The 57,671-nt window shown below is 74.5% G+C and carries 43 protein-coding genes (1 of these 43 only partly in view); 12 read left to right on the top strand and 31 right to left on the bottom strand.

Going from position 1 to position 57,671, the window contains the following annotated elements; all coding sequences use genetic code 11:
* The 3 genes in view from ACZ6TV_RS26325 to ACZ6TV_RS26315 are tightly spaced (at most 60 nt apart) and all read right to left on the bottom strand, a layout consistent with a single transcriptional unit that may run on beyond the window.
* Positions 1-161, bottom strand: partial view of a hypothetical protein gene (locus ACZ6TV_RS26325; protein WP_465299927.1) — the beginning only. 949 nt of this gene lie to the left of the window's left edge; only the first 161 of its 1,110 coding nucleotides appear in the window; it begins with the start codon at positions 159-161; its stop codon lies beyond the left edge, outside the window.
* A 60-nt stretch (positions 162-221) separates the two neighbouring features.
* Complete coding sequence (locus ACZ6TV_RS26320) at positions 222-1,841, bottom strand: diguanylate cyclase (RefSeq protein WP_465299926.1); 1,620 nt, start codon at positions 1,839-1,841, stop codon at positions 222-224.
* 37 nt (positions 1,842-1,878) lie between these two features.
* Positions 1,879-2,280 (bottom strand): winged helix-turn-helix transcriptional regulator, encoded by a 402-nt coding sequence (locus ACZ6TV_RS26315; RefSeq protein WP_465299925.1) that lies wholly within the window; start codon positions 2,278-2,280, stop codon positions 1,879-1,881.
* A 109-nt stretch (positions 2,281-2,389) separates the two neighbouring features.
* Between ACZ6TV_RS26315 and ACZ6TV_RS26310 the strand changes: the two genes are divergently transcribed.
* A complete protein-coding gene (locus ACZ6TV_RS26310; RefSeq protein WP_465299924.1) occupies positions 2,390-3,262 on the top strand; it encodes an NADP-dependent oxidoreductase in 873 nt (290 codons plus the stop codon).
* Here ACZ6TV_RS26310 and ACZ6TV_RS26305 read toward each other — a convergent pair.
* From ACZ6TV_RS26305 to ACZ6TV_RS26280, 6 genes are all read right to left on the bottom strand, one after another.
* Positions 3,233-5,386, bottom strand: coding sequence for a putative bifunctional diguanylate cyclase/phosphodiesterase (locus ACZ6TV_RS26305; protein WP_465299923.1), 2,154 nt, complete (start codon positions 5,384-5,386; stop codon positions 3,233-3,235). The genes ACZ6TV_RS26310 and ACZ6TV_RS26305 overlap by 30 nt on opposite strands.
* Before the next feature lie 41 nt (positions 5,387-5,427).
* Positions 5,428-5,754: a thioredoxin gene (trxA, locus tag ACZ6TV_RS26300; RefSeq protein ID WP_465299922.1), complete on the bottom strand. Its 327-nt coding sequence runs from the start codon at positions 5,752-5,754 to the stop codon at positions 5,428-5,430.
* The gene (locus ACZ6TV_RS26295; protein WP_203844090.1) at positions 5,754-6,092 is read right to left on the bottom strand and encodes a MerR family transcriptional regulator; all 339 of its coding nucleotides are present in this window, start codon (positions 6,090-6,092) and stop codon (positions 5,754-5,756) included. The genes trxA and ACZ6TV_RS26295 overlap by 1 nt, the downstream gene beginning before the upstream one ends.
* 41 nt (positions 6,093-6,133) lie before the next feature.
* Positions 6,134-7,612: a hypothetical protein gene (locus ACZ6TV_RS26290; RefSeq protein WP_465299921.1), complete on the bottom strand. Its 1,479-nt coding sequence runs from the start codon at positions 7,610-7,612 to the stop codon at positions 6,134-6,136.
* A gap of 67 nt (positions 7,613-7,679) precedes the next feature.
* The gene (locus ACZ6TV_RS26285; protein ID WP_465299920.1) at positions 7,680-8,345 is read right to left on the bottom strand and encodes a response regulator; all 666 of its coding nucleotides are present in this window, start codon (positions 8,343-8,345) and stop codon (positions 7,680-7,682) included.
* A gap of 234 nt (positions 8,346-8,579) precedes the next feature.
* Positions 8,580-9,683 (bottom strand): sensor histidine kinase, encoded by a 1,104-nt coding sequence (locus ACZ6TV_RS26280; protein WP_465299919.1) that lies wholly within the window; start codon positions 9,681-9,683, stop codon positions 8,580-8,582.
* Between the two features lie 153 nt (positions 9,684-9,836).
* Between ACZ6TV_RS26280 and ACZ6TV_RS26275 the strand changes: the two genes are divergently transcribed.
* A complete protein-coding gene (locus ACZ6TV_RS26275) occupies positions 9,837-10,043 on the top strand; it encodes a DUF7489 domain-containing protein (RefSeq protein ID WP_465299918.1) in 207 nt (68 codons plus the stop codon).
* On the opposite strand, the gene ACZ6TV_RS26270 is transcribed toward ACZ6TV_RS26275, so the two are convergent.
* The 3 genes from ACZ6TV_RS26270 to ACZ6TV_RS26260 all read right to left on the bottom strand — a co-directional run bounded on the left by ACZ6TV_RS26270 (position 10,009) and on the right by ACZ6TV_RS26260 (position 17,782).
* A complete protein-coding gene (locus ACZ6TV_RS26270) occupies positions 10,009-10,851 on the bottom strand; it encodes a hypothetical protein (protein ID WP_465299917.1) in 843 nt (280 codons plus the stop codon). The genes ACZ6TV_RS26275 and ACZ6TV_RS26270 overlap by 35 nt on opposite strands.
* Before the next feature lie 42 nt (positions 10,852-10,893).
* Complete coding sequence (locus ACZ6TV_RS26265) at positions 10,894-14,346, bottom strand: ATP-binding cassette domain-containing protein (protein WP_465299916.1); 3,453 nt, start codon at positions 14,344-14,346, stop codon at positions 10,894-10,896.
* 70 nt (positions 14,347-14,416) lie between these two features.
* Entirely contained in the window at positions 14,417-17,782 is a 3,366-nt protein-coding gene (locus tag ACZ6TV_RS26260) for an AfsR/SARP family transcriptional regulator (RefSeq protein WP_465299915.1), read from the bottom strand.
* A 205-nt stretch (positions 17,783-17,987) separates the two neighbouring features.
* On the opposite strand from ACZ6TV_RS26260, the gene ACZ6TV_RS26255 reads away from it, so the two are divergent.
* The gene (locus tag ACZ6TV_RS26255; RefSeq protein ID WP_465299914.1) at positions 17,988-19,751 is read left to right on the top strand and encodes a discoidin domain-containing protein; all 1,764 of its coding nucleotides are present in this window, start codon (positions 17,988-17,990) and stop codon (positions 19,749-19,751) included.
* Between the two features lie 164 nt (positions 19,752-19,915).
* Entirely contained in the window at positions 19,916-20,176 is a 261-nt protein-coding gene (locus ACZ6TV_RS26250; protein ID WP_465299913.1) for a hypothetical protein, read from the top strand.
* A gap of 176 nt (positions 20,177-20,352) precedes the next feature.
* Here the strand turns inward: ACZ6TV_RS26250 and ACZ6TV_RS26245 are convergent, their stop codons facing one another.
* From ACZ6TV_RS26245 to ACZ6TV_RS26220, 6 genes are all read right to left on the bottom strand, one after another.
* Positions 20,353-23,208, bottom strand: coding sequence for a hypothetical protein (locus ACZ6TV_RS26245; RefSeq protein ID WP_465299912.1), 2,856 nt, complete (start codon positions 23,206-23,208; stop codon positions 20,353-20,355).
* Positions 23,205-26,495 carry a hypothetical protein gene (locus ACZ6TV_RS26240; protein ID WP_465299911.1) on the bottom strand — a complete coding sequence of 1,097 codons (3,291 nt, stop codon included), beginning with the start codon at positions 26,493-26,495 and terminating at the stop codon, positions 23,205-23,207. Before ACZ6TV_RS26240 ends, ACZ6TV_RS26245 begins: the two co-directional genes overlap by 4 nt.
* Positions 26,496-26,510: 15 nt before the next feature.
* Positions 26,511-28,823, bottom strand: a complete 2,313-nt coding sequence (locus ACZ6TV_RS26235) for a putative bifunctional diguanylate cyclase/phosphodiesterase (protein ID WP_465299910.1) — start codon at positions 28,821-28,823, stop codon at positions 26,511-26,513.
* Positions 28,824-28,963: 140 nt separating this feature from the next.
* Positions 28,964-29,521 (bottom strand): DUF4291 domain-containing protein, encoded by a 558-nt coding sequence (locus ACZ6TV_RS26230; RefSeq protein WP_465299908.1) that lies wholly within the window; start codon positions 29,519-29,521, stop codon positions 28,964-28,966.
* 570 nt (positions 29,522-30,091) lie between these two features.
* Positions 30,092-34,060, bottom strand: coding sequence for a DUF4132 domain-containing protein (locus ACZ6TV_RS26225; RefSeq protein WP_465299907.1), 3,969 nt, complete (start codon positions 34,058-34,060; stop codon positions 30,092-30,094).
* A gap of 167 nt (positions 34,061-34,227) precedes the next feature.
* On the bottom strand, positions 34,228-35,550 hold the full coding sequence (locus ACZ6TV_RS26220) for an ATP-dependent 6-phosphofructokinase (RefSeq protein ID WP_465299906.1): 1,323 nt from the start codon (positions 35,548-35,550) through the stop codon (positions 34,228-34,230).
* 78 nt (positions 35,551-35,628) lie between these two features.
* Here ACZ6TV_RS26220 and ACZ6TV_RS26215 point away from each other — a divergent pair, with 78 nt between their 5' ends.
* Positions 35,629-36,180 carry a hypothetical protein gene (locus ACZ6TV_RS26215; protein WP_465299905.1) on the top strand — a complete coding sequence of 184 codons (552 nt, stop codon included), beginning with the start codon at positions 35,629-35,631 and terminating at the stop codon, positions 36,178-36,180.
* Here ACZ6TV_RS26215 and ACZ6TV_RS26210 read toward each other — a convergent pair.
* Together ACZ6TV_RS26210 and ACZ6TV_RS26205 are read right to left on the bottom strand one after the other, a co-directional pair.
* Positions 36,177-36,866: a hypothetical protein gene (locus tag ACZ6TV_RS26210; RefSeq protein WP_465299904.1), complete on the bottom strand. Its 690-nt coding sequence runs from the start codon at positions 36,864-36,866 to the stop codon at positions 36,177-36,179. The genes ACZ6TV_RS26215 and ACZ6TV_RS26210 overlap by 4 nt on opposite strands.
* A 9-nt stretch (positions 36,867-36,875) precedes the next feature.
* The gene (locus ACZ6TV_RS26205) at positions 36,876-37,856 is read right to left on the bottom strand and encodes a LacI family DNA-binding transcriptional regulator (RefSeq protein WP_465299903.1); all 981 of its coding nucleotides are present in this window, start codon (positions 37,854-37,856) and stop codon (positions 36,876-36,878) included.
* A gap of 312 nt (positions 37,857-38,168) precedes the next feature.
* Here ACZ6TV_RS26205 and ACZ6TV_RS26200 point away from each other — a divergent pair, with 312 nt between their 5' ends.
* The 3 genes from ACZ6TV_RS26200 to ACZ6TV_RS26190 all read left to right on the top strand — a co-directional run bounded on the left by ACZ6TV_RS26200 (position 38,169) and on the right by ACZ6TV_RS26190 (position 41,019).
* On the top strand, positions 38,169-38,426 hold the full coding sequence (locus ACZ6TV_RS26200; RefSeq protein ID WP_465300125.1) for a DUF3303 domain-containing protein: 258 nt from the start codon (positions 38,169-38,171) through the stop codon (positions 38,424-38,426).
* 4 nt (positions 38,427-38,430) lie between these two features.
* A complete protein-coding gene (locus ACZ6TV_RS26195; protein WP_465299902.1) occupies positions 38,431-39,765 on the top strand; it encodes a metallophosphoesterase in 1,335 nt (444 codons plus the stop codon).
* A 210-nt stretch (positions 39,766-39,975) separates the two neighbouring features.
* Positions 39,976-41,019: a 3-deoxy-7-phosphoheptulonate synthase gene (locus ACZ6TV_RS26190; protein ID WP_465299901.1), complete on the top strand. Its 1,044-nt coding sequence runs from the start codon at positions 39,976-39,978 to the stop codon at positions 41,017-41,019.
* A gap of 38 nt (positions 41,020-41,057) precedes the next feature.
* Here the strand turns inward: ACZ6TV_RS26190 and ACZ6TV_RS26185 are convergent, their stop codons facing one another.
* The 5 genes from ACZ6TV_RS26185 to ACZ6TV_RS26165 all read right to left on the bottom strand — a co-directional run bounded on the left by ACZ6TV_RS26185 (position 41,058) and on the right by ACZ6TV_RS26165 (position 47,111).
* Positions 41,058-42,302, bottom strand: coding sequence for a DUF2314 domain-containing protein (locus ACZ6TV_RS26185; protein ID WP_465299900.1), 1,245 nt, complete (start codon positions 42,300-42,302; stop codon positions 41,058-41,060).
* A 100-nt stretch (positions 42,303-42,402) separates the two neighbouring features.
* A complete protein-coding gene (locus ACZ6TV_RS26180) occupies positions 42,403-43,968 on the bottom strand; it encodes an ABC-F family ATP-binding cassette domain-containing protein (protein WP_465299899.1) in 1,566 nt (521 codons plus the stop codon).
* A gap of 113 nt (positions 43,969-44,081) precedes the next feature.
* Positions 44,082-44,843 (bottom strand): serine hydrolase domain-containing protein, encoded by a 762-nt coding sequence (locus tag ACZ6TV_RS26175; protein WP_465299898.1) that lies wholly within the window; start codon positions 44,841-44,843, stop codon positions 44,082-44,084.
* Positions 44,843-45,694, bottom strand: a complete 852-nt coding sequence (locus ACZ6TV_RS26170; RefSeq protein ID WP_465299897.1) for an NAD(P)-dependent oxidoreductase — start codon at positions 45,692-45,694, stop codon at positions 44,843-44,845. The genes ACZ6TV_RS26175 and ACZ6TV_RS26170 overlap by 1 nt, the downstream gene beginning before the upstream one ends.
* Positions 45,594-47,111: a B12-binding domain-containing radical SAM protein gene (locus ACZ6TV_RS26165; RefSeq protein WP_465299896.1), complete on the bottom strand. Its 1,518-nt coding sequence runs from the start codon at positions 47,109-47,111 to the stop codon at positions 45,594-45,596. Before ACZ6TV_RS26165 ends, ACZ6TV_RS26170 begins: the two co-directional genes overlap by 101 nt.
* 76 nt (positions 47,112-47,187) lie before the next feature.
* Here ACZ6TV_RS26165 and ACZ6TV_RS26160 point away from each other — a divergent pair, with 76 nt between their 5' ends.
* The 3 genes from ACZ6TV_RS26160 to ACZ6TV_RS26150 all read left to right on the top strand — a co-directional run bounded on the left by ACZ6TV_RS26160 (position 47,188) and on the right by ACZ6TV_RS26150 (position 49,859).
* Positions 47,188-48,027, top strand: coding sequence for an oxidoreductase (locus tag ACZ6TV_RS26160; RefSeq protein WP_465299895.1), 840 nt, complete (start codon positions 47,188-47,190; stop codon positions 48,025-48,027).
* On the top strand, positions 48,024-48,605 hold the full coding sequence (locus tag ACZ6TV_RS26155; protein WP_465299894.1) for a PadR family transcriptional regulator: 582 nt from the start codon (positions 48,024-48,026) through the stop codon (positions 48,603-48,605). Before ACZ6TV_RS26160 ends, ACZ6TV_RS26155 begins: the two co-directional genes overlap by 4 nt.
* Positions 48,606-48,668: 63 nt before the next feature.
* Positions 48,669-49,859, top strand: coding sequence for an FAD-dependent oxidoreductase (locus tag ACZ6TV_RS26150; protein ID WP_465299893.1), 1,191 nt, complete (start codon positions 48,669-48,671; stop codon positions 49,857-49,859).
* Here ACZ6TV_RS26150 and ACZ6TV_RS26145 read toward each other — a convergent pair.
* From ACZ6TV_RS26145 to ACZ6TV_RS26120, 6 genes are all read right to left on the bottom strand, one after another.
* Positions 49,823-50,338, bottom strand: a complete 516-nt coding sequence (locus ACZ6TV_RS26145; RefSeq protein WP_465300124.1) for an O-acetyl-ADP-ribose deacetylase — start codon at positions 50,336-50,338, stop codon at positions 49,823-49,825. The genes ACZ6TV_RS26150 and ACZ6TV_RS26145 overlap by 37 nt on opposite strands.
* A gap of 297 nt (positions 50,339-50,635) precedes the next feature.
* On the bottom strand, positions 50,636-51,157 hold the full coding sequence (locus ACZ6TV_RS26140) for a hypothetical protein (RefSeq protein WP_465299892.1): 522 nt from the start codon (positions 51,155-51,157) through the stop codon (positions 50,636-50,638).
* A 140-nt stretch (positions 51,158-51,297) separates the two neighbouring features.
* A complete protein-coding gene (locus tag ACZ6TV_RS26135; protein ID WP_465299891.1) occupies positions 51,298-53,730 on the bottom strand; it encodes a DUF2334 domain-containing protein in 2,433 nt (810 codons plus the stop codon).
* Positions 53,731-53,807: 77 nt separating this feature from the next.
* Positions 53,808-55,640: a collagen-like domain-containing protein gene (locus tag ACZ6TV_RS26130; protein ID WP_465299890.1), complete on the bottom strand. Its 1,833-nt coding sequence runs from the start codon at positions 55,638-55,640 to the stop codon at positions 53,808-53,810.
* A 50-nt stretch (positions 55,641-55,690) separates the two neighbouring features.
* On the bottom strand, positions 55,691-55,894 hold the full coding sequence (locus ACZ6TV_RS26125; protein WP_465299889.1) for a hypothetical protein: 204 nt from the start codon (positions 55,892-55,894) through the stop codon (positions 55,691-55,693).
* A gap of 444 nt (positions 55,895-56,338) precedes the next feature.
* The gene (locus ACZ6TV_RS26120; protein WP_465299888.1) at positions 56,339-56,872 is read right to left on the bottom strand and encodes a hypothetical protein; all 534 of its coding nucleotides are present in this window, start codon (positions 56,870-56,872) and stop codon (positions 56,339-56,341) included.
* 153 nt (positions 56,873-57,025) lie between these two features.
* Here ACZ6TV_RS26120 and lepB point away from each other — a divergent pair, with 153 nt between their 5' ends.
* Positions 57,026-57,550, top strand: coding sequence for a signal peptidase I (lepB, locus tag ACZ6TV_RS26115; protein WP_465299887.1), 525 nt, complete (start codon positions 57,026-57,028; stop codon positions 57,548-57,550).
* Positions 57,551-57,671: the final 121 nt, after the last annotated feature.

Below are 57,671 nucleotides of genomic sequence, written 5' to 3'. Positions count from 1 at the left end.
ACCGGCCGGGACGGCGGTGCCTCGGCCGGGCCGCGCCGCCGGCGCAGCACCGCCAGCGTGAGCAGCAGCCCGAGCACCGTCAGCACACCGGCCGCCGTCAGCACCTCGACGATGGTGGCCTCGCCCGATGACGGTGCCAGTGGCGGTGCCAGATCCTCCATGCGGTCCCCCCGGGTCGACCGCCGATCGTAGAGGAGAAACCGGCGGGCCGGTGCCCCGCGTCAGCCGGCTACCTGCAGGGCGACGCGGCCCGCCCGGGTCTTCTTCGCGGCGTACATGGCGGCGTCGGCGCGGGCGATCAGGGTGTCGGCGTCGACGGTGCCGGAGCGGGCCCAGCTCACGCCGATGCTGGCCCGCGGCAGGATCCGCGCCGACTCGAACTGCAGCGCGGCGCCGTCCGCGGCGATCGACGTGGCGAGCGTCTCCCCGATCAGGCGGGCCTGCGGCGGTCCGGCGACGCCGCGGCAGACGACGACGAACTCGTCGCCACCGAACCGGCCGACCACGTCGCCGTCGCGGACCGCGGCGCGCAGCAGGGCGCCGACGTGGGCGAGGAGCCGGTCCCCGGCGGCGTGCCCGTGCCGGTCGTTGACCTGCTTGAACTCGTTGAGGTCGACGAAGACGACGGCGACGCCGCGGCTCGCGACGGTGAGCAGCTCCTCCAATGTGGACAGGGTCGCGGCGCGGCTGCGGCAGCCGGTGAGCACGTCGTACGTGGCCTGCCGGTGCAGCTCCTCACGCATGCGGACCGCGTCGGTGACGTCGGTGAGGCAGATGATGGCGCCGGTCACCTGGCCGTCGGGGGCGGCGAGCGCGCGGACCTTCGCGTCGACGCGGCGCAGGCCGGTGCCGGCGTGCCGGAAGCCGTACTCCAGGTCGGCGTCGCCGCCGTCGCGCAGGACACCGTCGAGGGCGGCGGTGACGGTGGACAGGTCGCCGGGGACGACGCCACCGGCGAGGCGGGGACCGTCCAGGACGTCGCCCTCGGCGGTGCCGACGGTCCGGGCGGCGCGCGCGTTCTGGTAGACGATGCGGCGGTCGGCGTCGATCTGCACGATGCTCATCGGCAGCGCCTCGGTGAGCCGGCGCAGCAGTTGCTCGCTGGCGCGCAGCGCCTCCCCGGCGGCCATCTCGTCGGTGATGTCGAGCATCTCGCCGAGGACGTGCGGGTCGTCGGCGTCGCCGAGGAAGCTGTGGTTGGTGATCTCGAACCAGATGGTGTGCCCGTCGCGGTGCAGGTGCCGCAGCCGCACCCGGCGGGCGTCACCGGACGGGACGGTGAGCAGGTCCATCCAGCTGGAGATCGCCCGCTGGTGGTCGTCGGGGTGCACCAGGTCGATGGCGCGCCGGCCGACGAGCTCCTCGGCGGTCCAGCCGAGCAGCAACGCGACGCCCGGGTCGGCGCCGGTGATGACCGCCGTCTGGTCCTTGCGGACGGTCACCAGCCGCGGGCGGACCACGTCCACGCCGAGGGCCTCCGGCTGCTCCTCGAGTCCCGTGATGCAGCAGGTGTACAGGCCGAAGCGGTGCGTCGTGTCGATGATGTGCATCCGGGCGACGACGGCGGGCGCGGCGCGGAGACGGAACAGGCAGCTGCTGGCGCCCTCGGTCATGGCACGGTGCCACGCGTCGACGACGACCGGCTGGTCCTCGCCCATGACGAAGCCGAGCGCGGAGGACGGCCCTTCGAGGGGGCGCAGCCCCGTGCGCCGCAGCTCGTCGGGCAGCGGCGCGAACAGGCCCTGGACCGTGACGGCGCTGACGAACGCGTCAGGGTGCTCCGCCCGTACCGCGGCGAACACCGCGTCGCGAGCGGCCGCGTCCATCGTCGATCCGATCATGCCTGCGTCATCGGCGGGCCCCGTGCCCGCTGAAGGACTATCCCGCCGCCTGCAGCTCATACTCGTCGCGGGCGGCCATGATGTGCTCGATGTTGTCCTCGGCCCAGGTCTTGAGCGCGCCGAGGACCGGGGCGAGGGACCTGCCGAGGTCGGTCAGCTCGTAGTCGACGCGGACCGGCACCGCGGCGGTGACGGTGCGCTTGACGAGACCGTCGCGCTCCAGCGCGCGCAGCGTCTGGGTCAGCATCTTCTGGCTGGCGCCGGCGATGCGCCGCCGCAGCTCGCTGTGCCGGCGCGGGCCGTCGGCGAGCGCGTTGACCAGCAGGCCGGCCCACTTGTCGGCGATCGTGGCGAACACCTCCCGGGTCGGGCAGGCGGCCATGTAGGCGTCGTAGAGGACCTTCGCCTCGGCACGTTGCTGCTCGGCACTCTTCGGCATGGTGTTCCCTCCGCATCCCCTGGGCACTTTCAGGTGCCTGGTTTCGAACAGTACCTGCCCCGTTCAGGCTGTTCCTCGTCAGAAGGATCGACAAAGGGGGAAACCAGTCATGCGAATGGTCGAGGCACAGGGGTACGGCGGGATCGGCACGCTGCGGGTCGTGGAGCGGCCGGCGCCGGAGCCGTCCGGCGGCAGGGTGCGCGTGCGGGTGGCCGCCGCGGCGGTCAACCCGGTCGACACCGCCACCCGCGCCGGCTACACCGCGGCGCTGCTGCCGGACCTGACCGGGCCGTTCGTGCCCGGCTGGGACTTCGCCGGGGTCACCGACGACGGGCGGCGGGTCGCCGGGTTCGTGCCGTGGTTCGAGCAGGGCGGCACCGTCGGCGCGTACGCGTCGGAGCTCCTCGCGGACCCTGCCTGGTTCGCGCCGGTGCCAGCCGGCACCGACCTGGTCACGGCGGCGACGGTGCCGTTGAACGCGGTCACCGCGGCGCAGGCGCTGCGCCTGGCCGGGCTCACCGCCGGGCAGTCGCTGCTCGTCACGGGGGCGAGCGGCGGCGTCGGCGGGTTCGCGGTGCAGCTGGCGGTCGCCGCCGGGCTCGACGTGACCGCGGTCGCGTCCACCGGCGACGAGGACTTCGTCGCGGGGCTCGGCGCGAAGACGGTGCTGCCGCGGACCGCCACCCCGGCGTCGGGGGCGTTCGACGGGGTGCTCGACGCGGCGTCGGTGCCGGCGGCGATCGGCGCCGCCCGCGACGGCGGAGCGTTCGTGGCGGTCACGGACTTCGCCGCGCCGCCCGCCGAGCGGGGTGTGCGGGTCGGCACCGTGCACGTCACCCCCGAGCCGGGGCTGCTCGCCGAGCTGCTCGGCGCGGGCCTGGTCACCCGGGTCGCCGGCACGCTGCCCCTGGAGCAGGCGGCGGAGGCGCACCGGCGGCTGGAGGCGGGTGGCCTACGCGGCAAGCTGGTGCTGACCGCCTGAGCGGACGAGATCCGGCGCGGGCCGGCCGAAGTGGTACCCCTGGACGAAGCGGTAGCCCAGCCGGTACAGCTCCTCGGCCTGCGCCGCGGTCTCGACCCCTTCGGCGATCGCGGTCAGCTGCAGGTGGTTGCTCACGTCGATGAGCGCCCGCGCGATCACGGCCTGCCGGTTGGGCGTGCCGACGTGGTCGACGAACGACTTGTCGACCTTGAGGATGTCGACCGGCGCCGTCTGCAGCAGCCCGAGCGACGAGTGCCCGGTGCCGAAGTCGTCCAGCGCGATCCGCACCCCGAGCGCGCGGACCGCCCGGAGCGTCTCGAGGGCTGTGTCGCTGTCGAAGACCGCCGTCTCGGTCACCTCGACGACCAGGAACCGCGGCGGCAGGCCCGTCTCGGTGAGGATTTCCGCGACGGTACCGGCGAAGCCCGGCTCCGACAGCTGCCGCGCGGACACGTTGACGCTCACCCGCTGCGGCGCGTCCGGGCCGAGGGTTTCCCGCCAGTACGCCATCCGCGTGCACGACTCGCGGAGGATCCAGGCGCCGAGCTCGAGGATCAGGCCGTTGTGCTCGGCGACCGGGACGAAGTCCGCCGGGCTGACCAGGCCACGCGCCGGGTGCCGCCAGCGGACCAGCGCCTCCACCGCCACGGTCTCCCCGGACGGCAGGGCGACGATCGGCTGGTACGCCATGAAGAACTGCGACTCGTCCAGGGCGGTGCGCAGGTCGGCGCCGAGCTCGGCGTGCTCGGTCGCGCGCAGGTCGAGATCCGGGTCGAAGCGCCGGACCCGGCCGCCGGTCTCCTTCGCCGCGTACATGGCGACGTCGGCGCGGCGCAGCGGCTCGAACGGGTCGTCGGTGCCCAGGCAGTCCGCGAGGCCGACGCTGGCGCGCACCAGCAGCCGGTGCGCCCCGACCAGGAACGGCTCCTGCAGGACGTCGGCGTAGGCGGTCGCGTCGCCGGACGGCACCAGCAGCGCGAACTCGTCGCCGCCGAGCCGTGCCACGGTCTCGCCCGGGCGGGCCACCGACCGCAGCCGCTCGGCGACGGCGACCAGCAGCCGGTCGCCGACGCCGTGGCCGAGCCGGTCGTTGATGCCCTTGAAGTCGTCGAGGTCGATCAGCGCGACCGTCGCGGGGGTGCCGAGCGCGGCCCGGATGCGCAGCTCCAGCTCCCGCCGGTTGGCCAGGCCGGTCAGGTCGTCGAGCACGGCGAGCTGCCGCACCTGGTGGACGAGGCCGGCCATCCGTACCCCGACGAGGACGAACAGCACGACGGCGCTGGCCCCGACCGGGAGCCAGTCGACGTGGTCCGGGTGGGTGAGGCCCTGCACGAGGAGCACCCCCGGCGCCAGCAGCGTCGAGCTGGCCAGGGTCAGCAGCCGCACCCAGCCGAACCGCAGCCCGTCCTCGGTGTCGTCCTTCGGCGGTCGCGTGCCCCCGTCCTGCGGGTGCAGCGCGGCGGCCGCCCACAGCACGTAGGACAGCAGCCAGCCCGCGTCGAACAGCCCGCCGTCATAGGAGGTGTACGAGGTGACGATCGAATACACGACGTCGGCGCAGGTCAGCAGGGCGAACGAGGCCGCGAGCAGCCGGACGCCGGGGTCGCGCACCGCGCCGGACACGAGCAGCCGGGCGAGCATGGCCAGCAGCACCACGTCGAACGCCGGGTACGCCAGCGCGACCATGCGCGCGCCGACACCGACGCTGCCGTCGTGCGCGATCGGCTGCATGACGAACGTCCACAGCACCAGGCCGACGCCGGTCGCCACGATCGAGGCGTCCAGGACCGCGGCGCGGCTGCGGCCCGCCCGCTGCCGGACGACGCCGAACACGCCGGCGGCGAGCAGCGGGTACGCGACGAGGTACAGCGCGTCGGCGACCGACGGGAACGGGTCCTCGTGCAGGACGTGGACGTGGTAGCTGTAGACGGCGTCACCGCTCGCCCACAGCAGCGCGCCGGCCGCGAACAGCCACCGTTTCCTGGCGAGCATCACGAGCGCGGCGGACATGCCGAGCCCGTCGTAGATCAGGCTGGCGCCGGGCGACCCGGTGGGCAGCGCGAAGTAGCCGGCGGTCGCCAACAGCCCGGCGACCGTCCACCACATCCACAGCGTCTTCTGCACCCCTGCTGCATCGGCCGCCGCGGGCCCGGTCTGAGCGTGCTTCAGCTCACTGTGACGATGGCGTCGTCGAGCTGTGCCCTCAGCTGCGACCTCGGCCGCGCCCCCACCACCTGGGAGACCAGTTCGCCGCCGCGGAACAGGCTCAGCGTCGGCATGGACATGACCCCGTAGGCCCGCACCGTCTCAGGGTTCGCATCCGAATCGAGCTTCACAATCCTCGCTCTGCCCTCATACTCCACGGCGAGCTCCTCCAGCACCGGCGCCAGCCGGTGGCACGGCGGGCACCACTCGGCCCAGAAGTCCACCAGCACCGGCAGCTCGCTGCCCAGCACCTCGTCCTTGAACGTGGCGTCGGTGACGTCCAGCATCAACCCAGCTCCTTCACGATCGTGGCCCGGATCCGCCGCAGCCGCACGATGTAGTCGTCGATCTCGGCGAGCCGCCTGGTCAGCACCTCGACGGACGCCGGGCACTCGGCGCCGGAGCTGTGCCCCTCCCGGATGCACTCCACGAACGGCCTCGTGTCCTCGAGGTTGAACCCGATCTCCAGCAACGCGCGGATCTCCCGCACCAGCCGCAGATCCTCCTCGTCGTAGTCCCGGTATCCGTTCGAGCTCCGCCTGGCACTGAGCAGCCCCTGCTGCTCGTAATACCGAAGCGCCCGCGCACTCGTCCCGGCCTGCTCCGCCAGCTCACCGATCCGCATGCGGCCAACGGTAAACCTTGACACCGCCGTCAACGCCAGCGTCATTTCCCCGGCTCCGCCGCACCGTCATTTCCCCGGCTCCGCCGCACCGTCATTTCCCCGGCTCCGCCTCGCCGCCATTTCCCCGGGCTCCGCCTCGCCGCCAGGGCCCCGGCGGCGATCGTGAGCACCGCCACCACGGCGAGATAACCGCGGTCCAGCGGGCCGTCCGCGCCGGCCAGGCCGACGACGGTGTGCCCGGCGAGTGCCCCGGTGCACGCCGCCACGACGTGCCGGCGCGTCCAGCCGCCGGCCGCCGCCCAGCGGCGCAAGGCGACGAGCGTCACGACCGCCACCGCGGCCGCCCCGGCCATCGGCAGCAGCGCCCAGGCGCCGTGGGTAAACAGCGGCTGCCGCGCCCCCGCGAACGGCCGGATCGCGCCGAGGAAGACCAGCGCCGCCACCGCCGTGAGCGCGCCCAGGACGGCGGGCCGGGGCGGCATGGCGGGGCGCGCCGGGCGGACGCGAACCCGCAGGGCGAGCACCACCAGGACGGCGATCGCGGCGGCGACACCCAGGACGGCGCTCAGCGGCATGGTGTACCCGGGATCCTCGCCCGGCGGCACGGCGACCCGCAGCAGCGCGGCGCCGAGCAGGGTGACGACCCCGGCCGCGACGACGCCGCCGCGGCGCAGGTACGGCGCCGTGCCGTGCCGGGCGAAGCACAGCTCGGTGAGCGCGATCGGCACCGCGATGCTGAAGACGGCGTGGTAGACGAGGTTCAGCTCCGTGTAGGCGGTGTTGACGCCGAACAGCCGCGGCGCCCAGCCGGCGGCGTGGTACAGGTTGGGGCTGGTCAGGCTCTGCAGGGCCAGCCCCTCCTCCAGCAGGCCGTAGGCGACGCCCATGAGCAGCAGGTTCGGGTAGCCGCCGCCGGTGCGGCGGACCACCTCGCGCACGAACAGCGCGCCGCCGCTGTAGACCGGGGCGAAGACCAGCCAGGCCCAGGCCAGCCGCAGCGGCACCGTGCCCAGCGTGACCTCGGCGACGACCGGCGCGAGGACGGCCAGCAGCAGCGCGGCGCGGCGGTCGCGCGGTCGCGGGTCGGGCACCGGCGGGAACGCGGCGCGGACCACGGGCCGGTTGACGGCGACGACGAGCGCGCCGAGGACGGCCAGCTGGGCACCCTGGACCAGGCGCAGCCACCACGGGTACTCGCCCGACACGAACAGCCAGCCCGTGGCGGCGAGGCCCAGGACCGACACGACGCGGACCCGGCGGTAGGCGCGGTACGCACCGGCCAGCAGCCGGCGGGCGACCCAGCAGTACAGCCCGGCGACGACGAGGACCGGGATCGGCCGCGTCCACAGCGTGCGGGCGAGCGCGTCCGGGTCGGCGTCCGGATGGTGGTCGCGCTGGAACGCCAGGACGTCGCCGTGGAAGAGCAGGGTCAGCGCCGCGACGGCCGTGCCGAGCGCGAGACCGGCGACGAGCAGACCGACGACGACGCGGACGGCCCGGCGTTGCTGCGGTGTCATCATGGCACCGACGCTAGGAACGCGGCGGCGCGCGCACCTCCGGCCGCGGACGGGTCCCGCGGCTACGACTTCAGTATGACGGCCGGGGCCGGACCAGACCGAGGTCGTAGGCGAGCACCACGGCCTGGACCCGGTCACGGACGCCGAGCTTGCGCAGGATCGACGACACGTGGGTCTTGACCGTCGCCTCGGTCACGACCAGCCGCTCGGCGATCTCGGCGTTGGCGGCGCCGCGGGCGAGCAGCATCAGCACCTCCCGCTCCCGCTCGGTGAGCTGCTCCAGAGCGCCGTGGGCAGCCGGCGGCGTCACGTCGGTGGCCGCGAACCGGTCCAGCAGCCGCCTGGTCGCGCTCGGCGCCAGCAGGGCGTCGCCGCGGGCCACGACCCGGATCGCCTCGACGAGGTCGGCCGGGCGGACGTCCTTGAGCAGGAACCCGCTGGCGCCGGCCCGCAGCGCCGCGTACAGCGCCTCGTCGAGGTCGTACGTGGTGAGGATGATGACCCGTGGGGCGCCGGGCCGGCCGGTCAGCCGCTCGGTGGCCGCGACGCCGTCGAGGCCGGGCATCCGCACGTCCATGAGGACCACGTCGGGCCGGGCCTGCTCGACCAGCCGGATCGCGTGCGCGCCGTCGGTGGCCTCGCCGACCACCTCGAGGTCGTCACGGGCCTCGATGATCATCCGGAAGCCGGAGCGCACGAGCGCCTGGTCGTCGGCGATCAGCACCTTGATCGTCATGTCGTCACCTCCGCCGCGCCGCGCCCGCCGCCCTGACCGCCAATCGTGCCGCATCGTCCGCCGCCGCGCTCACCGCGACCGGTCTCCCGTCCGCCGCCGCGCTCAACAGGACCGGTCACTCGTGGGCCGCCGCGCTCACCGCGACCGGTCTCCCGTCGGCCGCCGCGCTCAACAGGACTGGTCTCCCGTCGGCCGCCGCGCTCAACGGGGCTGGTCTCCCGTCGGCCGCCGCGCTCAACGGGGCTGGTCTCTCGTGGGCAGGCGCGCGGAGACCTCGAACCCGCCGCCGGGCGCCGGACCTGCCCGCAGCGTGCCGCCGAGCAGGGCGGCGCGCTCCCGCATGCCGGGGATGCCCTGTCCGGTGCCGGTGCCGGAGCCGCCGCGCCCGTCGTCGCGGACCTCGACGGACACCTCGGCAGGTCCGCCGCGGATCACCACCTCGGCCCTGCCCGCGCCGGCGTGCCGGAGCGCGTTGGTGAGGGCCTCCTGGACGATCCGGTACGCCGACAGCTGCACGGCCGGCGGCACGTCCACAACGGTGGTGCCCTCCCGGCGCACCGTCACGGGCAGCCCGGCCGCGCTCACCGTCCCGGCGAGCCGCTCCACGTCGTCGAGGCCCGGCTGCGGCGCCGGCGTCGCGTCGTCCTCGTCGTCGGCGCGTACGGTGTGCAGGAACCAGCGCAGCTCGGCGAGGGCCTGCCGGCCGGCCTGCTCGGTGCGCCGCATCGCCTCACGGGCCCGCGCCGGGTCGGCGTCGAACACGTCGTCGGCCGCGGCCGCCTGCACCACCATGACCGACACGGTGTGGGAGAGCACGTCGTGCAGCTCACGCGCGATCCGGGCGCGCTCCTCGAGCACGGCCTGCCGCCGCTCGGCGAGCCGCCGCGCGCCGCGGGCCCGCACCAGCGCGCCCCAGCTCCAGGCGAGCACGACGCCGCCGAGCCACAGCCCGGCCATCGTCCAGCGCCCGCGGGCGACGGCCGGCCCGCAGGCGGCGAGCGCCGCGAACCCCAGCCCCCAGAGCGTCTCGGCGGCGGGCCGCAGCCACGCGTACGTGCACACCACGACGAACACGAGGCCCGGCCCCGCGCCCGGATACAGCACCTGCAGCCCGGCGGCGGCCGCGAGCACGACGGCCGTCCCGAGCCGGTGCCGGGCCCCGAGCCACCAGAAACCGGCGGCCTGGGCGAGCACGAGCAGCGCCGCCACAGTGCGCCCGGCGGCCCCGGTCACGACCAGCGGCGCGGGCGTGAGCAGCGGCGCCGACACGACGACGGCACTCACGGCGGCGGCCACCCGCCAGCGCCGCGAGAAGCGCGCCGTGTAGCCGTCCCCCATGCCGCCGTACCCTACCCGCGGCCGCGCGTCGCCGGCACCTCATCCTGAAGTCGTAGACGCAGGACCCGTCTCGCGTTGGATCTGCCCGCTCCCGTGGACGCCTACGGTGGGGTACATGACCGCTCCGAGGCGGCCATGAACAGGGGGAATTCGATGAACACGAACGAGAACGCCTGGAGCGGGACCGTCGCGAAGAAGTCGCGGGCGCTGCTGGACGGCGCCAACCTCTACCGGCGCCTGAAGGTCCGGCTCGACGACGGCACACACCTGGACGTCAAGGTCGACCGGGAGCTGTGGAACCAGCTCCAGGTCGGCGACCGGGTCGTCAAGTCCGCGGGCGGTCAGCCGCACCGAGGCTGACCGGGCCGGGACGGGACCACGGTGACGGTCCCGGGCGGTGCAGCGCGGTGAGCAGTCCGGTGTATCCGGCCGCCGTGCCGATGTCCCGGCGGTGCTCGGGATGCACGAGGTAGTGGTGGACGGCGTGGGCGAGGAACAGCGCGTTGACGGTGTCGGTGTTGACGCGCCGCCGGGTGACGGGCAGGCCGGTGACCCGGACCAGGTCCCGTCTGGCGTACGTGAGCCGCAGGAACCTCGCCGAAGAAGGGATGGCGGGCGGTAGCGACTCGGTCGTGAGCGCGTCCCACGGGACGGTGACGGTGCCGAGCAGGCTGCGGTCCGTGAGGCCGTCCGGCCGCAGCCGCACCCCGACGCCCCGCCCCGCCACCCCGGCGACGACCAGGACGGTCGTCGCGACGAGCACCAGCGCCAGGATGCCGAGCCTCCGGTCCAGGGCCAGCCCCATCAGCTCGAACGACGCCCGGTCAGGGAGCACACCGCTGGAGTTGACCGCGGACATGACCGCGCACGCGCTCAGGAAGGCCAGACCGATGGCGTGGAACACGTGCGCCGGCTGGGGCAGGCTGCGGAACGCCGGCCCGGCGGCGTCGACGGCGAACGCGGCCGGCCGCCACCGGTCCAGCGCGACGAGCCCCAGGCCGATGGACCCGAGGGCGAGCAGAGGCAGCAGGACCGGCATCTCGTATCTGATGACGCTGTCCGGCACCGCCAGCAGGTGCACGGCCAGGAACGCGACCGCGACCGCCATGCCGCCGCCGAGCACCCGGCGCGGATGACGGGCGGTGCCGGCGAGGATCGCGGAGAGCATCCCGGCAGCCTAGGCGGTGCCGGCCACCGTGCGGAACAGCCGTCAGCCGGCCAGGTGGCCCCAGGTGGGTTCGAGCTCGCCCCACGTGCCCTGGGCGGCGGCGGTGCCGTCGAGGAGGACGACGACGCGGTCGGCCTGGGTGAGGGCGGCGCGCTTCGAGGTGGAGCCGATGACCGTGACGCCGTGGTCCCGCAGGGCCCGCCACAGCGCGAGCTCCGTGGTCACGTCCAGGGCCGAGGACACGTCGTCGGCGATGAGCAGCTCGGTGCGCGGGGCGAGGGCGCGGGCCAGGGCGAGGCGCTGGAGCTGGCCGCCGGACAGGCGGGTGCCCTTGTGGCCGATGAGCAGGCCGAGGCCCGCACCCGCGGCGGCCAGGTCGTGGGTGAGCTGGGCGGTGGAGACGGCGTCGTCGGCGTCGACCTCGTGGCCGAGGCTGATGTTGTCGGCGACGGTGCCGGACAGGACGCGCGGGAGCTGCGCGACGTAACCGATCTGGTTGGGGCGCAGGAACATCTCGGGTTCGGTGACGGGTTCGCCGTTCCAGCGCAGGGCACCGGTGTGGTGGACGATGCCGGCGAGGGCGCGCAGCAGCGACGACTTGCCCGAGCCGACGGGGCCGACGACCAGGACCAGCTCGCCGCGGGAGACGGTGAGGTCGAGGTCGCGCACGGCCACGGTGCCGTCCTCGTGCACGGCGGTGAAGCCGGCCAGGTCGAGGCGGCGCAGCGGGCGGCGGGGCGGGGCCACGGGCGCGGGTGCCACGCCTTCGGAGAGGTCGACGCCGGGGACGGCGGCCGCGTATTCCGCCTCGCCGGTCATCGCGACGGTGCGCCGGGTCCAGACGCGGGCCGACGGCAGCTGCGAGACCAGCGAGGCGGTCGTCCACGCGAACCAGCGGGCGGAGCCCAGCGTCGACACGGCGACGAGGGTGGCACCGGCGGAGAGGTTGCCGGTGAGCAGCAGGGCCCAGGCGCCGATCGGCAGCAGGCCGCTGGCGATGGCGGGGGTGGAGCGGGCCCAGACCTGCATCGAGATCTCCCAGCGCTGCCGGGCGCTGCGGATGTCGTCGAGGCGGGCGAGGTGGTCCAGGACGGGGCCGGTGGCGCCGGCGAGCTTGACCGTGCGCGCGGCGGACAGCGACGAGACCAGGGACGTGGCGAACGCGGCCCGGGCGGCCACGGTCTTGGTGGCCGAGCGTTTCAGGACGGGGCCGAAGAGCGTGGCGGCGAGGCCCGAGACCACGATCGTGGCGGCCATGAAGGCGGCCGGGACCAGCGAGCCGGACACCAGCGTCATCGAGACCAGGACGAACGCGCAGATCCACTGGTCGATGAGGTTGTCGGCGAGCACGACCACCCGCTCGGTGTCGCCGCCCTGGGCGACGACCTCGGCGGGCGTGTGCGAGCTGACCCGGCGCGGGCCCGTCTGGCCGTGGACCAGGCGGAGGCTGATGCGCAGCAGCTGCCTGACCCACCACTCGGGGAACCACTTGCCCGTGTAGTACGGCAGCGGCAACGGCAGCAGGAGACCGGCGACGATCCCGGCGGCCGGCCACAGCAGGCCTCCGGAGCCGTCGACGAGGTCGGCCCACAGCCACGGCAGGACCGATCCGTCGAGGCCGAGGAACACCATGACGGAGAACATCGCCACGGCGGCGAGGCCGTAGCGTGGGTCGTTGGTGGCGAGCTTGTAGATGTTCCACAGCGTGCGGGCGCGGGGCAGCCGCGGCAGCGGCGGTGGATCCGTCTTGTCCGACATGGCGGACACGATCGAACCCTCCAGCGGCGAGGGCCGCTCGAGGAGACTGACGCCACCGGCGGGCACCGGCACCCGGATCTCCGACTGCGCGAGCAGCGCCGCGAAACGGGTGGAGGACGACATCGGGCCGGACTCGACGACCGCGCCGTCGGCGAGGACCACGACCTCGTCGCAGCGGCGCACCGACGACAGCCGGTGCGCGACGATGATGCCGATCCGCCCGACGAGGAGCCGGTCGGTGGCCCGCTGCACCTGGGTCTCGGTGACCGGGTCGAGCCGGGCGGTGGCCTCATCGAGGATCACGACCTGCGGGTCGCGCACGACGATGCGGGCGAACGCGACCAGCTGCTCCTGCCCGGCGGACAGCACGTGGCCGCCCTCGCCGAGCCTGGTCTGCATCCCGTCGGGCAGCTCCGCGACCCACGAGGCGAGGCCGAGCTCGTCCAGGGCGGACGCGGCGCGCGGCAGCAGCGCCGGGTCGAACAGGGCGATGTTCTCCGCGAGGGTGCCGGCGAGGATCTCGGTGCGCTGCGGCACGACGGCGATCCAGCGGCGCAACGCCTCCACGTCGAGGTCGAGCAGATCGGCGCCGCCGAGGAACACGGTGCCGCGCGGCAGGTCGACCGCGCGGGTCAGGACCTTCGCGAGGGTCGACTTGCCGGAGCCGGTCCGGCCGACGAGCGCGTAGGAGCGGCCGCGCTCGAAGGTGAGGTTGATGTCGCGCAGGGCGGCCCGGGCCGCGGACTCCTTGGCGTAGCGGAACGTCAGGTCCCGCACGACGAGGTCGCCGGCGGCCGGCGCGCCGCCGCCGGTGGGCTCCTGCGGCGAGTCGCGCAGCAGCTGGACACGGCCCCAGGCGCCGAGCGCGTACTGCAGCTCGGGCACCAACCGGCTGGTGTGCTCGACCGTCGCGCCGAAGCCGAGCGCGAGCAGCCACACGGCCGTGAGCCGGGCGCCGTCGAGGTGGCCGGCGGTCATGGCCCACAGCCCGGCGACGACGATGACGGCGATGCCGGCCCGGACGGTGCCGGCGGCGACCGCGGTGACGGCGCCGGAGCGCGTCCACACCTGCCGGCCGCGCCGCAGCACGACGCTGGCGCGGTGGGCGTACAGCCGCAGCACATACGGACGGGCGAGGCTGGTGCGCACGTCGTCCTGGCCGTGGATGGACTCCTCCATGACCGCGGCGAGGTCGGACCAGGCCTCCTCCTCGCCCATGCGGGCGGTGCCGATCTTCGCAGTCGGCTTGCGCAGCACGGCGACGAGCCCGGCGACGAGCACGATCATGGCGACGCCGGCCGGCCACCAGACATACATGGTGGTGGCGAGCGACAGCGCGCCGAACGCGATCGACTGGGCGATCCGCACGCCGCTGCCGCGCAGCTCGGAGGCGACCTGGTAGACGTCGCCGTCGATGCGGTCGAGCAGCTCGCCGACCGGCGTGGTCTCCAGGGTCGGCAGGTCCTGGCCGAACGCGACCCGGCACAGCCGCCGGCGGACGTCGGCGGACCAGTCGGCGGTCACGCGGGCCATGACGAGCCCGACGACGAGGTCGGTGAGCACGGCGGCGACGAGCGCCGCCGCGAGAATCGTGAACATCGTCCATGATCGATGGATCAGGACGGACCCGGCGACGCCGGCCGCGGCGGCCTGACCGGCGGCGCCGAGGATGACCAGGAACACCACCAGACCGGTGCGGCGCGGCGACGTGGCCCAGAGGTCACGGAGCAGGCGCATGGTGAGATCCCCCCGGATCGTTGTGGCGGCCTCTGCAGACTGCTCCGGGACCCGGGACATTTCAAACCAATTACAGGAGATCAGCAGCCGTCTCGATCGTCGCGGCGCGACCCCGGGCGACCGCCGCGGCGCGCTCGGTGGGCGCCAGCGCAACGGATGCGGCACCGGCGAGCACCGCCACGTGCGGCCGGGTGCGGTCCGGTCCGCCGCGCACCTTCTCCGCCGCCGTGAGCAGCGTCACGGCGGTCGCGGGGTCGCCGTCCAGCAGCATGACCTCGGCCGCGTCCTCGAGCACCGCGCCGGCGACGGGCCCGTCGAACGCGGCGCGGGCATGCTCGAGCGCCGACGCGGCCAAGGTACGGGCGGCGCCCACCCCACCCTCGCGGGCGTGCACCACGGCCAGCCCGCCGTGGACGGCCGCGAGCAGCTGCGGTGACACGCGGTCGCCGCCGAGGACGTCCGCCGCACGGGTGAACCGCGACCGGGCGTCGTCGAGCCGGCCGGCCCGCAACGCCCGGTCGCCGTGCACGTATTCGACGTACGCGATCCCGTCGGGCAGCCCGACCTTCAGCGCCGTGCGCAGCGCGTCGGCCAGCGCCCGCTCCGCCCGGTCGGGGCGGCCGACCAGTTCGTGCAGCTGCGCCAGCCGCACCTCGGCGGCGGAGCGGTCCTCGGCCGTGCCGAGCTGGTCGAACAGGCGCAGGCCCTCCTCGATGTGCTCGATCGCGGCCGTGAAGTCCCCGCGCCGGGCGAGGACCTCCGCCAGGGACTGCAGCGAGGCCGCCATCCCCCACCGCTCCCCGATCGCCCGGAACCCGGCGAGAGCCCGGCCGAAGCGCTCGGCGGCCGCGTCGTACGGGACGCCGATGTTCATCTCGGCGTGACACAGCAGCAGCTCACCGAGGCTCGCCAGCCACGGGTCCGGGTCACGGGCGAGCACCCCGATGCACTCCAGCGTGGCGTCGGTCGCCCCCTCCCGGAACAGCATCGCGACGGCCTGGAACAGCCGGAACATCGAGTGCTCGCCGCGGTACGAGTACGCCTCCTGGAACCAGGCCTCCAGCTGCCCCACCTCGCCGATGCCGTCGAAGCCGTTGACGGCGGCGACCCCGCACGCCATCGCGCGGGCGTCGGGGTCGCAGGGCCCGTCCACGCCGAGCGCGGCGACGGCCAGTGCGGCGCCCTCGACGCGGTGGCCGCGCATCCACCAGTACCAGCCGAGCACCAGCACGAACCGGACGGCCAGGTCGGCGTCCCCGTCGGCCACCGCGCGGCGCAGCGCACCGTGCAGGTTGTCGTGCTCGGCGGACAGCACCGCGAGGGACTCCAGCTGCACCGCGGTGCGCAGCGTCGGCTCCAGCCGCTCGGCGAGGGCGAGGAACCACATCGCGTGCCGCCGGCGCAGCCCGGCGGTCTCGCCCTCCTCGTCGAGGCGCTGCAGCCCGTACGCGCGGATGGTCTCCAGCATCCCGTAGCGCCCGCCGGTCTCTACCAGCAGCGACTTGTCCACGAGCGCGGCGACCAGCTCGACCGGGTCGCCGAGGGTGCCGCCGGGGTCGCAGACGGCCGCCGCGGCCTCGAGGGTCGCCCCGCCGGGGAACACCGCGAGCCGGCGCAGCATCACCCGCTCGGGCCCGGTGAGCAGGTCCCAGCTCCAGTCGACGACGGCCCGCAGCGTCTGGTGCCGCGGCAGCGCCGTGCGGCTCCCCTTGGTCAGCAGCCGGAACCGGTCGTCGAGCCGGTCCGCGACCTGCCCGGCGGTCATCGACCGGCACCTCGCCGCAGCCAGCTCGATCGCGAGCGGCATCCCGTCGAGCGCGCGGCAGATCCTCAGGGCCGACCCGTCGAGGCGGAACCCCGGCCGCACCGCCGCCGCCCGGTCCGCCAGCAGCCGCACCGCGGGCTCCTCCGGCAGCGGCCCGACCGGCAGCAGCACCTCCCCGGTGATCCCCAGCGGCTCCCGGCTGGTGGCGAGGATCCGCAGCCGCGGACACTCCCCGAGCAACCGGTCCGCCAGCCCCGCGGCGGCACCGACGACGTGTTCGCAGTTGTCGAGGATGAGCAGGATCCGCCGGTACGACAACGCCTCGGCGATCCGGTCCAGCGTCGCCGACCCGTCCGTGCCGGGTGTCCGCCGCACCGGTGCGGCCGCTCCGGCCGGGTCCCGCAGCCCGAGTCCGGTCCACACCGCCTGCGCGACGGCCCCGGGATCGGCGACGTTGGCGAGCTCGACCATCCACACCTCGCCGTCCCGTCCACCGGCCTCGCCGGCTCCGGCGCGGCCGGCCTCGGTCGCCAGCCGGGTCTTGCCCGCCCCACCGGGCCCGACCAGCGTCACCAACCGGGCCGCGCCGAGGGCCTCCCGCAGGGCGTGCAGCTCCGCGTCCCGCCCGACGAAGCTGGTCAGGGGCACCCGGAGGTTCCCGCCCGCCCGCGCGGTCAGCGGCGCCCGCGCGCCGTCACCGACCACGGAAAGCGCGGCGCTCGCCCCGGCGGCCGCCGTCGCCGTCACGTCCGGTTCGCCGGACGTCGCCGCTCCCCCACCACCCACGCCCGGCGAAGCCGGCCCTTCATCCACGCCTCGCGACGCAGGCGCTTCCGCTCCCCGGCCTGCACCAGCCGCCCCCGGCGGCGTCGGACCGTCGAACCCTCCACCCGACTTGTTCGGATATGTCAGCGTGTTTCGGAGTACCGCCAGATGCGTCGCGGCCAGTGCGGCGGACGGGTCGGCGCCGAGTTCGGTGGCGAGGAGGTCGCGGCAGCGGGTGTAGGCGAGCAGGGCGTCGGCGGTGCGGCCCTCGGCGTGCAGCGCCCGCATGAGCAGCGCGACGAGCCGCTCCCGCAGCGGATGCGCGGCCACCGCCGCCTCCAGGTCGGCCACCACGCGGACGCCGAGGGCGAGCTCGGCCGCCGTGCGGTCCTCGGTCGCGGCGAGCCGCAGCTCGTCCAGCCTGGCCCGCCGGCCGACGGCGAACGGCGCGTCGCCCGCGTCGGCGAGGGCCTGCCCGCGCCACAGCGCCTCGGCCTCGTGCAGCAGCTTGACTCCCGCGGCGAGGTCCTGCGCCGCCCGGGGCGGGCCGGTGCCCGCGGACCCGTCCGGCTCCAGCAGCGACCGGCCGCGGGTGACCAGGTCGGCGAACAGGAGATGGTCGACGGCGAGGGGGTCGACGTCCAGGAGATACCCGGACGGCCGGGCGGCGAGCGTCCCGCCGGGCAGGACCCGGCGCAGCCGCGACACCAGGGACTGCAGCGCGTTGCCGGCGTCGCCGGGCAGGGCGCCGCCCCAGATGCCGTCGGCGAGGCGGGCGGCGGAGACGGTCCGGCCGGGGTCCAGGGCGAGCAGCGTGACCAGGACACGCAGCCGCGCGCCACCGATCTCGACGGGCGCGCCGGACGTGTCCCGCACCTCGAGCGGCCCCAGCACCCCGATCCGCACGTCCCCGATTGTGCCCCGTCGCGGCGAAGGCGAGGGTTGGAGGCGGCGCCGGTCGCTGGTACGGTGCGCGAGAGAGCGCTCTCCCAACCCCGCCGCATCGACCGCGCCAAATGGGCATGGTCGACGTCCACCCACCATCGGCGCATCGCTGCGCCCTGTGGCAGGACCCTGTCGTGGGTGGCCCCTCCCGCCCGAGGAGATCCGCATGTACGACCCACCGAAAGCACGCCGGCGCTGGGCAGCCGCCGCACTCGCGCTCACCGCCGCCCTCTCGTACACCGGCCTGACCGCGGCAGCGAACGCCCAGGCCGCACCGCAGGTCGCCGCCGCCGTGCCCGCGGCGCCGGCCGGCTTCACCCTCACGTGGAGCGACGACTTCAGCGCCGCGGCCGGCACCGGGATCGACACGGCCGCATGGAAGTACGACACCGGGCCGGGCAGCAGCTTCGGCACCGGCGAGATCGAGACCATGACCAGCAGCACCGCCAACGTGTTCCACGACGGCAACGGGCACCTGGTGCTGCGCGCCCTGCACGCCGGCACCGACCCGCGGGCCGGCTGGACGTCGGGGCGGATCGAGACACAGGCCGCGACCTTCGGCGCCGAGCCCGGCGGCGTCGTGCGGGTGGAGTCGTCGATCCAGCAGCCGAACGTGACGACCGCCAACGGCGCCGGGTACTGGCCGGCGTTCTGGATGCTCGGCTCGACCCTGCGGACCGGCACCAGCTGGCCGACCAGCGGCGAGATCGACATCATGGAGGACATCAACGGGCGCAGCTCGACGTTCGGCACGCTGCACTGCGGGACCAACCCGGGCGGCCCCTGCAACGAGTCGACGGGCCTCGGCAGCGGCGAGCGGCCCTGCCCCGGCTGCCAGACCGGCTACCACACCTATGCGGTGGAGATCGACCGGTCGAAGTCGCCGGAGGAGATCCGCTGGTATCTGGACGGGGCGCTGTACTTCACCCTGCCCGCGACCCGTGTCGACGCCACCACCTGGGCCAACGCGGTGCACCACCCGTTCTTCATCATCTACGACCTGGCGATCGGCGGCGGCTTCCCCGACGCGTTCGGCGGCGGCCCCAACGCCGCCACGGTCTCCGGCGGGCAGCTGAACATCGACTGGGTCGCCGTGTACAACAAGGGACCCGGCGCGCCACCGGCCACGAACATCGCGCAGGGCAGGCCGACCACCGCGTCCTCGTCGGAGGGTGGTGGCGGCGGCTGCCCGTCGTGCGCCACCGACGGCAACCTCGCGACCCGCTGGTCGAGCGCGTTCAGCGACCCGCAGTGGGTGCAGGTCGACCTCGGTCAGCGGTACAACCTGACGAACGTCACGCTCAACTGGGAGACCGCGTACGGCAAGGCGTACAGGATCCAGGTCTCCGACGACCAGCTCACGTGGGTCGACGTCGCCGCCACCACGACCGGCGACGGCGGCGTCGACAGCCTGCAGGTGAACGGCACCGGCCGGTACGTGCGGATGTACGGCACCCAGCGCGGCACCGCCTACGGCTACTCGCTGTGGGAGATGTCGGTCGCCGGTACACCCGCGACGAACACCGGCGGGACGCTGGTCTCACAAGGGAAGCCGACCACCGCGTCGTCGGCCGAGAACGCCGGCACCGGCGCGGCCAACGCCACCGACGGCAGCGGCGGCACCCGCTGGTCGAGCGCGTTCAGCGACCCGCAGTGGCTGCGCGTCGACCTCGGCGCCGTCATGAACGTCAACAAGGTGGTCCTCAACTGGGAGGCCGCCTACGCGAAGGCGTTCCAGGTGCAGACGTCCGCGGACGGCACCACCTGGACGACGGTCTACGCCACGACGACCGGCACCGGCGGCGCGCAGACGCTGAACGTGTCCGGGTCCGGCCGCTACGTGCGGGTGCTCGGCACCCAGCGCGCCACGAACTACGGCTACTCGTTGTGGGAGTTCCAGGTGTACGCCATGACCTGCTGCACCCCGTAGCGGCACCGCGTCGGCCGGCCGGACATCGGGATCCGGCCGGCCGCACGTCGCGGAAGGCGCACTATCACGGGACGTGCCCGGCGCGTGACACGGCAACCGGACCGAACCGGTCCGGGACCCGGTCCGCCACCCGGCGGCAACCGCGGCCCGTCGCGATCACGGTCATGTCGTACCGCGACAGCGCCACCGGCGTCGTCGGTGTCGGCGCGGACCTCCTGGCCCGCGGGCAGAGCGCCAGCCGTCCGGTCCGTCTCGCCGCGGAGACCCAGCCCCTGGCGGACTGCGGCTACTGCACGTTCGCGAACCAGCGCCGGTCCACCCTGGCCGCCCAGCTGTCCACTGTGGACTCCGCGGCCGGGCGGTACAGCACCTTCAGCGGCGTGGCGGTGCACGACTACGACAACTGGACCCGCCTGGCCGCGTGAACCGGCGGGCGGCAGCGGCCTTGACGGTTCACCGTGACCAGCGGGCCTCGGCGGCCTGGGGCGGTTCACCGTGACCAGCGGGCCTCGGCGGCCTGGGGCGGTTCACCGTGACCAGCGGGCCGCGGCGACCTGGGGCGGTTCACCGTGACCAGCGGGCCGCGGCGGCCTGGGGCGGTTCAGCGTGACCAGCGGGCGGCGGCGGCCTGGGCGGTGAGGCCCGCGGCGGCCAGCGCCAGCAACGCGACCGCGACCGTCGCCGCAGGCCCGGCGAGCGGTGGTGGCGCGGTGCCGGTCAGGCCCGGCAGCGTGCCGCCGACCGCGATCCACGCGACCGCCGCGGCGGCGATCCCCGCGACGCCCGCCGCGGCCACCAGGGCGAGGACGACGAGGGGCTCGACGAGCGTGGCGGTGCTCCGGCGCAGCCCCTGCACGCGCAGCGCCCGCAGGTCGGCGGCGGTGGTGCCGATCGCGGCGACGGCCAGGCCGGCCGCGCCGAGCGCCGCCGACAGCCAGCCCGCGAAGAGGTAGAACCGCAGGCCGAGCGCGGTGCCGCCGGCTGCGATCCCGGACAGGGTGTCGGCGACGGTGCGGCGGCCGGTGACGGTGAGGCCCTGCGCCCGCAGCGCGTCGACGATGGTGGGCGGGGCGGTGGCCGACAGCCACACCTCGGCGCCGGTGGCGCGGCCGTCGTCGGCGGCGAAGAGGTCGGCGTACTCGAGGTCGACGAGCGCGCCGCCGCGCCCGACGCGGGGCAGCCGGCGCGCCTGGGTCGTGGTCGCGGGGACGGCCTTGCCGCCGAAGGTCTTGAACGTCGCGTCGGCCGGCAGGATCGAGGTCACGACGGGCAGCGCCTCGGGTCCGCCCGCGGGACGCAGCGCGCCGGCGCCGGGCTGGGACGTCATCGGCAGGCTGAACGTGACGCCGTCGGGGCCGGAGGTCGCGGTCGCGCCGGGCCCCAGGCGCCAGTCGGTCGTCGGCGGCGAGTGCAGCGTGACGACGGTCGTCGGCCCGACGTAGGGCGGCAGCTGCACGGCGATCTCGACCAGCCGGCAGCCGCGCGAGCACATCGGGGATTCGCCGGTGTACGACTGCCGCCCCGCCACCAGCTTCCCGAGCTCGACGGTGCCGGTGCTCTGCCCGTCGAGCGGGGCGATGGTCGCGCTCAGGACCAGGTCCGGCCGGTCGATGGTGACGGCGGTGACGTCGAGGGTGAGCTTCACGCCGGTGTGGACGATCGGGGTGAAGGACAGCGGCGGGTGCAGGCGCGCGGCCACGTCGGCGGCCGGGGGCGCGGCGGCGGGCCACAGCGCGACGGCGGCCAGCCGGGCCGCGTCGACCGCGACGGCCGCGGCATCGTCGCCCTCGCCGTCGCGCAGCGGCACGACGGCCATCGCGGACCGCCCGCCGGGGTCGGCGGCGCGCACGGCCCGCAGCAGCTGGCCGCGGCTGGTCGCGTCGACCCTCAGCACGACCGCGGCGCCGGTGTCGAGCTCGGCCTGCTGCCGTTGCCGCTGGTCGGCCGCGGCGGTGGCGCCGGCCGCGAACGCGAGCGACCCGACGGCGACGGTCAGCAGCGCCAGCAGCCGCGCGCCGGCGGGGCGCCGGGCGATCCGGAACCCGGCGAGCGCCCCGGCGAGCCGGAGCCGGCCGGTGGCGGCACGGCGCAGGGCCCGGCCGGCGGACAGCCCGCTGAGGATCGGCACGATCCGGCCGGCGAGGACGGCGCCGGCGAGCATGACGAGGGCCGGCGCGAGCAGGGCGACGCCGCCGGGACGGCCGCGGACCTGGACGACGGCGACGACCGCGGCGACGACGAGGACGCCTTCGAGGGCGAGACCGCGCCAGCGGGCGGTGTGCCGGTCGACCTGCCGCAGTAACGCCGACACAGGCGCGGAGACAGTACGCAGCGCGACGGTGACGGCGACGGCGAGCGCCCCGAGGACGGCGACGGTGGCGTACGGCCAGGCGCCGCGGGTCTGCCAGCCGCCGGCGGCGGTGAAGCCGGCGACGGCGCCGACCAGCACGGACAGCAGCGTCTCGCCGGTGGCCAGCCACCACCGGCCGGGCCGGGCCACCCCGCGCAGCGCGACGATGCCGTGCTCGAAGCGGCGGGCCCGGATGACCGTGGACACGGCGAGCGTGATGACGGCCCAGGCGAGCAGCAGCACCGGCGCGACCGCGAACGGGACGGCGGCGCGGACCTCGGCGCGGCGCTCGGCGATGCGGTCGAGCAGCACGTCGAGGTCGGTGCTGAGCCGGGCGTCGTCGTTGCCGCGCTGCTGCGCCTCGTCGACCCACTCGCGCAGCGCCGGGAGGGTCTCGACGGTGATGGCGCCGGCCGTCGGGTACGCGTCGTAGGACTGCAGCTCGCTGGGCCGGGCGAACGTGTCCAGGGTGCGCCGGTCGACCTGGAACCCGTCGCGTGCGCCGCCGAGACGGCCCCAGTAGGGTTCCGCGCCGTCGCGGGGCTCGACGACGCCGACGACGGTGAGCGCGGTCGGCTCCCCGGCCCGCAGGAACCGCGAGCTCGTGATGTCGTACCTGGACCCGGCCAGTGACACGGTGTCGCCGGGGCGCAGCCCGAGCCGGTCGGCGGTGCGCCCGGTCAGGACCGTGTCGCCGGCACCCATCAGGCAGCGACCGGCGACGACGCGGACGTGCTCGCAGATGCCTTCGCGGTACACGACGGTGCTCAGCTGCGCGGCGGTCGCCATCACGAGGTCGCCGGGCTGGGCGGTGAACTGGGCGGAGAACACGCTCGCGTAGCCGGGGGCGTCGAGCCAGCCGTCGGCCAGGTTCTCGAACGTCTTGGCCATGCTCCCGCCGTTGGAGGACTGGACCTCGCCGGTGATGAGCACGGTGCGTTCCGTCGGCGAGGCACCGGCGACCTCGGTGCGGACGATCCGGTCGTCGGCGCGGGCGAGGTACGCGGGAGCGGCGAGCGCACCGGCGGTGGCGAGAGCGGTCAGGAGCATGACGGTGACGGCACGGCCGCGCCGCGACCACAGCATCGCCAGGACGAGCACGATCACCGCGACCTCCCCGCGTTGTCACCGTCGTGGGTACCGCCGCCGTCACCGTCACCGGGCGGGCTGTCGCGGGGGGAGTCGTCGCCGGGCGCGCCACTGCCGGGCGAGTTGTCGCCGGGCGGGGCTTCGGCGCGTGACGCGGCGGTGGTGCGCGGCGGGGTGGTGGCGTGGGACTTCCTGGCGCCGTTGGCGCTGGCTTCGGCGCGGGCGGACCTGGACCAGAGGGCGGGCGGGAGCAGGACGGCCAGGACCACGACGGCGGTGGCCAGGACGGCGAGCCACTGCAGCCGGTCCACGGGCACCGGCCAGCGGTCGGCGAACGGGCGGACCGGCGGCGGCGCGAGCAGCCGCAGCAGCACCGCCGAGGCGAGGCCGACCGGGACGGCGACGAGCACGGGCGCGACCGCGGTCCACCGGCCGACGGTGCGGGCGGTCCGCGCGGACAGGCCCTGGCGGCGCAGCGCGGTGAGCTCGGCGCCGCGCCGGTGGCGGTCGACGGCGGAGACGACCGCGGCGGTGACCGCGGCGAGCAGGAGCGCGATCGCGCCGCCGGCGAGCCCGGCGCGCAGGGTCACGGCCGGGGCGAGGCGGTCCGCGCGGTCCGCGGCCGCGGCGGCGCTGTCACCGCCGACGATGCTGACGCCGGCCGCCTCGAGCCTGCCGGGCAGGTCGGCGGGCGCGGACGGGCCGAGCCACACCTCGAGGCGTTCCGCGGACGTGGCGGCCGCGCCGCTGGACGGGCCGGCGACGTGGGCGGCGTACTCGAGGTCGACGAGCACCCCAGCGGCGCCGCCGCGCGGGACCGACGTGACGGTGCGCGGGGCCACCGGCACGTCGACGCCGAAGATCTGCACGCGGGGCACGTCGTTGTCGCCGGCCGGCGGGAGGTTGCCCGCGACGAGGGCGGGCAGCGGGACGGGGGTGTCGACGACGTAGAGCCGGTTGTCGCGGGGGCGTTCGCTGGGCGGGTCGACGTCCTGCAGGCGGAGCCGGCCGTCGCGCTGGCCGGCCTGCACGGTGCTGACGGCCCGGCCGAGGGTGGTCCGCCAGCGGGCCGGGTCGGCGAACGCGGCGCCGTCGACGACGACGGTGCCGCCGGCGCGCAGTTCGAGCAGGTCGACGGGGCCGCGGTTGGTCTCGGCGGAGACGAGCCGGCAGCCGGCCGCGCACTGCGGCACCGCGACCTCCACAGTGGACTCGGCCATCGGCGGCTGACCCGGCTCCCCGTCCCCCGTGGCCGGGGCCGGCTCTCCGGACGGTGGACCCGGTGTCGCACCCGGCTGCGGCGTCGCGCCGGGCGTTGGCGTCGCGGGCGACGCACCTGGCTGTGGTGTCGCGCCCGGCTGTGGTGTCGCGCCGGGCTGTGTCGTGCTGGGCTGCGTCGTGCTGGGCTTTGGCGTCGCGGGCGACGCACCCGGTGACGCGCCGGGCGATGTGCTCGGTGACGCGCCGGGCCGTGGCGTCGCGGGGGACGCGCCGGGCGACGGGGTGGCGGGTGCCGGGGTCGCGGGCGGGCGGAAGACGGCGGTGACGCGTTCGCCGGCGCCGGCCAGCACGAGCGTCACCGTCGCGCCCGCCGACACCGAGCGCAGCGCCAGCGTGGTGCCGGTGAACGTCAGCGCCTCCGGCGCACCGGCGCGCAGCGGTGGTAGGTCGGTGCCGGTGACCGCCCGCAGGCGGGTGCCGTCGACGGCGATGACGGGCGGGCCGGCGCCGACGCCGATCGCGACGGCCATCGCGTCGCGCCCGCCCGGGTCGGCGGCCCGGACCGCGGCGAGGAGCCGCTCCCGGTCCATCGGCGCGACCTTCAGCACCCGGTCGGCGCCGACCTCGACGGCGGCCCGGTCGGCGCGGGCACCCGCGGCCCCGGCCCAGTCCTGCGCGGCGACGGCCAGGACGCAGGTGGCCGCCGCGAGGACGGGCACGATCCGGTACGCGGTCCGCCGCCGGCCGAGCGTCAGGCCCGCGAGGGCACCGCCGACGTGTCCACCGGCGAGGGCCGTCCGGCCGGCGAGCCCTGCCGCTGACAGCAGGGCTCGCGTTGCCAGTACACCGGCGGCCAGGGCGATCAGGAGCGCGGCCGCCTGACCGAGGCCGAAGCCGGTGTCCCGGCGCACGCTGGCGGCCGGCTCGGTGGCCAGCTGGAACACGGCCGCGGCGCCGATGGCGAGGACGCACACCTCGAGGGTCGCGGCCACCAGGGGGCGGCGGGGCTGCACGACCCGCAGCAGCTCCGGCACGCTCGCCCGGGTGGCCGGCCACTCGGCGGCGACGACGATGAGGACCCCGACGGCGAGGGCCTGCCACAGCGCGGGGCGCACCGCGACGGCCCACGCGGCGCCGGCGAGCAGCGGCAGGACGCTCTGCCCGGCGGTGCCGGCGAGGATGCGCCACGGCGGGAGCCCGCGGATCGCCATGCGGGCGGCGTCGGCGCGCCGTTCCTGCGCCGCGTAGGCCGCCGCGACCGCGATCGCGAGGCCGCCGCACAGCAGCACCTGCAGCTCGACGAGCAGCAGGCCGCGGCGGACCCCGCGGCGGTCGCCCTCGACGGTGGCGGCGAGCGTGGACGCGCCGGAGGTGACCGCGACGGAACCGCTGCGCAGCCGGGCGACGGTGGCGTCGATCGCGGCCGGGTCGTCGAAGGCGGAGACGGGCAGCAGCGCGTCGAAGGTGGCCATCGCCGTGCCGCCGGGTTTCGCGACGGTGTTGCGGGTGGTGTACGCGGCGACGCCGTCGAGCCCGGACCAGTACCAGCCGAGCGGGTCGGCGGGCGCGAACAGGCCGACGAGGGTCAGCGGGACGACCGCGACGCCGGAGCCGCCGTCCTGGCGCAGCGCGTCGCCGACGCCGAGGCGCAGCTGCCGGGCGACGCCGGGCGTGAGGACGATCTCGCCGTCCCGCTCCGGGCAGCGGCCCTCCAGCATGGTGGCGTTGCCGCAGAACCCGTCGACGGCGCGCAGCTCGGCCGGCAGGCGCAGCGTGTCGGCGCGCAGGACGCCGGAGTACCGCACACCGATCACCGAACGGTCGGCGGGGACATCGGTGATCGTCGCCTGGAACCTGCGGACGATGTCGTCGGGCTCGGTGCCCAGGGCGACGGCGGCGCGGACCGACAGGGTGCGCTCCGCCGGGGTGGCGGCGGCGATCCTGGCGGTGGTGGCGTCGCGCGCCATCGGGCCGGACACGGTGGCGGCGCCGACGGCCGCGCCGGCCGTGACCGCGGCGAGGATCAGCATGACGAGCGCAGTGGCGCGCCGGGCCCGGAGCGCGGCGACGATCAGGCCCAACACGTAGAGGACCTTACGTCACACGAGGCTGTTTTCGGGGTCCAGTGCGCCGGGGGGAGCCACCTCGTGCAGCGGGCCGGGCGGGCCGTAGCGGTGGCCCTGGCCGTACCGGCAGCCCAGCGCCGCCATCGAGGCTTCCTGGCGATCGGTCTCGATGCCCTCGGCGACGACGGTGACGCCCATGCCGGCGCAGATCTGCACGATGGATCGGCAGATCGCCTCGCTGCGGCCGCCGTCGGCGAGGGTGAAGGAGCGGTCGAGCTTCACCTCGTCGAACGGGATGGCGTGCAGCTGGGCGAGCGCGTTGTACCCGGTGCCGAAGTCGTCGAGGGCGAAGCGGACCCCGAAGCGGCCGAGCCGCCGCACCGCGCCCGCCGCGGCGGACAGGTCGGGCAGCGGGGCGGTCTCGGTGAGCTCGAGCAGCAGCCGGTGCGGGGTGAGACCGTGCCGCAGCACCGCGGCCCGGACGGTCTCCTCGTGTTCGGGCCGGCCCAGCCGCGCCGCGGACGTGTTGACGTGCACGGCGATGCTCGCCCAGGGCCCGCGGAACGCGGCGGCGTCGCGGCAGGCGCGGTCGAGCACGAAGTCGTCGACGAGGCGGATCAGGCCGATCTCCTCGGCGGTGGCGATGAACATGTCGGCCGAGACCGGGCCGAGGCTCGGGTGGGTCCACCGGGCGAGCGCCTCGACGGCGACGACGGTGCCGTCGTGCAGCCGCACGATCGGCTGGTAGTGCACATCGAGCCCGCGCCCGTCGCGCAGCGTGTCAGCGAGCATCTCGGCGAGGTCGGAGCTGCCGGTGCCGTCGGGGAGGTCGACGCGGTAGCGCACGAGCGTGCCCTTGCCCTGGCGTTTGCCGGCGTACATGGCGGCGTCGGCCCTGCGCAGCAGCATGTCGGCGGTGCGGACGGGCCCGTGCGTGCCGGCCTCGACGAGCCCGACGGACGCGGCGACGCCGACGGTGGCGCCGTCGAGGTCGAACGGTTCGCGGAGCGCGGCCATGACCTGCTCCGCGGGCCCTCCGGGGTCGCCGCCGCCTTCGAGGAGCACGGCGAACTCGTCGCCGCCGACCCGGGCGATCGTGTCGCCCTCGCGGACGGCGGCACGGAGCCGGTCCGCGACGAGGCGCAGGAGCCGGTCGCCGGCGTGGTGGCCGTACCGGTCGTTGACGGCCTTGAAGTCGTCGAGGTCCAGGAACAGCACCGCCAGGGGGCGGTTGTCGCGGTGGTGCAGGGCGAGGGCGTGGTCGAGCCGGTCGTGGAACAGCACCCGGTTGGACAGCCCGGTCAGGCTGTCGTGGAACGCCTGGTGGCTGAGCCGCTCCTGACTGTCGGAGAGCCGGTCGAGCAGCACCGCGTTCTCGACCAGGGTCACCGCCTGCCGGATGATCAGCAGCGAGATGACCGCGGTCTCCACGGCGATCTCGAACATGTCCATCGGCCGGCCCTGCACCAGCTGGATCATGAACAGGACACCGGTGCCGGCGACCGGCACGTACGGCAGCAGCAGATGCCCCCACCGGTGATCCGGCCGTTTCACCGCCTCCTGGACCGCCTTCGCCTCGTGCGTCGGGGTCGCCGCCGCCACCGCCACGAGGGCCTGCCCGGCGATGAACCCGGCGTCGGCGAGCGGTGGCATGCTCTGCGCGCCGGCGGCGACCAGGTAGGCGAAGACGCTGTCGGAGAACGACAGGCAGAACAGCCCGACGCCGAGGATCGACAACTGCCGCCGGTTCGCGGCCGCGGACCTCGCCAGCAGCATGATCACGATGACGGTGAGCAGCAGGTCGGTGACCGGGTAGGCGATCGCGACGGTGTAGGCGAACCTGGTGGCGGCACCCGCCCGCACGACTGCGCCGAGGGACGTGGCCCACGTCAGTACGAACAGCGCGCCGACGACGATGAGCCCGTCGAGGACCATGACGAGCTGCGACGCCACCCGCCGCGGACCGTCGGCGGGACGGTCACCGGCCAGGGCGATGAGCGCCGGCAGCGCGCACACCGGCAGGATCAGGTATCCGGCGTCGGCGAGCGACGGCGAGGGCAGCCCGTCGTCACGGAACAGCTGATACCAGGACCAGATGAACTGCCCGACGGTCCAGCCGCAGGTGCCCGCGCCCATCCACAGCCGCCAGCGACGCTGGGCGCCGGTGTGCCGCCGGGCGGTGATCCAGCAGGTGAGGGTGGCGGCCAGCCCCGCGCTGAACTGCGCCAGGTCATCGACGAACAGCGACCACCACGGGCCGAGCACACCCGAGCTCCCAAGGCCGACGGCCCCGAACACCCCGGCCACGGCAACGGCGAGCGGGACGGACACGGGTCTGCGCGACACTGAACGCATCCTCACCGGAAGTGATCACGACAACACGCCTTCCGTACGCTACCGCAACCGGGTCAGCCCTCAGGTCACGATGTGTCCACGGCCTGTCCGCATTGCGACACCGCGTCCGGCGCTGTCGCTGCCTTGTCGGCTTATCCGGCGCCGACGCGGCGGGCCAGGGCCGGGTCGAGCGGGAACACCCGTTCGGCCGGCAGCAGCCGCTGCGCCCCGGCGGCCCTGCCGCCACGGACCAGCGCCGCGATCTTCCGCACTTCGGGGGTCAGGTCGGTGATGCCGGTGATCCACTCCTCCGCGTACGCGCGGATCAGCTCCCTGCCGATCCCCACCTGGATGCTGTAGTGGTTGAGGGCCGCGCCGCGCAGCGACCGCTCCGGGTCCCACTGGACGTGGACGCGGGCCCGCCCCAGGTCCGGGTCGGTCGTCAGGACCGCCTCCGACAACGCCTGTTCCCAGCCCCGCCGGGTGATCCGCACCGCGAGGATCCGCTCCTGCCCTGGCTTACGGCCCCAGTTGCTGCGGTGCATCAGCCACAACAGCGACGGCTTGATCCACGTCATCCTCCCGAACCCGAACGGCGCCACGAACACCCCGGCGGCGAGCGCCGCGTCCGCGATCGCGTCCGGGTACGCCTGGTAGACCACGATCGTGCCGGCGTCGAAGGTCGCCCTGATCTGCCGCTGCGGGGTCATCCCTCCACCTCCGCGCCAGACCCTCGCCCGCCGGCTCTCCTTCCGGCAACCCGATTCCCGCCTGCTGCCTGCCGCTGTTCCGCTGCCCCGGACGTCCCTGGACCCGCGAACTCCCACCCACGGCGTCTCCATTGCCGGGTCTCCCCCGGACCCACGAACTCCCACCGACGACGTTCCACTGCCCGGATGTCCCGGACGCGCGAACTCCTGCCCACGACGGCTCCGTTGCCCGGACGCCCCCGGACCCGCGAACTCCCGCCCGTGGCGTGTCCGTTGCCCGGACGCCCCCGGACCCGCGAACTCCCGCCCGTGGCGTGTCCGTTGCCCGGACGCCCCCGGACCCGCGAACTCCTGCCCACGGCGCGATGGCGTTCGGAGTCCGGTCCCGTGCTCCGGGCGCGATCCTCTGCCCCTCGTCCGGCCGCCTCTACCCGGCCGCCTCTACCCGGCCGCCTCTACCCGGCCGCCTCCACCCGGCCGCCTCCACCCGGCCGTCGGGTCCGGCTGACGGGGTCCGGCTGACGGGGTTCGGCTGACGGATCGCGGGGGCCGGAGACGTAGGCGACGGCGTCAGTAGCAGGAGCCGAGGTCGCGGAGCACCTCCGATGCCGACACAGGGTCCAGCGCCGAGAACGGCACGGTCCGCTCGCGTGGCCACCGGTCCCCGCCGGCCGGGCAGATCCAGATGGTCAGGGACTGCTCCGGGTGCTCGGCCGGAACCCCCGGCACGATGCCCGGGTCGAGGTCGACGATCAGCGTCCCGCCGCCGGGCAGATCCCGGCCCGCGGGCAGGTCCCGCTCGATCCTGCCCTGGCGCCCGCCGCCCTGTCCGGCCCGCCGCCACCCACGCCGCTCCAGGGCGAGCAGCTTGACCGTGAGCGCCTTCCGGCCGTCGAACCGCGCCAGTCTGGTCACCGCGAGCTCCTCCTCCCGCAATGCGTGGACATCGCGGTCGAGCTGCCGGAACGGTTGCAGAATCGCATAGTCCGCAAACAGCTCTGCCCACGCCCGCACGTCCAGCTGCACCGGATGCGCCACGGACACGACGGCGTCGTCAGCCAGCACGACAGCCGCATCGTCGACGTCCGCCAGGCTGCGATCCTCGGCCAGCCGCACCGCGACGCCGGCACTCCCGCGCCCACCGGCCACCGCTCCACCGGCCACAGCCCCGCCGCTACCTTCGCCGACCACCGCACCCCGCCCACCGGGATCGGCGTCCGCGACACCGGCCGCCTCACCTCGACCGCCGCCTCCGCCGGGCGTCGCACCCCTCCCAGCAACACCGACGTCCGCGGCAACACCGACGTCCGCGCCGCCCGCCACCTCACCGCGACCGCCACCCCCGCCAGCCACCACACCCCGCCCACCGACACCGACGTCCGCAGCGCCCGCCACCTCAGTGCGACTGCCACCCCCGCCCGGCGTCGCACCCCTCACACCGACACCGACGTCCACGACGCCCGCCACCTCACCGCGACCGCCACCCCCACCGGCCACCACACCCCGCCCACCGACACCGACGTCCGCGCCGCCCGCCACCTCACCGCGACCGCCACCCCCGCCAGGCGTCGCACTCCTCCCACCGACACCGCCGTCCGCAGCGCCCGCCACCTCACCGCGACCGTCGCCAGCCACCACACCCCGCCCGCCCACACCGCCGTCCGCAGCGCCCGCCACCTCACCGCGACCGCCACCCCCGCCCGGCGTCGCACCCCGCCTGCCGACACCGCCGTCCACGACGCCGGCCACGGTGCCTTGACCAGCGGCACCGCCGTCCACGGCACAGGCCGTCGGACTCTGGCCGGCGGCAACCCCCGCGCCGGTCGGGGCGGCGGCCGGGGCGACGAGCCACACCAGGCGACGGGCGATCGGCCACAGCAGCGGGTGCTGCAGGAACGTCCGGCGGAACTCGGCCCCGCTCCACCGCCGTCCCATGACCATGGCGTGCTCCAGGCGGCGGGTCTGCTCACCGGCCACCTTGCGGGCGGCCTTCTTCATCTCGGCGAACCGCTGCAGCGCGGCCGGCGCGAGCCGCGGGTCATCACTCGCCGCCGGCGCCGGGAGGTCCTTGCGCCTGGTGCCGGCGGCATCGACGACGAACGGCCGAAGCTGCTCGTCGAACCCGGCGACGAACCGCCGCGGCCCGTAGTCGAGTGTGAGGGTCGCGTCGGCGGTCAGGTCGAGGTGCGGGACGAGGCGGTCGGCGAGCTGGTCCGGGGTCAGGTCCAGCGCTTCGGCGACCTCGCGCAGCTTCAGCTCGGCGCGCGCCTTCACCGCCTTCGCCTTCACCTTCGTGGCGATGTCCTGCAGGTGGGTCAGCGCCGCGTCGGTGCCGAGCAGCGCGAGCACGTCCAGCCCGGCGGCCGCCCGTTGATGGGCGCCCTGATAGGGCCAGTCCCGCACGGCGGCCGCGAGCCGGGCCGCGGTCCCGTCGTCGCCGAGCAGCGCCTGCGCGTCGAGTGTCCAGGCGCCCGCGGGCGGCGCGCCGGCGGCCTCCCACCGCTGCAGCAGCGCCCACGAGAACCGGGCCAGGTCGGACGGCTCGCAGGTGTCCCGGACGACGGCGATCCCGGCATACGGCTCGTCGGCCCTCGACACCATCAGCATCGTCACCAGGTGCCGGGCCGCGTCGCCGGGCAGGACGTGACCGGTGCCCCGCACCCGCACCGCCGGCAGCGTCGCCGGGTCCGCCCACTCCGGCACGAACGGGATCCGGGCGGGCAGGAGGTCGAGCGGGTCCGTGTCGAGCAGGTGACGGATCGCCGTGCCGGCCCGGGCGCCGTGACCGTCGGCCGCGGCGAGGACCGCGTCCCGGTGGCCGGCGACGGCCAGCGCGAGCAGCGCCTGCTCGGCGTGCCGACGGGCCGCACCGGGCCTGGCCAGCGCGGCGGGGACGAGCGCCCGCGCCGCGGCCGCCGGATGCCGCCGCAGCCAGTCGAGGGCGACGACCCGTGCCGCCTTCAGCCGCGCGTGCCACCCGGCGACCAGCAGCGCCACCTCCGGCGCCGCGAACGGCATCAGCGCCGGACCGCCGTCCGCCGGGCTGCGCCGCGCGACCCGCAGCACCAGCGGCAGCGCCGCGACCCCGAAGCGTGCCGCGATCCGCGGCAGCCAGTGGTGCGCACCCCAGAGGCGCTGCGGGTCCCACGTCGCCAGCAGCGGCCGGACGAGCTCCTCGGGCCCGGCCTCGAAGAGGTCGACGGCGAGCCAGTCGTCGAGCGACCCGGCCCGCAGCTGCGACGCGAGCTGCTCGGGATCCTCCCGCCGGACAGCGGACTTGAGTCCCGCGACGATCCGCTCCCGCTCCCCCGCCGGCCAGCTCGCCACCGGCTCGTCGGTGCACCGGAGACCGGCGATGACCACCGGCTCCGCCGCCGCCCGCCGCGCCTCCCACGGCGGCGTGACCAGCACCGCGGGCAACACGCCGCCGGCCGCTTCCGCCGCCGTGGTCGACGCCCCGGCCGGTCGATCGGTCGCGGCGGTCACCAGCCCCGGATGCCGCACCACGTGCCGCCGCAACAGCTCGGCGACCTTCGCAAGATGCTCGGAAGCGGCGGGACCGGCAGCACCGTGCCCGGCAGCCGCGGGACCAGCAGCGGCGGGACCAGCAGCGGCGGGACCAGCAGCGGCGGGACCGGCAGCGGCGGCGGACAGCAGTCGCATCGCCCGCTCGGGGAAGCGCTCGGCGGCGGACTCGACGGCGGCCTGGGCGCCCCTGACGTCGAGCGCGTCCAGCAACCCCAGGAACGCGCGGTCGGTCGGGACGGCGGCCAGGGTGTTCATCAGCACGCGCTGCTCGTCGGCGGTGCCCCACTCCCGGCGGCGCCAGCCGTCATGGACGTCGAGGATCGTGTCGCCGAGCCCTTCGGCGAGGGTGTGGATCATCGCGGTGCCGCGCAGCAGCCGCCAGCCGGTGGAGTGGATCTGGGGCCGGATCAGCGCCGCCTGCTCAGCGGTGTGCGCGGCGGCCATGAGCAGCGGCGCGTGCGGGTGGCGGCGCCCGTCGGCGGCGAGGTCGCGGGCGTCCTCGCCGACCCAGGCGGTCTGCTCGGGCGCGAGGAACGACGCCGCGAACCGCCGCGCGAACCCCCCGTCCCGCAGCCTCGACAGGGCCCCGATCACGGCCGCGTGGAGGTCGCCGGACGCGGCGGCGAGCGCGACCCGGATCTGGGCGAGCACCTTCTCGACGTCGCCGGTGCCGTGCTGCGCGTCGGCCTCGCCGCCGCGCCGGACGACCGTCGTGTGCCGCCCCGCGCAGGACGGCCTGTCGCAGCGCACGCTGAGCGGGCGGAGCCCGGTGAGCTCGACGCCCGCGGCGGCGGCGAACTCGAGGCCCCTGCCGGCGATCCAGTCGTCGGCGATCGCCCGGTGGTCGGCCTGCGGCGCCGGCCTGCTCCACAGCAGGATCCCGGCCATGGCGGCCGCCCCGAGCGCGGTCGCGACCGCGGCATCGGCCAGCGCCGCCAGCTCGCCGTCGGGGGAGAGCCGCAGCCCGTCGCGGGTGCCCGCCAGGTCCGGCGCGGCCTCGCCCACCGGCACATACGCGACGCGGACTCCGCCTCGTCGTGGGTGGATGCTCCGCCGCCACCACCAACCGCGCCTCGCCAGGCGCGCCGGCAAGGCCGTCTGCCGGCACCGTTCTCCCAGTCACGGCGCAACCCTAGCCAGACCCACCGACATTTTCGGGGGTCCCGGGCGGGCCGGAGTCAGGCGAACACGGGCGGTTGACCGGTCGCCTCCAGTACCGAAAGCCACAGGTCACCGCCGGGGTCGACGAGGTTGCGCGAGCTGATGGCGAGGCTGATCGGCACGTGCACGAACCGGCCCCGCCACCGGCCGACCACCATCTCGGTGCGTCCCGCCATGGCCGCGTGGACCGCCGCGTGCGCGAGCCGGATGCAGTAGACGCTGTCGTACGGGTTCGCCGGCACGCTGCGGATCGTGTAGCTGGGGTCGATGTACTTCAGGTTGGCCTCCACGCCCGCGGCCGCGAAGTCGTCGGCGATGCGGTGCCGCAGGTAGCGGCCGAAGTCCTGCAGGCGCACGTTGCCGGACGCGTCCAGCGACGACGCCGCGTCGAAGAGCTCCTGGCCGGCGCCCTCCGCGACGACGATCATCGCGTGTCCCCGGTCGACGACGCGGGCCCGCAGGTGGGCGAGGAAACCGCCGGGGCCGTCGAGGGTGAACGGCACCTCCGGGATGAGGACGTAGTCGGCGTCGTTGTTGGCCAGGGCCGCGTAGCAGGCGATGAACCCGGAGTGCCGCCCCATCAGCTGCACGAGGCCGATCCCGTTCGGGAACGCGGTCGCCTCCACGTGCGCGGCCCGGATCGCCTCGGTCGCCTTGGCGAAGGCCGTCTCGAAGCCGAAGGATCGTTCGATGTACGGGATGTCGTTGTCGATCGTCTTCGGTACACCGACGACGGCGATGCGCCGCCCGCGCTCCGCGACGACCTCGGCGATCTTCAGGGCGCCGCGCATGGAGCCGTCGCCGCCGATGACGAACAGGACGTTGATGGAGAGCTGCTCGAGGCAGTCGACGATCTCGTCCGGGTCCTGGTTGCCGCGGGAGGTGCCGAGGATGGTGCCGCCGTACTCGTTGATGCCGGCGACCGCGTCGGCGTCCAGGTCGACCACGGCCCGGCCGTAGCGGGCGGTCATGCCCTGGTACCCGTTGCGGAAGCCGAAGATGCGCCGCACGCCGTAGTGGTTGGTGAGCTCCAGTACCAGCGCGCGGATGACGTCGTTGAGTCCCGGGCACAGCCCGCCGCACGTGACGATCCCGACCCGGGTCTTCGACGGGTCGAAGAAGATCTTGCGGCGGGGGCCGCCGGGCTCGAAGCCGGGCAGTTCCTCGACGGGCACGCCACGGGCCGCGACGAGGGAGATCGTGTCGTCGAGCAGGACCCGGTCGGTCTCGTCCACGTAGTGCCGGGTCGTGCGCCCGGTGCGCAGCAGCGCCGCGAGCGGGGAGTCGATGCGGCTCTCGCCGAGCGTCCTGACCTCGAGCCTGGCCCGTTCGTCCACCATGGTCCAATGCTGGTGGACGCGCGTTTCGTACCGGTGAATTCGGTTGAGCGCTTCGCCGCCGCCGGGGATGGTGGAGCGATGCGGGTCACGTTCCACAGGCTGGCCGATCATCAGTGGGCCGACGTGCTCATCGAGCGCGACGACGGCGTCGTCTACCGGATGCACGCCGGGCCGGTGACCGCGCACGCGCCGCACGACCTCGTGCACTTCACCGTCGAGGACGCCATCGGCATGCCCGACGGGATCTGGGGTTCGATCGCCGGTGGGGTCGTGTTCCGCAGCATGACGCACGTGTCGGGGCGCCGGCCGCCGCACGCCGCGGAGCGTTCGGCGGAGCTGATCCGCGCCAACCGTGACCGGCTGCAGCGCGCCGAGCTGATCGGCGGGTTCGTGGAGCGGGCCGCGGCGCTGCCGGACGCGGACCTGGACCGTCTCGCGCCGCAGCCCTGGACGGCCGTCGACCGTGCCGCGGTCGTGCGGGCGGTCGCCGCGTTGCGGGCCGCGCAGGAGACCTGGGCGCGGCTCGAGGTCGGTGCCGAGCTGACGTTGACGTGGCCGCGGCACCGGCGTCTCGCCCCGCTGGAGCGCAAGGTGCGCCGCCGGCAGCCCACGGTCCGGCGGGCTTCCTAGGTGTACGAACCGGGATAGCCACCCTGGCACAGGCACAGCAGGAGCAGGGCGAGCAGGAACGAGATCGCCAGCGTCCAGGCCGCCCGCCGGGCGAGCCGCAGCTGCGGGTCCTCCGGTCCGGGGGTCTTCACGGGCCGGTCGTCGGCGGCGGGCCGGCTGCCGTCCAGCGGGTCCACCCAGCGTGCGGCCTCGGCGGCGAAGCGGTCACCGTAGGCCGCGTGGTCGGCCGGGATGCGCCCGGCGAGGCGGACCGGCAGCGCGTCGAAGTCGCCGCCGTCGCCGACGACGATCACGGAGCCCGGGATCTGCCGGCGGTCGAGGGCCTCCAGGGCGAGGATCGTGTGGCCGGCCGCGTCGGCGTCGGTGCCGGTGACCACGACGACGGGGGCGCGGACGGCGGCCGCGAGGTCGGCCACCGTCGTGACGCCGCCACCGGCGAGGATCACCACCCGGTCGTGCTTCGCGGACAGGTCGGTCACCACCGCGGCGACGGCGTCGAGTCCGGTCCCGGCCGGGAGCTCCGCGAGCGCCCGCACGTACGGCGTCAGCGGCGTGCCGAAGTCACCCAGTACCACAGCCGCCGCGGTGCCGGTGGTCGTCGCGGCGAGGGCGGCCGCGGCCACCACCCAGTCGACGGACGACGAGGTCGGGGTCACGACCCACGGGCCGCGCACGGGCAGGGACATCGGCCGATCCTAGGCCCGCGGTGGCGCCGTCGACGACCGGACCACGAGGTGGGTGGCGAGCTCCACGTGCAGAGCGTCCAGCTGGTGCCGCTCCAGCAGGCGTACGAGCAGCGAAACGGCCATCCGGCCCATCTCCGGCAGCGGTTGACGGACCGTGGTGAGGTTGGTGGCCTCGGCCAGGTCGATGTCGTCGAACCCGGTGACCGAGAGGTCGTGCGGCACCCGCAGGCCGCGGTCGGCGGCGGCCTGCATCGCACCGACGGCGGCCTTGTCGTTGAACGCGACCAGCGCCGTCGGCGGCTGCGGCAGGTCCAGCAGTGCGCCCGCCGCGCGCCGGCCCTGTTCCGTGGTGGGCTCGATGGCGCGCAGCAGCTCGCCGGCGGGCAGTACACCGACGTCGGCGAGCGCGGCGTTGTGCCCCGCGAGCCGGGCGTCGCTGGCCAGCCACTCGGTAGGGCCGCCGATGACGCCGATCCGCCGGTGACCGAGGCCGACCAGGTGCGCGGTGACCTTCCGGGCGCCGGCGAAGTGCGCGGCCGAGACCGACACGATGTCCGGCGGCAGCGTCGTACGCGGGTCGACGACCACGAACGGGATCCGGCGCCGCTGCAGCTCGACGAGGTCCGCGCCCGGCTCCGGGGGCAGGATCACGATGATCCCGCCGATGCCGTCGTGCCGCTCCAGGTCCCGCAGCAGCGGGGTGCGTTGCGCGGCCTCGCCCGCCGTGAGGACCAGCTGGCGGCCGTGCAGCTCGATGGTCTCGGCGATCGAGGAGACGATCAGTCCGAAATAGTCCGTCAGCACGTACGGGCAGCGCAGGTACACCCGGTCGCCGGCCGGCCGGGGGTCGCGGGCGGGCCGCTGCGAGCCGAGCCGCTCGGCCGCCTGGTGCACGAGGTCGCGGGTGTGCGGGGCGACCGTCCCGTGGTCGTTGAGCGCTCGGGAGACCGTGGCGATGGACATGCCCGTCGCCGCCGCGATCTCTCTCACCGTGACCTTGCGCATGCGTTTCAGTCCCCGTTTCACACGTCTTCAGGCAGGACTCTTGACAGTTGGAGGAGCGTGGATGTTTCCTGGTTCCAGGCGATGTTACACGCGCTGTTTCATTTGTTACAGCTACCCCGGCAGGGGTGTCCGGGTCAAGACGGCGACGGTGGGGTGGTCGTCGGGGCCTGGCGGACGGGGCGGGCGGTCGGGGCCGGCCGCCCCGTTCTTTGTCCACAGGCGGGGTGTTGTCCACAGCTGTCGACAAGTCGGCAGCCGGGTGGGCGGTGTGCCGGGTAGCTTCGCGTCGTGTTGTTCATGGTGATCGAGCGGTTCAAGGACGGCCAGGCCCGGCCCGTGTATGACCGCGCCCGGGAGCGGGGCAGGCTCATGCCCGACGGCCTGCGCTATGTCGACAGCTGGGTGGAGGCGAATCTCGCCCGCTGCTTCCAGCTCATGGAGTGCGACGACCTGACCCTGCTCACGACCTGGATCGCCGCCTGGTCCGACCTGGTGGACTTCGACGTCGTCCCGGTCGTCACCAGCGCCCAGGCCGCAGCGGTCGTCGACGGGTGAGCTGATGCTGTTCGCCGCGTTGGTCGTCGTCGCCGTGCTGGTGCTGCACGGCTATCTGTGGCTGCGCCTGGTGCGTGACACCACCGACCGGCCGCGGGTCCGCCGCGCTGGCGCCTGGGTCCTGGCGGCGCTGGCGTTGCTGTTCGCCGTGACGGCCGTCGGCAACAGGGCGCTGCCCCGGCGGTATGAGCCGGCGCTCGAGCGGGTCGTCGGCTGGCCGGGGTATGTGTGGCTGGCGCTCGCCGGGTATCTGGTCCTCGCGCTGGTCGTCCTCGAGCTGCCCGCCTGGCTGGCCCGCCGCGCCGTGACGGCACGGGAGAAGGCAGCACGGGACGAGGCAGCACGGGATCAGGCATCACGCGGCGAGGCAGCACGAGCGGAGGCGACGCGGGATCAGGCCGCTCGGGACGAGGCAGCGCGAGCGGAGGCGACGCACGGTCAGGCTGCGCGGGACGAGGCTGCGCGGGACGTGCGCGGGAGGACGGAGCGGGACGCGGGTGACCTGGGTGACGGGGTTGACCGGGCGCGGCGGCTGCTGGTGGCGCGCGGTGCCGCGATCGTCGCCGGGTTGGCGGCGACCGGGGTCACGACGGCCGGGATGATCAGCGCGCTCGGGCCGCCCACGACCCGGCGCGTCCAGATCCCGTTGCGGAAGCTGCCGCGCGGGATGGACGGCACCCGGATCGCGCTCGTCTCCGACGTCCATCTGGGCACGCTGCTCGGGCGGGCGCACACCGAACGGGTCGTGGCCGCGGTCAATGCCCTCGACGCGGACATCGTGGCGGTGGTCGGGGATCTCGTCGACGGCACGGTCGGCGACCTCGCACCCGCCGCCGAGCCCCTGCGCGGGCTGCGCAGCCGGCGGGGCGCGTATCTCGTGACGGGCAACCACGAGTATTTCTCCGGGCACGAGGACTGGATCGAGCACGTCGGCGAGCTGGGGCTGCGGGTGCTGCGCAACGCGCGGGTGGAGCTCGACGGCCTCGATCTCGCCGGGGTCAACGACGCGACCGGCGGCACCGTCGGCGACCCGCCGGACTACGACCTGGCGCTCGGCGGCCGCGATCCGGCCCGGCCCGTCGTCCTGCTCGCCCACCAGCCGGTCCAGGCGCAGGAGGCCGCGAAGCGGGGGGTGGACCTGCAGCTGTCCGGGCACACGCACGGCGGGCAGCTGTGGCCGTTCCACTATGTGACCAGGATGTCCCAGCCGCTGATCACGGGGCTGGGCGAGGTCGGCGGGATGCCTGTCTATGTCACCAACGGGGCCGGGTTCTGGGGGCCGCCGGTGCGGGTCGGTGCGGCGCCAGATGTGACGTTGGTCGAACTCCGCGCCGGCTGATCGTGCGGAGCGGGTTCATGGCGTAGAGTGGCGCTCGTGATGAACGGCTATTGGCGTTTTACCGTGGCTCCGGGTGGAGCCGGCGGGCGCTTGCGCTGACCTGACATCACCCGGAGCCAGCAAGGGCAGAGACAACAGTCTCTGCCCTTTGTCGTGTCACACGGCGGGCTGGAGCACCGGACCCGCCTCGATGAGGAGATGAGACGGGACATGAACACCAGCAACCTGCGCGTCACCGGGTACCGGCCGCTCGTCACGCCGCGCGAGCTGCAGGCCGAGCTGCCCATGGATGACGCCCGCGCCGAGGTGGTGCGACGATCCCGCGACGAGGTCCACGCGATCGTGACCGGCGCCGATGATCGGCTGCTCGTCGTCGTGGGGCCGTGTTCGGTGCACGACCCGGTCGCGGCCGTCGACTACGCGCGCCGCCTCGCCGCCGTCGCCGCCCGGCACACCGACGACCTGTGCGTGGTGATGCGGGTGTACTTCGAGAAGCCCCGCACGACCGTCGGCTGGAAGGGTCTCATCAACGACCCGGGTCTCGACGAGACGTTCGACGTGCCGACCGGGCTGCGGCTCGCCCGCCGGCTCCTGCTCGACGTGCTCGGCCTGGGCCTGCCGGTCGGGTGCGAGTTCCTCGAGCCGACCAGCCCGCAGTACATCGCCGACGCCGTGTCGTGGGGTGCGATCGGGGCGCGGACGCCGGAGAGCCAGGTGCACCGGCAGCTCGCGTCGGGCCTGTCGATGCCGGTCGGGTTCAAGAACGCCACCGACGGCGACGTCCAGGTCGCCATCGACGGCTGCCACACCGCGGCGAGCCGGCACGTGTTCTTCGGCGTCGACGAGGACGGCCGCGCCGCCGTGGTGGAGACCACCGGCAACCCCGACTGCCACGTCATCCTGCGCGGCGCCCGGTCCGGCCCGAACTACGGCCCGCAGGACGTCACCGACGCCCTCGCCCGGCTGGAGAAGGCGGGCATGCCGCAGCGCCTCGTCGTGGACGCCAGCCACGGCAACAGCGGCAAGGACCACGTCCGCCAGGCGGCGGTCGGCCGCGAGATCGCCGAGCAGGTCGCCGCGGGCCAGGAGGGCATCGCCGGCGTGATGCTGGAGAGCTTCCTCGTCGAGGGCCGCCAGGACCTCGGCGGCGAGCTGACCTACGGCAAGAGCGTCACCGACGCCTGCATGTCCTGGGACACCACCGAGACCCTCCTCGCCGACCTCGCCGCCGCTGTCCGAGCCCGCCGGGGATGACGAAGACGCGCGGGCCGGGTCTGCCCGGGTGACGCCGGCTACGACAGCAGCCGGTCGGTCCAGCCACCCTCGATGATGCCGCGGCCGTCGGCCCAGATCCCCCAGTCGACGACGGCCGCGGCGTCGACGGTCGTCGGTGTCCCGGCCCGCACCGACGGGTCCGTCTCCGCGTCCGACATGCTCACGCCGTGGATGCGGGACGGGTCCGGCCAGCCGGTGACGGTGGACCACACGTATTCGCGGCGCGGGCCGGGCAGGCCGTGCTTCACGATCAGCCAGGCCGGCGCCGCGATCGTCCTGGCCAGGAACCGCGCCCGGGCGTCCGGCAGCGCGGCGCGGGCGGCGGCGATCGCGGATTCCATCCGGGCGTCACGGGGCGCCCGGCGGCTCCCGGTCGCCGGCTCCCCGAACAGCGCCGCGCTGACCGACGTCAGGAACTCCCCCGCGACCCGCGGCTCGGCGACCGGCGACAGCACGGTCAGGAACGCCTGGCCGTCGAACTCGTCCGGCGGGTCGAGCCGCAGCCGGACCTCCGCGTACCCACCGGTGGGCGCCTCCTGCCCGTGCGCGCGGGCGACGTCGCCGTTGGTGACCGCCAGCCGGGGCGGCAGCACGACGAAGCTCGGCTCGCCCTGCAGGGCCAGCGTCCAGTCCCGGATCAGGGCCGACGCGAGCCCGCACAGCGCCCGCGTCCAGGCGGTGGCGAGCACCGGCGGGACGTCGAGGACCTGCAGCTCCGGCAGCCCGAACCGGCCGAGCCCCTTCGTGGTCATCCACAGTCCCCGCGCGCCCGGCGACTGCGGCACGAGCACCCATCGGGTCAGCACGACCCGTCCGCCGGGTCCGGGCAGCGACCGCACCGCCGCGGCCGGCGCGACGACCTGCGGGGTGAACATGTCGACGAGCGTCCCGCCGGTCAGCTCGGCCAGCCCTGCCGCGATCCCCCGCGCGTGCCACTCGTGCGCGGGCGGCCACCCCGGCCGGGACACCGCCCGGCAGACGATCACGTGCGTCGCCGCCCGCAGCTCCCGTACCTGACCCGCCGGCGCGCCGTACACCTCGAGGAACGCGAACGGCAACGGCGGCGCGTCACCGACCGCCGACACGGTGACGCTGATCAGCGGCCCCGCCAGCATCCGCAGCGCCCCGTCCCGCAACGGCTCCGGCAACCGCCGCGCCGCGTCCCGGGCCGCGGCCTGGGCGTCCGCCGGCGGCCGCGAGGTCACCACCACGTACGTGGCCTCCACCAGCTCAGGCACGCTCAGCGTCACCGGGTCGTCCATGCCGGCCATCCTCCCCCTCCCGACGGGCGATGTCCGTCCCCCGGCCCGGCCGACGACCAGATCGCCGTCCCGAGCGGAGGAACCGGACGGGCGGGCCAGGTCACAGGCGCAGTTCGCGGGCGGGCCAGCGGGAGCGGAGCCAGCGGTCGTGGCTGGCGACGACGATCGCGCCCGGGCCCGCGCCGAGGGCGTCCTCCAGCTCGTCGGCGAGGCGCGGGGAGAGGTGGTTGGTCGGTTCGTCGAGCAGGAGCAGCTCCGGCTGGTCGGCCACCAGGAGCGCCAGGGCGAGCCGGCGGCGCTGGCCGACCGACAGGTCCGCCACCGGGCGGGTCAGGTCGCGGGGGGCGATCAGGCCCAGTGACCGCAGCGGCACGGCCTCGGCGCGGTCCGGGCCCAGAGCGAGCTCGTAGGTGGTGGCCACGGTGCGGTCGGGGCGGTCGAAGACGGTGTCCTGGGCGAGGAGGCCGACTGTCAGGCCGCGGCGGCGGGTGACGGTGCCGGCGGATGCCAGCCGGCCGGCGAGGACCGCCAGGAGGGTGGACTTGCCGGCGCCGTTGGGGCCGGTGACCAGGAGGCGGTCGCCGGCGGGGATGTCGAGGCGGTCGAGGGTCAGGCGGCCCGGCACGGCGAGCGACTGCGCCGAGACCAGCAGGCCGTCGGCCGAGGGCGGCAGGGACAGGCCGTTGAAGCGCAGGGGCGCGGGGGGTTTGCGGACCTGGGTGCGGGTGAGGTCGTCGAGGCGGCGGGTGGCGTTGCGGACGCGGCGGGAGATCTGCTGCTGGACGCGGCCCGCGGTGTGGCCGTAGCCCATCTTCTCGCTGTCGCGGCGTTCCCGGCCGGGGGCGACCTGGTGCGCGGTCACGGCGACCGCGCGGCGCAGGTCCGACAGCTCGGACTGCTCCTCGACGAACCGGCGCTCCCAGCGTTCCCGTTCGGCCAGCCGGAACGCCTGGTACGCGGTGTAGGTGCCGCCGAAGCGGGTGGGGCCGTCGACGGCGGGGTCGAGGTCGACGAGGTCGGTGCAGACGGCGTCGAGGAACGCGCGGTCGTGGCTGGCGAGGACGACGGCGCCGGGCAGGTCGCGCAGGTGCGCCTCCAGGAACGCGGCGGCGTCGTCGTCGAGGTGGTTGGTCGGCTCGTCCAGCAGCAGGGCGGCCGGGCGGCGGATGAGCACGGCGGCGAGGGCGAGCCGGCCGCGCTGCCCGCCGGAGAGGGAGCCGAGGGTACGGCCGGCCGGCAGGTCCCCGAGGCCGAGCCCGGCGAGGACGAGCTCGGCGCGCCGGTCGGCGTCCCACGCCTCGTGCAGCTGGGCGCGTTCCAGTACGTCGCCGTACTCCTCGATGGTCAGCCCGTCGGGTGCTTCGAGCGCGGCGAGGTCGGCACGGATCTCGCGCAGTGCGTCGTCGACGACGTCGGCGATCCTCGCCGTGGCGTCGAACGGCATCTCCTGGTGCAGGTAGCCGAGGTCGGCGGGGCGTTCGACGGTGCCCATGTCGGGTTCGTCGGCGCCGGCCAGCAGCCGCAGCAGGGTGGACTTGCCCGCGCCGTTCTCGCCGATGAGGCCGATGCGGTGGCCGGGCGAGGCGGTCAGGGAGACGCCGTCGAGCACCCGACGGCCGTCGTAGGTGCGGACGAGGTCATGGGCGAGCAGGGCGGAAGAAGACATGCGGACACCACCGGCAAGGAACGTCGGAAACCCGCCGGGCAGGCAGTGCCTCGGGCGCGGGTTGGGAGGTGTCAGCGGATCACATCTCCTCCAAGGTACCCCACGGAAAGGATCTACGGCAGCATGGCGTCGGCCACAGCCCGCCGGGCGGGGTTGTTGCTGCCCTTGGTGGCGTCGGGATGCACGCGGTTGGTGAGCAGGACGAGCACGATGCGGCGGGACGGGTCGCACACCATGGACGTGCCGGTGAAGTTCTGGTCCGCGTACAGGTAGCCGCTGCCGGCGGGGGCGACGGGCGGCTCGCGCAGCACGTGCTCGACCCGTTCCGCGGCCGTCGAGCCGACGAGCGGGACGTCCTTCGACAGCCCGGACGTGTGCGTCAGCAGCATCCGTACGGTGATCGCCGCCTTGTCCACAAAGGACGGAAGGTGGCGGGACACCGGCTCGTCCAGCGCGAGAGCGCCCTGCTCGACGAGCCGCAGCGCGAGGACGGCGGTGAACGTCTTCGTCAGCGACGCGAGGTCGTACAGCGTCTGCGTGGTCGCCGGCACCCGCTCGGCGGCGGGCAGTTCGGCCTTCGCGGCGTCGTACCGGACGGCGTCGCCGAACGCGAAGTGCGCCACGACGGCCCCGTCGACGGCGGCGAACACCACCCCGCCGGGGAACATCGCCGAGGCCACGAACGGCGTCACCGCGTCCCGCAGCCGCCCGGCCCGGGACCTGCCGGTCGGCCACGGCGCGGGGGTGGCGACCGGCAACGCCCACGGCGAGACCGGGGACGGCGACGGTGACGGCGCGGGACGGGGCGGCGCCCCGTGGGCGTCGCAGCCGGCGACCAGCCCCGCGCCGAGCAGCAGGAGCGAGCGGCGCCGCACTACGAGGGCGACCGCACGGCCTCGTACAGCGCGGCCATGTCGTCCTCGGCGAACCCGCGGCCGGCCGCGGTGGACAGCAGCGCCGCCGCGGCGTCCACCACGGACCGGTCGACGCCGACGGCCGCGGCGAGGTCGCCGACCAGCCCGGCGTCCTTCAGCGCCCCGCTGACCGGGAACGCCACCGGATACGAACGGTCCATCATGGACGGTGCCTTCGCGTGCAGATACGGCATGTCGAGCGCCCCGCCGGACACCAGCCGCAGGAACAGCGCGGGGTCCAGGCCGAGGCCGTCGGCGAGCGCGACGCTCTGCGCCATCCCCGCGACCGCGGTCAGCACCCAGCTGTTGACGACCAGCTTGATCCGGCTGCCGGCACCGGCCTCACCCAGCCACGTCACCTTCGCCGCGATCGGCCCGCACAGCTGCTCGACCCGCTCGCGGACGCCGGCGGGCCCGGATGCGAGGACGGTGAGCTTGCCCTGCTCGGCGGGCTGCCGCGTGCCGAGCACGGGCGCGTCGACGTAGACCAGCCCGAGCTCGGCGGCGAGGACCCCCAGGTCGTCGGCGCCGGGCACCCCGACGGTGCTCAGCTGCAGCCACAGCGTGCCGGGTGCCGGCGCCGCCGCGGTCATGACCGAGGCGACGGAGCCGGCGTCGAACAGCATGGTCACCACCGCGTCGGCGCCCTCGACGCACGCGGCGGGCGTGTCGCAGACGACCGCGCCGTCGGGTGCCAGGGCCTCGGCGGTCTCAGCCGTGCGGTTCCAGACCCGCACCGGGTGGCCGGCCCGCAGCCAGTTCCGCGCGACGGCCGCGCCCATGATCCCGGTCCCCAGCACCGCGACGGTCATCCGTTGCTCCTTTCAGCAGCCCGGACGTCATTCTTCCACCGGAGGACCGGGTACCGAAGCTGGACAGCGCCGACTCCAGCAGCGGCAGCGCGTGCAGGACCTGCCCCGATCGGATGAGGACGTCCCACACCCGCTCGAACTTCTTCCACCCGCCCGCGTACGCCAGGTGCCGCATCCGGTCACCGAGCAGCGGCTTCGTCGCCGCGCCCCGCCACAGGTTGCCCCACCGGTAGAAGTCCTTGTACGCCCGCCAGTAGCCGTCGGAGAGCTGGCCCGCCGTCATGCCGCGGGGCTCGTGGACGACGTGCCGCGTGTCGTACAGCTCCCAGTCGCGGTGCAGGATCCGGCCTTCGGACGCGATCCGGCGGAACAGGCCGGTGCCCGGATAGGGGGTCATGATGTGGAACGTCGCGGTCTCGATCCCCTGCCGCACGGCCCATTCCACGGTGCGGTCGAAGACGTCGGGCCCGTCGTGGTCCATGCCGAAGACGAAGCTGGCGTTCACCATCACGCCCGCGTCGCGCAGCCGCCGCACGACCTCGCCGTAGTCCCGCCCGACGTTCTGCCGTTTGCGCTGCTCGGCGAGGTTGCCGGCGTTGATGGTCTCGAACCCGACGAAGAGGCTGCGCAGGCCCGCCGCCACGGCCCGCTCCAGCAGCCCGGGCCGCAGGATCGAGTCGACGGTGCCGGCCGCCTGCCACACCCGGCCCGCGCCGCGCATCCCGGCGAACAGCTCGGTGGCGAAGCGCTGGTTGCCGAACAGGTGGTCGTCGAGGAAGTACAGGTGCCGGCCCGGCAGCCGGTCGATCTCGGCGAGCGCGTCGTCGACGGCCTGGGTGTAGAACGACTTCCCGCCCTCGAAGAACGCATCCTTGTAGCAGAAGTCGCAGTGGTGCGGGCAGCCGCGGGAGACCACGATCGAGTTCGGCACCAGGTAACGGTGGCGTTTGATGAGGTCGCGCCGGATCGGCGGCAGTCCTTCGAGGCTGCGCTGTTTCGAGGTGTACCGCGGCAGCGCCGAACGCCGTCGCAGATCCGTCAGGAAGACGGGCCAGGTGTCCTCCCCCGGCCCGCAGAAGACGCTGTCGGCGTGCGCGGCGGCCTCGTCGGGCAGGGACGTGACGTGCAGCCCGCCGAGCGCGACGAACACCCCGCGGGCGCGGAACCAGTCGGCGAGCTCGTAGGAGCGCCGGGCCGAGGTGACGTACACCTGGATGACCACGAGATCGGGCAGCTCGGCGAGGCCGGCGGGGTCGAAGCGCTCGACGTGCTCGTCGACGATGCGCACCTCGTCGTCGCCGGGCAGGTAGCCGGCGAGGGTGGCCAGGCCGAGCGGTGGGAAGAGGCTGTACTTGATCGGCCGGAACAGTGGGCTGGTCGCCTCGGTCAGGGCCGGAAGGATCATCAGCACCCGCATGCATCGACCGTATTGGCCGGCGCGGGACGGCTGGTGTGCGAGATGTGGAGATGTCGTGCGTCGTAGGCTTTGCGGGGTGAAGACCTTCCCGCTCGGTGACCGCACCGTCCACCGGATCGGCTTCGGCGCGATGCAGCTGCCCGGCCGGGGTGCCTTCGGGCCGCCCCGGGACCGGGCCGAGGCCCTGGCCGTGGTGCGGCGCGCGGTCGAGCTCGGCGTCGACCACATCGACACCGCGCAGTACTACGGCCCCGACGTCGCCAATGAGCTGCTCAGGACGGCCCTGCATCCGTACGACGCCCGGCTCGTCCTGGTCAGCAAGGTCGGCGCGGCGCGCGACGCCAAGGGCGGCTGGCTGCCGGCGCAGGAGCCCGAGCAGCTGCGCGCCGGGGTCCTGGACAACCTGCGCTCCCTCGACGTGGAGCGCCTCGACGTGGTGAACCTCCGGGTGACCGGCGCCGACGGCGACTTCGACGCGCAGCTGGACGCGATGATCGCGATCCGCGACGAGGGGCTGATCGGCGGCGTCGGCCTGAGCAACGTCACCCTGGCGCAGCTGGAGCACGCGCTGACCCGCACCCCGGTCGCGTGCGTGCAGAACCCGTACAACCTGGTCGACCGCGGCGGCGAGGACGTGCTGCGGGCGTGCACGGCCCGGGGCATCGCCTTCGTGCCGTTCTTCCCGCTCGGCGCCGCGTTCGGCCGCGAGCGGGTCCTCGGCCACCCGGCGGTGAAGGCCACGGCGCTGCGCCTCGACGTCACGCCCGCGCAGGTCGCCCTCGCGTGGATCCTCGCGGTGGCGCCGAACACGCTGCTCATCCCCGGCACCGCGACGCTGGAGCACCTGGAGGAGAACGTCGCCGCCGGGCGGGTCACCCTCGACGACGAGGCGATGACGGCGCTGACGGCGGCATGACCGCCCGGAAGAACCTGCTGGCCCTGGCGGTGCTGGCGTACCTGAGCGGCTCGCCCATGCATCCGTACGAGCTGTCCAAGACGCTGCGCGCGCACGGCGACGACCGCAGCATCAAGTTCACCCACGGCTCGGTCTACATGGTGGTCGAGCAGCTGCTGAAGGCCGGCCTGATCGCGGAGCAGGAGACGACCCGGGAGGGTCAGCGGCCCGAACGCACCGTCTACGGCATCACCCCGGACGGGCGGGCCGAGCTGCAGGACTGGTTGCGGGACCTGGTCGGCACGCCCCGGCACGAGTTCCCGGCGTTCGGCTCGGCGCTGTCGCTGGTCAGCGCCCTGCACCCGGACGTCGTCGTCGAGCTGCTCCGGGAGCGCCTGGTGCGCCTGGAGGAGCAGCGCGCCACGGCGGCGGCCCTCGTCGATGGCGCCGACCCGCACCCGTTGTTCCTGGTCGAGGAGGCCTACCGGCAGGGCCTGCTGGAGGCGGAGATCGCGTTCGTCCGGCGGTTCATCGAGCAGGTCACCGACCCCGTCGACGGCTGGGGTCCGATGTGGGCGGCGTACCACGAACCAAAATAGTTGACTCTGACTAGTCGACGACGGATAGTTGGTATCAACCAATTGTCTCGCCGGGGGTTCGTCATGGGAACGGTCACGTCCGCGATCGTCATCGGCGGCGGCATCGCCGGCCCGGTCGCCGCGCTCGCCCTGCAGAAGGCCGGCATCACGGCCACCGTCTACGAAGGCCACGACGGCTTCGCCGACGGGGTCGGCGGGGCGCTGAGCATCGCGCCGAACGGCCGCACCGCCCTGGCCGCGATCGACGCCGACCACGTCGTGGAGCGGGTCGGCACCCCGATGTCGGGGATGGTCATGCAGAGCTGGACCGGCAAGCGCCTCGCCGAGTTCGGCTCCTTCGCCGACCTGCCGGCGATGCAGCTGGTCTGGCGGCACGAGCTCTACCGCGCCCTGTACGACGAGGCCGTCGCCCGCGGCGTGCGCATCGAGCACGGCAAGCGCCTCACGTCGCTGGACGGCGGCACGGTGCGGTTCGCCGACGGTACCGGCGCGACTGCCGACGTCGTGATCGGCGCCGACGGGATCCGCTCCACGGCCCGCCGCCTCATCGACCCGTCCGCGCCCGCACCGCGATACGTCGGGCTGCTCGGCTTCGGCGCCCGCTGCTCCGGCCGCGGCGTGGCGCCCACCGGCGACAAGATGCACCTGGTCTTCGGCCGGCGCGCGTTCTTCGGCTACCAGGTGACCGACGCGGGCGACGGCGGCTGGTTCGTCAACCTGCCGTCGAAGGACCCGTCATACGGCGCCGGCAACACGCCCGAGCAGTGGCTGCCGATCCTCGCCGACGCGTTCGCCGGCGACCGGATCCCGGCCGTGGAGCTGATCCGCCGCACCGACCCGGCCGACCTCGTCGTCACCGGCGGCCTGGAGGACATCGCGTCCGTGCCGGTCTGGCACCGCGACCGGACCGTCCTCATCGGCGACGCCGCGCACCCCACGTCGCCCAGCTCCGGGCAGGGCGCGTCGCTCGCCGCCGAGAGCGCCGTGCAGCTGGCCCGCTGCCTCCGCGACCTTCCCGTCCCCGCGGCCTTCGAGGCCTACGAGCTCCTGCGCCGCGCCCGGGTCGAGAAGGTCATCGCGACCGCGGCCCGCACGAACAGCGACAAGGCCGCCGGTCCCGTCGCCCGCGTGCTGCGCGACCTGCTGATGCCGACCATGATGCGGCTGATGGCGAACCCGGAGAAGTGGCGCTGGCAGTTCGACCACCCGATCGACTTTCACGCCCCCGTGGCGGCGACCCGCTCGGCCGTCTGAAGGGTGGCCGCGTCGAACAGGACGAGCCGCACCAGCCCGATGCCGGGCGGCGGGTCCCGCAGCACCGCCAGGGCCTGCGCCACCGCGTCGTCCTTCGGCCACCGGTACACGCCGGAGGACAGCAACGGGAAGGCCACCGACGTCGCGCCCAGCCCCTCGGCCACCGCGAGGGAGTTCCTGTAGCAGTCGCGCAGCGTGGCGGAGCGGTCCTCGGTGGCGCTCCACACCGGGCCGACCGTGTGGATGACCCAGGTCGCCGCCAGCCGCCCGGCGGTCGTCGCGACCGCCTGCCCGGCCTTCAGCCCCTTGCCGAGGTGCCCGACCCGAAGCGCGCGGCACGCCTCGAGGATCTCCGGCCCGCCCTTGCGGTGGATCGCACCGTCGACGCCGCCACCGCCGAGCAGCGACGAGTTGGCGGCGTTGACGATCGCGTCGACCCGCTGCGCGGTGATGTCCCCGGCGACCAGTTCCAGCACCAGGCGATGCTACTGCTCGGGAAGGGGACGACCGCAACGAAATCATCGCCCGCGAAACGGCCCTGGCCGCCGCCTGGCGGTTCGGCGGCAGGGCAACGACGGGCCGCACTGTTACACCACCGTTGGTGTTTGTGCACCCAGCGTCAATCTCCGCCGGGGCGCCCCACGCCACCGCCCGGATTGGTGGACTACATGTACGGCGCGGCGGCAGGTGGCATCCCGCCGGGACCACCGCCTCCGCAGCACGGCAGCCGCCGCGCCTACCCGCCAAATACGATCCGGACGCCGGCACTTCGCACGTCAGTGCTTGAAGGGGATGACCTTCGTGGCGCCGTCGCCGAGGCGCTGGACGACGAGGGTCGCCGTCTCGGGGGTGAGGTTGCGGGCGTCGGCGACGTTCCACGCCTCGCCGGCCGCGTAGGTGGCGCCCTGCCAGGTCGGGTGGACGACGGGGATCAGCGCCTTCATCACCGACTCGAACGCCTGCTCGTCGCTCGCCCGGTCGAAGGTGGTGATCGTGACGACGGTGCCCTCCAGGGTGCAGGTGCCCTGGTCGTGGTAGCGGTAGATCGTCTCGTCGCGGGTGGTCGACTGGGCGTAGTTGTCGCAGCCGAGGTCGGCGGCGATCGCCGCGGCGGGCTCACCCATGTAGGCCGGCCTGGTCAGCTCGCCGGCGACCCGCGGCGCCTGCCAGCCGGCGACGCCCGCGGCGACGGCGACGAGCGCGAACCCGGCCGCCAGCCTTCCCTTGCGCCGGGGCTTCACCTCGGCCGGGGCCTGCGGGTCGACGACGGTCTCCGAGGTCTCCAGGGACGCAACCAACGCGGGCCTCCTGCGGGGGTACAAGCGCGAAATTTTCTGACATGTCGAATTTAGGTGCAATCAGGGTGCGGAGCTGTCCCCCGGGCAGCCAGAAAGGCCGGCGCCTCGGGGGCACCGGCCTTTCCTTCGCGCGGGGAGCGCTACATCGACGACGCGGGGACGAAGGTGTAGCCCGCCGCCTGGATGCCCGTGACGGTCTCCTGCAGGTAGCTCAGCGGCACGTACGGGTGGAAGAAGAAGCTCGCCACACCGTCCCGCACGACCGTGTTCAGCTGCGCGGACTTGACGATGTCCGCCGACAGGTGCGCCGGGTGGTTGTTGAACGGCTCCAGCTCGATGTTGCCGATGTTCTCCGGCACGGTCAGCACCCCGTAGATGTCGCGCACGGTGTAGGGGAAGAACTGGCCGAAGATCCGGCTGTTGTCCAGCGCGCCGCCGCGCAGCGCGCCCGAGGTGTACAGGCCGCGGTCGTAGCGGGTCTTGAAGGTCGCCGCGACCGCCCGGTTGGACGCGTCCGAGCCGGCGTAGTGCGGGAACTCGAAGATGGTCGGCTTGGCCAGGCCCGCCGCGGCGAACGCCGCGAACGCGCCGTCGATGCGACCCTGCGCCCACGCCTGCGAGTCGGCCGGCACCGGGCCGTCGTAGATGACGTAGTTGGTGACCGGGTCGACGTGCGCGGTGTAGAACTCGAAGTCGTCCGCGCTGGCGCCGTTGTACGGGTTGAGCATGCTCTCGTACTGGTGCGTGTAGCCGTGCATCAGCAGCGTGCCGCCGTGCGACTGCATGTACTTGAGCTCCGCGACGACCAGGGGCCGCTGCGCGAGGGTGTAGTCCTCGGCCACCCCACCGGTGCCGGAGCCCAGCGGGTCACGGTAGCGGGAGTACACGGCGACGGAGAACGGGATGTTCTTGCTGTACAGGTAGTTCGTGATCGCCCGCAGCTCGCTCGGCTCGGCGTCGGGGCCGACGTCCTCGATGCGGACCAGGGCCCGGTGCCGCTCCACGGTCTGCGGCGCGAGCACGTCGATCAGCAGGTCGGAGAAGGCGACGTACCGGTCGTCGGCGCTGATGTAGGAGAACGGGATCTCGCCGAGGTAGGTGAAGTTGCCCGACCGCACGCCCCACGACATCGTGGTGCCGTCGGCGCGGACCGCGCTGGCGACCGGGGTGGCCTTCGTGGTGTCGCTGATCGTGGTGTCCATGATGCCCGCGCCGTTCTGCGGGTCACGCGTGAACGTCTTGGCCTTGTAGTTGACCGTCGAGATCGAGGAGACGTCGAAGCCGGTCCACATGAAGCCGCGGTTGGCGGCGAAGTTCGGGTCGCGGGCCGTCAGCTGCCAGATGTTGTCGTAGATCCACACGACCGGCTTGGTGGTCGCGGTCACGTCGTCGAGGAACGCCAGGGGCAGCGGCTCGTCGTACGTGCTGCCGAGGTACACCACGGCCTGGAACTGGTCGATCTCGCCGGCGGCGTAGCTGGTCACCGGCTGCGCGGTCCAGTCGCCGAAGTGGGAGCTGAGGTTCACCGCGGCCATCGCGTAGAGCTCGCCGAGGAAGCCGTAGGGGCCGGTGCTGTCGTAGAGCACCAGGGTCTTGCCGGTGGCGCCGGGGATGCCGGCGCCGTTGACACCGTTGGCGATCGGCGTCGCCGGGGTCGTCACCACCGTCGGCTGCGACGCGGCGGACGTGTTGCCGGCGGCGTCGGTGGCCGTGACGGTGAAGCCGTAGGCGGTCAGCGGCGACAGCCCGGTGAGGGCCACGCTGTTGACCGTGCTCGTCTGGACGGCCGGTCCGCCGCTGATCGTGTACTGGGTGACGCCGACGTTGTCGGTCGACGGCTCCCAGGTCAGCGTCACGCCGGTCGACGTCAGCGCGCTCGCCACCGGGGCACCGGGCGCGCTCGGCGCGGCCGTGTCCGGCGCCGGCGGCGGCGTCAGGGTGGTGAACGCCACCGGGGCCGACGCGGCGGAGACGTTCCCGGCGGCGTCGACGGCCTTGACGGTGATGCTGTGCGCGGTGCCCGGCTCCAGGCCGGCGAGGGTCGTCGACGGTTCCGTGACGGTGGCCTTCAGGGTGCCGTTGTCGAACACCTGGTAGCCGGTGACGCCGACGGCGTCCGTGGAGGCGCCCCAGCTGACCGTCGCGCCCGTCGTGGTGACGTCGGCGACGCTCGGCGCGCCCGGCACGCTCGGCGCGACCCTGTCGGTGACCCCGGTGGTGAACGACCAGGTGTAGGTCGACGTGCTGACCTTCACCGTCATCGTGTACTTCGTCTGCTCGGCGAGCGCGGCCCGCGGCGTGAACGTGAACGTGTGCGTCGGCGCGTCGTAGGCGTAGTACGACGCGACGGACGCGCCGCCGCTGGTCTTGACGAACGAGTACCGCAGCGCCGACGGGTCGACCGCGGTGTCGTAGGTGATCGTCGGGCGGACGCCGACGGCGATGCCGGTCGTCCCGTTCTTCGGCGTGACCCCGCTGACGGCCGGCCCGGCGGCGTGGGCCGCCGTGCTCAGGCCACCGGCGGCGATGGTGCCGACGATCGTCGACGCCACCAGCTTCACCACAGTGCGCACAGGTGCTCGCTTTCCCTTGTTTGGCAGGTGTACTGGCAAGGCGGCCCCGACGGTTGCCGGGGCCGCCCTGTGGTGGTTCAGCTGAAGCTGACGCAGGTGACCAGGCCGGTCACGATGTTGGTGCTGCCGCTGTGCGAGAAGGTGAACTGCCAGGTCTTGCCGTCCGTGGACTGCTTGCCGCTGGTCAGGCCCACGTTGCCGGAGCCGGTCTCGGACCAGGTGCCGACCATCGCGATGCCGGCGTTGTCGCAGGTGATGTTCAGCGTGCCGGACGAGCTGCCGGCGTTGATCTGCACCGAGCCGGACTTGGTGGCGGTCGTCTGGGTCACCGTGGGGGTGGCGCCCTTGATGTTCGCCGTCAGCGTCCAGGTGGTCGCCGCGGTCTTCTTGTAGACGTTGGCCGTGGCGGTGTCGAGGTACAGGTCGCCGACCGCGCCGTTCGCGCCCGCCGGGACGCCGGTGCCGGTGAGCCAGGTCGCGCCGTTGGTGCCGTTGGCTCCGGCCGCACCGGCCGGACCCTGCGCACCCTGCGCGCCGGCCGCGCCCTGAGCGCCCGCGGCACCCTGAGCGCCCGCGGCACCCTGGGCACCCGCGGCGCCGGTCTCACCCTTGGCGCCGTTGACGCCGTCCTTGCCCTTGAGGGACGCCAGCCACTCCTCCGGCGAGCCGGAGAACGCGCCCATGTCGACCGCGAGCTGGTACGCGTCCTTGCCGTCGACGCCGTTCACGCCGACCAGCGAGGCGAGCCACTCCTGCACGGTGCCGACGGTGGGGTCGTTGGCGAGGGCCAGGTCGTAGGCGCTCAGGCCCGGCATGCCCTGGATGCCCTGCATGCCCTGGGCACCGGCGGCGCCGGTCTCGCCCTTCTCGCCCTGAGCACCCTGCGCGCCGGCCTCGCCGGTGTCGCCCTTCTCGCCCTTCGGGCCGGGGTCGCCGTCCTTGCCGTTGATGCCGGGGATGCCCTGGAGGCCCTGGGCACCGGTCTCGCCCTTTTCGCCCTGCGCACCGGTCTCGCCCTTCTCGCCCTGCGCGCCGGTCTCACCCTGCGCACCGGCGGCACCGGTCTCGCCCTTCTCACCCTGCGCACCCTGCGCGCCGGTCTCGCCCTGGGCGCCCTGCGCACCCGCGGCGCCAGTCTCGCCCTTCTCACCCTGCGCGCCCTGAGCACCCTGGGCACCGGCGGCGCCAGTCTCGCCCTTCTCACCCTGCGCGCCCTGAGCACCCTGAGCACCCTGGGCACCGGCGGCGCCAGTCTCGCCCTTCTCACCCTGCGCACCCTGCGCGCCGGCCGCGCCGGCCTCGCCCTGGGCACCCTGGGCACCCTGGGCGCCCTGTGCACCGGCAGCGCCCGTCTCGCCCTTCGCGCCCTGAGCACCGGCAGCGCCCGTCTCGCCCTTCGCACCCTGAGCACCGGCCGCGCCCGTCTCGCCCTTCGCGCCCTGGGCACCGGCAGCGCCCGTCTCGCCCTTGGCGCCCTGAGCACCGGCGGCGCCAGTCTCGCCCTTGGCGCCGGTGGCACCCGTCACGCCGGTCGCGCCGACGGCGCCCTGCGGGCCGGTGGCACCCGTGGCGCCCTTCGCGCCGGCGGGGCCGGTGGCGCCCGTCGCGCCGGTGGCACCCTTCGGGCCGGTGGCGCCGGTCGCGCCGACAGCGCCGGTGCTGCCCGTAGCGCCCTTGTCGCCCTTCGGGCCCGTCTGGTTCCACTGGACCATCTGCTCGCTGTTGCGGCACCGCGTGCCCGACTGGTAGTCGATGACCCGCAGCGCGCTGGTGTTCTTGTCGCGGCAGCCGGTGATGACGCCGGTGTTGCTGGCGGGAATGGCACCGAATGCGGCGGAGCCGACACCGACGAGCACGGCCGCGGCGGTCGCACCGATGGCGGCGATCTTCTGCTTCTTCGAGCGGAACACGCAGTTCTCCTAATTCTGGGCGGTACCTGTGTCGGTGACGACTTGCTTCGCTATTTGCCGGTGACGACGACGCGTTCGGACGGCTTCAGCTGCTGCGGCTTCGGCGGCGGCTGCAGTTCGCTGCGGCTCGCCGGCCGGGAGACGACCCCGGCGTCGGCGGCGGGCGTCCGGTGCGCCGCGGCCAGGTAGATCACGGCGGCCAGGGCCACCGCGACAATCGCGGCGCCGAATCCGATCGCAGCGTTCTTCAGCACGGAAAAACCCCCGGTTCCAGGCCGCGGCACGGCATGCTTGAGAAACCCCCGGAATGCCGGGGGCGAAGAATGGGAATGGCTTTGGTTCAGCGATTCATTGCTGCGCCTGAGGGCGCGTGGATACGCACACCGGATCTCCCGCGGTAGTCACCTGAAAACGGGTCCGGTTTCGCCACTGGCTCCCCACCGGGCCGATCGGCGACCAAAGACGCCCGGTGGATCTAAGCTTCCCGCCAGCCTGAGTGGCTGGTCCACTTAAGGTAGCCGCCCAGGTGCGGCCAGGTTGTCAGCAACCGAGTGGCACCCCACCGACCCGGTCGGATGACACCCCCTCCCGCACCGCGTGGAGCCGGTCACGGGGAGTGATATGAGCTGGACATACCAGGGCAAAACCCCACTCAGCGGGCGCCCAGTGGTTACCCAGCGGTGATGCGGGTTGACGTGTCAGGTGAGGTCCGGGCGCAGCGGTGTCGCCGCGTCCTCCTGCAGCAGCGCGAGGCGGGTCGAGCCGAGGGCGACCGCGGCGACGGCGAGCCGCCACACGACGATGCCGAACTCGGTGGTGGTGATGTGGCCGCTGCCGAAGCGGCCGTTGACCCCTTCGAGTCCCGGGAAGCTCACGATCAGCATGAGCACGGCCGCGGCGGCGGTCGCCGGCGGCAGCCACCGGCGGCTGGTCCGCTCGAACGCGACCCACGCGGCGATCGCGACCAGCACCGTCCCGGCGATCAGGATCATCGCCACGGTCAGCGACACGGGCCGGTGACCGTCGAGCCGGCTCGCGCCATAGATGCCCCAGCCGGTCCACTCGACACCGCCGCGCAGCAGCAGCGTCTGACCGGACTCGGCGACGCCCGTGTTGTCCTCGCTCGCCCACGGCATGCTCATGGCGAGCACCGCGGCGAGCGCCCCGACGAGTGCGACGACACGGGCTCCCATGCCTGCCGACGAGGACCCGGCGCGCTGTGGTGCGGTCATGGTCGTAGACCGTAGTGGATGCACAGCCGCGCGTCAGCGCCCGCGCCCGCCGCCGAGCCGACGGTAGCCGGGATGTACACCGGGGGTGAGGCCCCGCTGGTCGGTGACGCGGCCGCCCCCACAGGCCGGCCCGCTTCTGCCAGGATCGGCCGGATGAGAAGACTGGCGTCGATGACCCTCTTCGTCGTGCTCGCCGGCGCGAGCGGCTGCGGCGGCGACAGCCCGCCGGCGGGCGCGACCGCGCAGTTCACGCAGGGCGGTGTCAGCATGGAGCCCGGGATCAAGCCCGGTCAGGTCGTTTCCGCCCGGCGCGTCGCGGACTACACCCCGAAGCACGGCGACGTCGTGCTGTTCCATCCGCCCAAGGACTGGACGTCGACCGGTTCGCCGATGCTCAAACGGGTGCTCGCCACGGGCGGCGAGACCGTCGCGTGCTGCACCACGCAGGGCAAGGTCACCGTCAACGGAGCCGCGCTGGACGAGCCGTACGTGGTGCAGGACGGGCCGCTGGACGCGCAGCCGGACCCGCGCTCCTGCGCGTCGCGCCGGTTCGGGCCGCTGGCGGTGCCGGAGGGCAGCGTCTTCGTCGCCGGCGACAACCGCGCGGCGTCCAACGACTCCCGGTGCCTCGGCGCGATCGCGGTCTCGTCGGTGTTCGCGGTCGTCGCCGGTCCGTAGCCGGCGGCCCGGGTGGCGGGGGGGGGAGGGGAGGGGTCCGGCGGGCGGGGGGGCCTCTGGGGGGAGCGGGGAGTAGAGGGGAGGTTTTTCTCCCCTCCGTTTCTTTTCCCTCTGGTGGCCG

The organism is Dactylosporangium sp. NPDC051087 (assembly GCF_055586325.1).
This window is presented reverse-complemented; position numbering and strand designations above follow the sequence as displayed.

Bases quoted from the DNA above. Each gene is read 5' to 3' on its own strand.
- ACZ6TV_RS26190 (WP_465299901.1), top strand. From the start codon at position 39,976: ATGAACACCAGCAACCTGCGCGTCACCGGGTACCGGCCGCTCGTCACG.
- ACZ6TV_RS26315 (WP_465299925.1), bottom strand. From the start codon at position 2,280: ATGCCGAAGAGTGCCGAGCAGCAACGTGCCGAGGCGAAGGTCCTCTAC.
- ACZ6TV_RS26195 (WP_465299902.1), top strand. From the start codon at position 38,431: ATGCTGTTCGCCGCGTTGGTCGTCGTCGCCGTGCTGGTGCTGCACGGC.
- ACZ6TV_RS26200 (WP_465300125.1), top strand. From the start codon at position 38,169: ATGGTGATCGAGCGGTTCAAGGACGGCCAGGCCCGGCCCGTGTATGAC.
- ACZ6TV_RS26275 (WP_465299918.1), top strand. From the start codon at position 9,837: ATGAACACGAACGAGAACGCCTGGAGCGGGACCGTCGCGAAGAAGTCG.
- ACZ6TV_RS26250 (WP_465299913.1), top strand. From the start codon at position 19,916: ATGTCGTACCGCGACAGCGCCACCGGCGTCGTCGGTGTCGGCGCGGAC.
- ACZ6TV_RS26210 (WP_465299904.1), bottom strand. From the start codon at position 36,866: ATGTCCCTGCCCGTGCGCGGCCCGTGGGTCGTGACCCCGACCTCGTCG.
- ACZ6TV_RS26230 (WP_465299908.1), bottom strand. From the start codon at position 29,521: ATGACCCCGCAGCGGCAGATCAGGGCGACCTTCGACGCCGGCACGATC.
- ACZ6TV_RS26285 (WP_465299920.1), bottom strand. From the start codon at position 8,345: ATGACGATCAAGGTGCTGATCGCCGACGACCAGGCGCTCGTGCGCTCC.
- ACZ6TV_RS26185 (WP_465299900.1), bottom strand. From the start codon at position 42,302: ATGGACGACCCGGTGACGCTGAGCGTGCCTGAGCTGGTGGAGGCCACG.
- ACZ6TV_RS26150 (WP_465299893.1), top strand. From the start codon at position 48,669: ATGGGAACGGTCACGTCCGCGATCGTCATCGGCGGCGGCATCGCCGGC.
- ACZ6TV_RS26165 (WP_465299896.1), bottom strand. From the start codon at position 47,111: ATGCGGGTGCTGATGATCCTTCCGGCCCTGACCGAGGCGACCAGCCCA.
- ACZ6TV_RS26320 (WP_465299926.1), bottom strand. From the start codon at position 1,841: ATGATCGGATCGACGATGGACGCGGCCGCTCGCGACGCGGTGTTCGCC.
- ACZ6TV_RS26265 (WP_465299916.1), bottom strand. From the start codon at position 14,346: ATGCGCCTGCTCCGTGACCTCTGGGCCACGTCGCCGCGCCGCACCGGT.
- ACZ6TV_RS26290 (WP_465299921.1), bottom strand. From the start codon at position 7,612: ATGATGACACCGCAGCAACGCCGGGCCGTCCGCGTCGTCGTCGGTCTG.
- ACZ6TV_RS26280 (WP_465299919.1), bottom strand. From the start codon at position 9,683: ATGGGGGACGGCTACACGGCGCGCTTCTCGCGGCGCTGGCGGGTGGCC.
- trxA (WP_465299922.1), bottom strand. From the start codon at position 5,754: ATGCTGGACGTCACCGACGCCACGTTCAAGGACGAGGTGCTGGGCAGC.
- lepB (WP_465299887.1), top strand. From the start codon at position 57,026: ATGAGAAGACTGGCGTCGATGACCCTCTTCGTCGTGCTCGCCGGCGCG.
- ACZ6TV_RS26155 (WP_465299894.1), top strand. From the start codon at position 48,024: ATGACCGCCCGGAAGAACCTGCTGGCCCTGGCGGTGCTGGCGTACCTG.
- ACZ6TV_RS26270 (WP_465299917.1), bottom strand. From the start codon at position 10,851: ATGCTCTCCGCGATCCTCGCCGGCACCGCCCGTCATCCGCGCCGGGTG.
- ACZ6TV_RS26310 (WP_465299924.1), top strand. From the start codon at position 2,390: ATGCGAATGGTCGAGGCACAGGGGTACGGCGGGATCGGCACGCTGCGG.
- ACZ6TV_RS26180 (WP_465299899.1), bottom strand. From the start codon at position 43,968: ATGTCTTCTTCCGCCCTGCTCGCCCATGACCTCGTCCGCACCTACGAC.
- ACZ6TV_RS26295 (WP_203844090.1), bottom strand. From the start codon at position 6,092: ATGCGGATCGGTGAGCTGGCGGAGCAGGCCGGGACGAGTGCGCGGGCG.
- ACZ6TV_RS26170 (WP_465299897.1), bottom strand. From the start codon at position 45,694: ATGACCGTCGCGGTGCTGGGGACCGGGATCATGGGCGCGGCCGTCGCG.
- ACZ6TV_RS26215 (WP_465299905.1), top strand. From the start codon at position 35,629: ATGCGGGTCACGTTCCACAGGCTGGCCGATCATCAGTGGGCCGACGTG.
- ACZ6TV_RS26120 (WP_465299888.1), bottom strand. From the start codon at position 56,872: ATGACCGCACCACAGCGCGCCGGGTCCTCGTCGGCAGGCATGGGAGCC.
- ACZ6TV_RS26220 (WP_465299906.1), bottom strand. From the start codon at position 35,550: ATGGTGGACGAACGGGCCAGGCTCGAGGTCAGGACGCTCGGCGAGAGC.
- ACZ6TV_RS26255 (WP_465299914.1), top strand. From the start codon at position 17,988: ATGTACGACCCACCGAAAGCACGCCGGCGCTGGGCAGCCGCCGCACTC.